Annotated in this window: 45 protein-coding genes; 22 read left to right on the forward strand and 23 right to left on the reverse strand. The window is 43.5% G+C overall.

What is annotated here, in order from left to right; all coding sequences use genetic code 11:
* The first annotated feature begins 167 nt into the window (after positions 1-167).
* Positions 168-1,130: a 7,8-didemethyl-8-hydroxy-5-deazariboflavin synthase subunit CofG gene (gene cofG / locus AC6RV6_RS23750; RefSeq protein WP_500243363.1), complete on the forward strand. Its 963-nt coding sequence runs from the start codon at positions 168-170 to the stop codon at positions 1,128-1,130.
* Positions 1,131-1,173: 43 nt separating this feature from the next.
* Here cofG and mutS read toward each other — a convergent pair whose 3' ends face one another.
* Together mutS and blaOXA are read right to left on the reverse strand one after the other, a co-directional pair.
* Positions 1,174-3,819, reverse strand: a complete 2,646-nt coding sequence (gene mutS, locus AC6RV6_RS23755) for a DNA mismatch repair protein MutS (RefSeq protein WP_500243364.1) — start codon at positions 3,817-3,819, stop codon at positions 1,174-1,176.
* 249 nt (positions 3,820-4,068) lie between these two features.
* Positions 4,069-4,917: a class D beta-lactamase gene (blaOXA, locus tag AC6RV6_RS23760; RefSeq protein WP_500243365.1), complete on the reverse strand. Its 849-nt coding sequence runs from the start codon at positions 4,915-4,917 to the stop codon at positions 4,069-4,071.
* 218 nt (positions 4,918-5,135) lie between these two features.
* On the opposite strand from blaOXA, the gene AC6RV6_RS23765 reads away from it, so the two are divergent.
* Genes AC6RV6_RS23765 through AC6RV6_RS23775 form a run of 3 tightly spaced genes read left to right on the forward strand, consistent with a single transcriptional unit; the run spans position 5,136 to position 7,814 of the window.
* Positions 5,136-6,161: a metal ABC transporter solute-binding protein, Zn/Mn family gene (locus AC6RV6_RS23765; protein WP_500243366.1), complete on the forward strand. Its 1,026-nt coding sequence runs from the start codon at positions 5,136-5,138 to the stop codon at positions 6,159-6,161.
* Positions 6,162-6,202: 41 nt separating this feature from the next.
* Positions 6,203-6,973 carry a metal ABC transporter ATP-binding protein gene (locus AC6RV6_RS23770; protein WP_500243367.1) on the forward strand — a complete coding sequence of 257 codons (771 nt, stop codon included), beginning with the start codon at positions 6,203-6,205 and terminating at the stop codon, positions 6,971-6,973.
* A 1-nt stretch (position 6,974) separates the two neighbouring features.
* Positions 6,975-7,814, forward strand: coding sequence for a metal ABC transporter permease (locus tag AC6RV6_RS23775; protein WP_500243368.1), 840 nt, complete (start codon positions 6,975-6,977; stop codon positions 7,812-7,814).
* Between the two features lie 154 nt (positions 7,815-7,968).
* On the opposite strand, the gene rsgA is transcribed toward AC6RV6_RS23775, so the two are convergent.
* The 3 genes from rsgA to AC6RV6_RS23790 all read right to left on the reverse strand — a co-directional run bounded on the left by rsgA (position 7,969) and on the right by AC6RV6_RS23790 (position 9,754).
* Positions 7,969-9,045 (reverse strand): ribosome small subunit-dependent GTPase A, encoded by a 1,077-nt coding sequence (rsgA, locus tag AC6RV6_RS23780; protein WP_500243369.1) that lies wholly within the window; start codon positions 9,043-9,045, stop codon positions 7,969-7,971.
* A 107-nt stretch (positions 9,046-9,152) separates the two neighbouring features.
* Entirely contained in the window at positions 9,153-9,518 is a 366-nt protein-coding gene (locus tag AC6RV6_RS23785) for a nuclear transport factor 2 family protein (protein ID WP_500243370.1), read from the reverse strand.
* Between the two features lie 71 nt (positions 9,519-9,589).
* The gene (locus AC6RV6_RS23790) at positions 9,590-9,754 is read right to left on the reverse strand and encodes a hypothetical protein (RefSeq protein ID WP_500243371.1); all 165 of its coding nucleotides are present in this window, start codon (positions 9,752-9,754) and stop codon (positions 9,590-9,592) included.
* Positions 9,755-9,924: 170 nt separating this feature from the next.
* Between AC6RV6_RS23790 and AC6RV6_RS23795 the strand changes: the two genes are divergently transcribed.
* A complete protein-coding gene (locus AC6RV6_RS23795; RefSeq protein ID WP_500243372.1) occupies positions 9,925-10,818 on the forward strand; it encodes an ABC transporter permease in 894 nt (297 codons plus the stop codon).
* A gap of 80 nt (positions 10,819-10,898) precedes the next feature.
* Here the strand turns inward: AC6RV6_RS23795 and AC6RV6_RS23800 are convergent, their stop codons facing one another.
* Together AC6RV6_RS23800 and AC6RV6_RS23805 are read right to left on the reverse strand one after the other, a co-directional pair.
* Positions 10,899-12,068, reverse strand: a complete 1,170-nt coding sequence (locus AC6RV6_RS23800; RefSeq protein WP_500243373.1) for a BMP family ABC transporter substrate-binding protein — start codon at positions 12,066-12,068, stop codon at positions 10,899-10,901.
* A gap of 45 nt (positions 12,069-12,113) precedes the next feature.
* Positions 12,114-12,494 (reverse strand): hypothetical protein, encoded by a 381-nt coding sequence (locus AC6RV6_RS23805; protein ID WP_500243374.1) that lies wholly within the window; start codon positions 12,492-12,494, stop codon positions 12,114-12,116.
* A 196-nt stretch (positions 12,495-12,690) separates the two neighbouring features.
* On the opposite strand from AC6RV6_RS23805, the gene AC6RV6_RS23810 reads away from it, so the two are divergent.
* From AC6RV6_RS23810 to psbM, 3 genes are all read left to right on the forward strand, one after another.
* On the forward strand, positions 12,691-13,536 hold the full coding sequence (locus AC6RV6_RS23810; protein WP_500243375.1) for an urease accessory protein UreD: 846 nt from the start codon (positions 12,691-12,693) through the stop codon (positions 13,534-13,536).
* Between the two features lie 171 nt (positions 13,537-13,707).
* On the forward strand, positions 13,708-14,559 hold the full coding sequence (locus AC6RV6_RS23815; protein WP_500243376.1) for an SDR family NAD(P)-dependent oxidoreductase: 852 nt from the start codon (positions 13,708-13,710) through the stop codon (positions 14,557-14,559).
* Positions 14,560-14,765: 206 nt separating this feature from the next.
* Positions 14,766-14,876, forward strand: coding sequence for a photosystem II reaction center protein PsbM (gene psbM / locus AC6RV6_RS23820; protein ID WP_500243377.1), 111 nt, complete (start codon positions 14,766-14,768; stop codon positions 14,874-14,876).
* A gap of 134 nt (positions 14,877-15,010) precedes the next feature.
* Here the strand turns inward: psbM and AC6RV6_RS23825 are convergent, their stop codons facing one another.
* The 5 genes from AC6RV6_RS23825 to plsX all read right to left on the reverse strand — a co-directional run bounded on the left by AC6RV6_RS23825 (position 15,011) and on the right by plsX (position 18,530).
* Positions 15,011-15,865 (reverse strand): universal stress protein, encoded by an 855-nt coding sequence (locus tag AC6RV6_RS23825; RefSeq protein WP_500243378.1) that lies wholly within the window; start codon positions 15,863-15,865, stop codon positions 15,011-15,013.
* Positions 15,866-16,028: 163 nt separating this feature from the next.
* Complete coding sequence (locus AC6RV6_RS23830) at positions 16,029-16,385, reverse strand: hypothetical protein (RefSeq protein WP_500243379.1); 357 nt, start codon at positions 16,383-16,385, stop codon at positions 16,029-16,031.
* Positions 16,339-16,470, reverse strand: coding sequence for a hypothetical protein (locus AC6RV6_RS23835; protein WP_500243380.1), 132 nt, complete (start codon positions 16,468-16,470; stop codon positions 16,339-16,341). The genes AC6RV6_RS23830 and AC6RV6_RS23835 overlap by 47 nt, the downstream gene beginning before the upstream one ends.
* Complete coding sequence (locus AC6RV6_RS23840) at positions 16,458-17,465, reverse strand: beta-ketoacyl-ACP synthase 3 (protein WP_500243381.1); 1,008 nt, start codon at positions 17,463-17,465, stop codon at positions 16,458-16,460. Before AC6RV6_RS23840 ends, AC6RV6_RS23835 begins: the two co-directional genes overlap by 13 nt.
* A 33-nt stretch (positions 17,466-17,498) precedes the next feature.
* Positions 17,499-18,530, reverse strand: a complete 1,032-nt coding sequence (gene plsX / locus AC6RV6_RS23845) for a phosphate acyltransferase PlsX (RefSeq protein WP_500243382.1) — start codon at positions 18,528-18,530, stop codon at positions 17,499-17,501.
* 149 nt (positions 18,531-18,679) lie between these two features.
* Between plsX and AC6RV6_RS23850 the strand changes: the two genes are divergently transcribed.
* A complete protein-coding gene (locus AC6RV6_RS23850; RefSeq protein WP_500243383.1) occupies positions 18,680-19,975 on the forward strand; it encodes a D-alanyl-D-alanine carboxypeptidase in 1,296 nt (431 codons plus the stop codon).
* A gap of 2 nt (positions 19,976-19,977) precedes the next feature.
* Here the strand turns inward: AC6RV6_RS23850 and AC6RV6_RS23855 are convergent, their stop codons facing one another.
* Positions 19,978-20,505 (reverse strand): shikimate kinase, encoded by a 528-nt coding sequence (locus AC6RV6_RS23855; protein ID WP_500243384.1) that lies wholly within the window; start codon positions 20,503-20,505, stop codon positions 19,978-19,980.
* A gap of 629 nt (positions 20,506-21,134) precedes the next feature.
* Between AC6RV6_RS23855 and AC6RV6_RS23860 the strand changes: the two genes are divergently transcribed.
* Together AC6RV6_RS23860 and AC6RV6_RS23865 are read left to right on the forward strand one after the other, a co-directional pair.
* Entirely contained in the window at positions 21,135-22,421 is a 1,287-nt protein-coding gene (locus AC6RV6_RS23860) for a hybrid sensor histidine kinase/response regulator (protein ID WP_500243385.1), read from the forward strand.
* Positions 22,418-24,190 (forward strand): putative bifunctional diguanylate cyclase/phosphodiesterase, encoded by a 1,773-nt coding sequence (locus AC6RV6_RS23865; protein WP_500243386.1) that lies wholly within the window; start codon positions 22,418-22,420, stop codon positions 24,188-24,190. Before AC6RV6_RS23860 ends, AC6RV6_RS23865 begins: the two co-directional genes overlap by 4 nt.
* Positions 24,191-24,198: 8 nt before the next feature.
* Here the strand turns inward: AC6RV6_RS23865 and AC6RV6_RS23870 are convergent, their stop codons facing one another.
* The gene (locus tag AC6RV6_RS23870) at positions 24,199-27,906 is read right to left on the reverse strand and encodes a CHAT domain-containing protein (protein ID WP_500243387.1); all 3,708 of its coding nucleotides are present in this window, start codon (positions 27,904-27,906) and stop codon (positions 24,199-24,201) included.
* A gap of 258 nt (positions 27,907-28,164) precedes the next feature.
* Here AC6RV6_RS23870 and AC6RV6_RS23875 point away from each other — a divergent pair, with 258 nt between their 5' ends.
* The gene (locus tag AC6RV6_RS23875) at positions 28,165-28,650 is read left to right on the forward strand and encodes an SET domain-containing protein (RefSeq protein WP_500243388.1); all 486 of its coding nucleotides are present in this window, start codon (positions 28,165-28,167) and stop codon (positions 28,648-28,650) included.
* A gap of 108 nt (positions 28,651-28,758) precedes the next feature.
* Positions 28,759-29,391: a phytanoyl-CoA dioxygenase family protein gene (locus AC6RV6_RS23880; RefSeq protein WP_500243389.1), complete on the forward strand. Its 633-nt coding sequence runs from the start codon at positions 28,759-28,761 to the stop codon at positions 29,389-29,391.
* Between the two features lie 4 nt (positions 29,392-29,395).
* Here the strand turns inward: AC6RV6_RS23880 and AC6RV6_RS23885 are convergent, their stop codons facing one another.
* The 4 genes from AC6RV6_RS23885 to AC6RV6_RS23900 form a co-directional block, all read right to left on the reverse strand.
* Entirely contained in the window at positions 29,396-30,190 is a 795-nt protein-coding gene (locus AC6RV6_RS23885; RefSeq protein ID WP_500243390.1) for a GNAT family N-acetyltransferase, read from the reverse strand.
* A 24-nt stretch (positions 30,191-30,214) separates the two neighbouring features.
* Entirely contained in the window at positions 30,215-31,069 is an 855-nt protein-coding gene (locus AC6RV6_RS23890; RefSeq protein WP_500243391.1) for a YqcI/YcgG family protein, read from the reverse strand.
* A gap of 78 nt (positions 31,070-31,147) precedes the next feature.
* Positions 31,148-31,843: a histidine phosphatase family protein gene (locus AC6RV6_RS23895; protein WP_500243392.1), complete on the reverse strand. Its 696-nt coding sequence runs from the start codon at positions 31,841-31,843 to the stop codon at positions 31,148-31,150.
* Between the two features lie 53 nt (positions 31,844-31,896).
* Positions 31,897-32,748, reverse strand: coding sequence for a YqcI/YcgG family protein (locus AC6RV6_RS23900; protein ID WP_500243393.1), 852 nt, complete (start codon positions 32,746-32,748; stop codon positions 31,897-31,899).
* Between the two features lie 327 nt (positions 32,749-33,075).
* Between AC6RV6_RS23900 and glgA the strand changes: the two genes are divergently transcribed.
* A complete protein-coding gene (glgA, locus tag AC6RV6_RS23905; protein WP_500243394.1) occupies positions 33,076-34,527 on the forward strand; it encodes a glycogen synthase GlgA in 1,452 nt (483 codons plus the stop codon).
* 52 nt (positions 34,528-34,579) lie between these two features.
* On the opposite strand, the gene AC6RV6_RS23910 is transcribed toward glgA, so the two are convergent.
* The 3 genes from AC6RV6_RS23910 to AC6RV6_RS23920 form a co-directional block, all read right to left on the reverse strand.
* The gene (locus AC6RV6_RS23910; protein WP_500243395.1) at positions 34,580-35,080 is read right to left on the reverse strand and encodes an HmpF-related protein; all 501 of its coding nucleotides are present in this window, start codon (positions 35,078-35,080) and stop codon (positions 34,580-34,582) included.
* A 98-nt stretch (positions 35,081-35,178) separates the two neighbouring features.
* Positions 35,179-38,451 carry a valine--tRNA ligase gene (locus AC6RV6_RS23915; protein ID WP_500243396.1) on the reverse strand — a complete coding sequence of 1,091 codons (3,273 nt, stop codon included), beginning with the start codon at positions 38,449-38,451 and terminating at the stop codon, positions 35,179-35,181.
* A gap of 214 nt (positions 38,452-38,665) precedes the next feature.
* A complete protein-coding gene (locus tag AC6RV6_RS23920) occupies positions 38,666-39,094 on the reverse strand; it encodes a photosystem I reaction center subunit II PsaD (RefSeq protein WP_500243397.1) in 429 nt (142 codons plus the stop codon).
* Between the two features lie 118 nt (positions 39,095-39,212).
* Here AC6RV6_RS23920 and AC6RV6_RS23925 point away from each other — a divergent pair, with 118 nt between their 5' ends.
* The 7 genes from AC6RV6_RS23925 (at position 39,213) to AC6RV6_RS23955 (ending at position 46,010) form a co-directional block, all read left to right on the forward strand.
* Positions 39,213-39,677 (forward strand): GNAT family N-acetyltransferase, encoded by a 465-nt coding sequence (locus AC6RV6_RS23925; RefSeq protein ID WP_500243398.1) that lies wholly within the window; start codon positions 39,213-39,215, stop codon positions 39,675-39,677.
* Positions 39,678-39,718: 41 nt separating this feature from the next.
* Positions 39,719-39,904 (forward strand): DUF8621 family protein, encoded by a 186-nt coding sequence (locus AC6RV6_RS23930; RefSeq protein WP_500243399.1) that lies wholly within the window; start codon positions 39,719-39,721, stop codon positions 39,902-39,904.
* 207 nt (positions 39,905-40,111) lie between these two features.
* A complete protein-coding gene (locus AC6RV6_RS23935) occupies positions 40,112-42,181 on the forward strand; it encodes an NACHT domain-containing protein (RefSeq protein WP_500243400.1) in 2,070 nt (689 codons plus the stop codon).
* A gap of 95 nt (positions 42,182-42,276) precedes the next feature.
* Entirely contained in the window at positions 42,277-43,113 is an 837-nt protein-coding gene (locus AC6RV6_RS23940) for a Ycf66 family protein (RefSeq protein WP_500243401.1), read from the forward strand.
* A gap of 69 nt (positions 43,114-43,182) precedes the next feature.
* Positions 43,183-44,187 (forward strand): M28 family peptidase, encoded by a 1,005-nt coding sequence (locus AC6RV6_RS23945; protein WP_500243402.1) that lies wholly within the window; start codon positions 43,183-43,185, stop codon positions 44,185-44,187.
* Positions 44,188-44,206: 19 nt separating this feature from the next.
* On the forward strand, positions 44,207-45,784 hold the full coding sequence (locus AC6RV6_RS23950; protein ID WP_500243403.1) for a hypothetical protein: 1,578 nt from the start codon (positions 44,207-44,209) through the stop codon (positions 45,782-45,784).
* Positions 45,785-45,845: 61 nt separating this feature from the next.
* Positions 45,846-46,010: a hypothetical protein gene (locus tag AC6RV6_RS23955; protein WP_500243404.1), complete on the forward strand. Its 165-nt coding sequence runs from the start codon at positions 45,846-45,848 to the stop codon at positions 46,008-46,010.
* 843 nt (positions 46,011-46,853) lie between these two features.
* Here the strand turns inward: AC6RV6_RS23955 and AC6RV6_RS23960 are convergent.
* Positions 46,854-47,537, reverse strand: a complete 684-nt coding sequence (locus tag AC6RV6_RS23960) for a hypothetical protein (protein WP_500243405.1) — start codon at positions 47,535-47,537, stop codon at positions 46,854-46,856.
* A 430-nt stretch (positions 47,538-47,967) separates the two neighbouring features.
* On the opposite strand from AC6RV6_RS23960, the gene AC6RV6_RS23965 reads away from it, so the two are divergent.
* Positions 47,968-48,369 carry a hypothetical protein gene (locus tag AC6RV6_RS23965; RefSeq protein WP_500243406.1) on the forward strand — a complete coding sequence of 134 codons (402 nt, stop codon included), beginning with the start codon at positions 47,968-47,970 and terminating at the stop codon, positions 48,367-48,369.
* A gap of 68 nt (positions 48,370-48,437) precedes the next feature.
* On the opposite strand, the gene AC6RV6_RS23970 is transcribed toward AC6RV6_RS23965, so the two are convergent.
* On the reverse strand, positions 48,438-49,099 hold a 662-nt coding region (locus tag AC6RV6_RS23970), incomplete at its 5' end, for a hypothetical protein (RefSeq protein WP_500243407.1).

Raw genomic sequence — 49,099 nt, forward strand, 5'->3', positions numbered from 1 at the left:
ACAAAGACGCGCTTTGTTGAGTTTGTACTGTTGTAGTCATTTTTATGATTATTGCGAGAATAAAATCTGAAGTCTTGCAACCTCATTAACTGAATGATAACTCTAGATATTACGTTTCGTGAACAATTTTTAATTAAGATTTGCTACTCTTTTGATAAGATAAAATTATGAGTCGAACGGTGACTTACAGTCCGGCATACACTCTCGTCCCGACATACGAATGTTTCAATCGTTGCAGCTACTGCAATTTTCGGGTCGATCCGGGTCGAGATAAGTGGTTGACGTTGCGAGATGCCGAGATAATTTTGCAGGGTCTTCAGGAAACAGAGACTATTGAGATTCTCATTTTGAGTGGGGAGGTGCATCCTCAAAATTCTCGTCGAGGAGAATGGTGCGATCGCATTCACGATCTCTGCAATTTAGCACTGACTCTCGGATTTTTGCCTCATACGAATGCAGGACCGTTGAGTTTTGCAGAAATGTCGCAGTTAAAAGAAGTTAATGTCTCAATGGGGTTGATGGTAGAACAGATTACGCCAAAATTGTTGCAAACCGTTCATCGATATGCGCCGAGTAAAGTTCCTGAATTGCGCTTGCAACAGTTAATATGGGCGGGAGAGTTGCAGATTCCCTTTACGACAGGGCTATTATTAGGATTGGGGGAAACAAGGGAAGATTGGCAAGAGAGTTTAGAAGCGATCGCATCCTTACAAGCCCAATACGGTCATATTCAAGAGGTTATTTTACAGCCGCATAGCCCCGGAACTCGACAAAGTTATAATGCAAAAGGATCGCAACCCGAGGCATTGTTGTCTGCGATCGCATTAGCTCGAGAAATTCTTCCTTCTAATATTACCTTACAAATTCCCCCAAATTTAGTTCCCGATACTAACTTTTTAGTCGCTTGTTTGGAGGCTGGTGCGAGAGATTTCGGCGGCATTAGTCCCAGAGATGAAGTGAATCCCGATTACGATCATCCGACACCAAAATTTATCGCTAATCTTATTAAGCCGATGGGATGGAAATTAGAGTCTCGCTTGCCCGTTTATCCGCAATATTACGATTGGCTTTCAATGCGATCGCAGTCGGTCATCAAGAATTTAAGGTTGCGATCGCTCAATAAAAAGTGATTCTAACACAATCATAGAAATTAGATTAAAATCGTAAAAATTCTTATTCAAAAATATCTAATTGTTCCATTATTTTTCCATTCTCTCGTTTTGCATTATTTGATTTCTTTTTAATGCCTTTTCTCAGTCCTAGCGCAATTTTACTATGTTTTTCAATCTGTCCCATGACCTGTTTTGCGCGACTAATCACTGAGTCGGGTAAACCAGCTAACCTTCCGGCTTCAATTCCATAAGAGCGATCGGCACCTCCGGGATGAACTTGATGTAAAAAAACAATTTTATCTGGTAATTCCTTGACTGTGACTTGATAGTTCTTCACATTTTCTAAGATTGTTTCTAATTCATTGAGTTCGTGATAATGAGTTGCAAAAATTGTTCGGGATTTAATTTCAGAAGCGAGATATTCTGCTACTGCCCAAGCAATAGATAATCCGTCAAATGTTGCCGTCCCGCGTCCGATTTCATCTAATAAAACTAAAGATTTAGGAGTCGCATGATTGAGAATATTTGCTGTTTCATTCATTTCCACCATAAACGTTGATTGTCCTGTGGCTAAATCGTCTACAGCACCGACACGTGTAAAGATGCGATCGCAAATTCCTAATTTTGCTGAGGTTGCCGGCACGTAACTTCCAGTTTGTGCCATAATTTGAATTAACCCAACTTGTCTGAGATAACAGCTTTTTCCGCTTGCATTCGGACCTGTGAGAATAATTAGATCGGGATTTTCGGGATCTGTTGGATTATACCCCATCTTAGTAGAATTGGGAACAAAAAAGCCCTGTCCCAATCTTTTTTCAACCACGGGATGGCGACCTTCAACAATTGCGATCGTGCGATTTTGGGCTATTTCTGGACGGCAATACCCTTGCAAAATTGCAACTTCTGCTAACCCTGCTAAAACATCAACAGCAGCAACAGCCCGAGCAATATCGCGAATTTCTCGAGCCTTTTCAGCAACTTCCAAACGCAATTCAGTAAAGATTTCGTATTCTAAATTATTTAAGTCTTCTTTAGCACTGAGAATACGAGTTTCTCGTTCTTTTAATTCTGAAGTAATATAGCGTTCTTCGTTGGTTAAAGTTTGCTTGCGCGTGTAATTGTCGGGTGCATCTTCTGCTTTACTACGAGGCATACTAATATAGTAGCCAAAAGTTTTATTATATCCCACTCTTAATTTAGCAATTCCCGTGCGTTCTCTCTCGGTTATTTCCAACGTTGCCAACCATTGTCGATCTTCTTCGAGTTGTTGGCGGCGTTCATCTAATAAAGGATTAATTCCATCACGAATAATTCCTCCTTCCTTAATATGCAAAGGAGGAGATTCTACCATATTCGCTAAAACATGACGACCCAATTCTTGCAATCCTTGAGGTATTTTGTGTAACCTTCGCAAATAAGGAGAATTTCCCATACAAGCCAGTTCTTCCAGATCGGATAATCGCACTAAAGAATCGGCTAAATTAACTAAATCGCGAGCCGTTGCGCGTCCCGATCCAACACGTCCCGATAAGCGTTCTAAATCATAAAATTGCCGCAACATTTGTTGTAAATCTTCTCGCAAGGCATGATTTTCTGTTAATTCGCCAATGGTTTCTTGTCGTGCTTGAATGCCTTTGATTTCCAGTAAAGGCTCGACAAACCAGCGTCGTAAGGTTCTTGCACCCATTGCTGTATTCGTGCGATCGATCGCCCACAATAAAGAACCATTAAAAGTTCCGTCTCTGACGGTTTGATTGATTTCTAAATTACGACGGGTTTGCGGGTCGAGAATGAGATAATCAGCTAAGGAATAAGTGCGTAAAGGTTGCAAAGGAACTTGGTTGGATTTTTGCGTATCTTCGAGGTATTGTAATAAACCTCCTGCTGCCCGAACTCCTAATGTGAGATGGTCACAGCCCATTCCTTCTAAAGAACGAACGTTAAAGGTTTCTAAAAGACGATTTCTTGCTTCTGTAGGATGAAAGTATTTCTGAGGACGCAAGGAATAACAAAATTCATTAGGAAGACAGTCTGGAAGCTCTTCTGAAGGTTCCCCCGGACGCAACAAACGACCGATATCGATCGCATTGGTAGGATAGAGAATTTCGGAAGGTTGCAAGCGTTGTAATTCAATACCGAGAGATTCGAGATTTTGGGATTGAGTGGTGCAGAATTCCCCGGTAGAAATATCAGCATAAGCGAGTCCCCAATGGGTTTTGGCAATAACGACAGCCGCAAGATAATTATTACGTTTTGCCGCTAACATGCCATCATCGGTTAGGGTTCCCGGTGTGAGAACTTGCTGCACTTCTCGTTTAACCATACGCTTTTCCGAGGCAGCAATTGAGGCATCTTCTGCTTGATCGCAAACGACAACGGCAAAGCCTTTTTCTACTAACATTGCCGTGTAGCGTTCTAAGGCATGATGGGGAACTCCCGTCATGCACACTCTACCAATTCCTTTGCCTCCTTCTTTGCTAGTGAGAACGAGTTCTAATTCTTGGGCAATTTTAACGGCATCCTGAAAGAAACATTCAAAGAAATCTCCTACTCGATAGAGCAAAAGTGCGTTGGGATACTCTTCTTTTGTCGTGATATAGTGCTGCATCATGGGCGAGAGTTGCTCTCGATCCAATTTTCGATAGTCCTCGTGAGGAGCGGGTTTTGCAGTTTTTGCTGTAGTTGATTTTTCAGAAGAGGCACTCATTGCAACAAAAAGAATGATTCGAGGACAGAGGATGAATAAAAATACCCAATTTTACGATCTTGGCATATTTTTGCTCGTTCTGACAATATAGATTCCAAAAAATTCGAGATGCTATCCTATTTCCGAATCAATTGGATTTATCTTTAGGATAATTGTGCTTCTCGATATCTCATAACTTTTATCTGATGTAGCATAAAATTTAGATGCAATCGAAATCATTTCGCGACCAAAAGCACTGTACCTTAATTTTCATAATAATCCTAAGTTTTCTAAGCAACGTCGAGTGACTTCTATTCTCTTGCTTAAATCGTTTCTATCTTCGATATCAATATTGGTTGCAAAAAAATAAACATTTTCATTTTGCTCCACGTAACCGACATACCAACCAACCCCCGTAGTGGCTGCCCATCCTGTTTTAGCTCGTATTGTATAATTGGGAGTTTGCTCCATAATCATAATGTCTTTAACCGTTGCGATCGCACTTTCTGAAAAAGGTAATTCATTATTGTAGAAGCGTTTCAGAAATTGAACCTGTTCTTGAGGAGTGATGCGTAAATCGCCATTAAGCCAAAAGGTGTCTATCTCTGTTGCACCGCCTATATTTTGATTACCGTAACTTATTTCCTTAACCCAATGCTTCATGCGATCGTAGCCAATTCGACGCGCTAAAACCTGATAAAACCAGACAGCAGAAAACTTAAAGGCTTGTCGGAGATTTAAATCGCGATTCCAAGCCGACACCATCGGTCTGTTAATCCCATCCCAAGTTAAAATTGAAACATCATTGGGAATCACTCCTGTTTCGAGTGCAATCAGTGAGTTAGGAATTTTAAAAGTGGAGGCTGGTAAAAACGGTGTTACGTTGCGATCGCGATTATGCTGATAGGAAATATCTCGATTCGAGTCGTAAATATAGATCGATCCTTCTGCTCCTAAATCTTGGAAATGTCGAGCAAATTTAGCTGATATCGTTTCTGCTGACTGCGCTACTCGCAGAGGAGTAAATTCTTGCATGGATTCAGCTAAAACAGGTTGAGCCAGAATCGCAATATAACTGCTGGCAACTGCACAGCTAAGCCGACAAAAAATATTATTCATAAATCTTTGTTCCCTCATTCTTTTGAGTCACGAATTCCTGAAAGGATTTTATAACCTTGTTGCGATCGCTGCCAAACTAAACTGGATTTGACAATTGTTGGGGCGATCGTCCATCTTCTCGCGTTGCCTTTTTGACTAAATTATGATAATGATTATCATTGTAGAGTAAAAATTGTTACGATCGTTCCAATGACGATCGCGCATTGACAGGAGCGCTTATGATTCAAGCAAAACAAGTTCTGCGTCGATTAACCCTTGTTGCCATTATCACCGTGGCGATCGCTTCCGGGAGTTGTGCGACAAATCCTGAAAAAACTGGGAAATCTGAAGCCACTCAAGAGGAAACAACCGAAGAATTGCAAGTGGTGACAACATTTTTACCCATCACCCAATTTACCAAAGCAGTAGCCGGCGATCGCGCCGAAGTCACGCAATTATTACCCATCAACGTCGGACCTCACGACTACCAAGCCAAACCCACCGACGTACAAGCGATCGCTCAAGCCGATGTCTTAGTGCAGAATGGTTTGGAGTTTGAAGTTTTCTTAGAGAATCTGATCGACAACGCAGAAAATACCGATTTAGCGATCGTAGATTCCAGTCAGAGCATTGAAACCCTCTCCTCGTCGGACAAACACTCAGAAAAAGACGATCGCAACGAGTCCCATGAAGAAGAACACTCAGAAAAAGACGACCATCACGAAGAACATCATCATCATGGAGAATTCGATCCTCATATTTGGCTCGATCCCAAACGCGCGATCGCTCAAGTCGAGAATATTCGCGATGGTTTAATTGCTGCCGATCCTGAAGGCAAAGACGAATATAGTGCCAATGCCAAGGAATTTATTGAAAAACTGCAAGCATTGGATGCAGAGATTGCGGCAAAACTCCAACCCTATACCGGACAAACTTTTATTATCTTCCACGACTTCGCTTTATATTTTGCCGATAGTTACGGTCTCGAAGTCGAATTTTTGGTTGATATTCCCGAAGAAAATCCTTCGCCCAAAGATGTGCAACGTATCCTAGAAACCGTCAAAGCCGGAAACCTGAAAGCCTTGCTGACGGAACCTCAAATGGGTGCAAGTGCTTTTGATACTATAGCCAAAGACTTACAGGTTACAATTAGCGAATTCGATCCCCTAGAAACTGGAGATGTTAACGCGATAGAACCCCAATTTTATCTAACCACGATGCGTCAAAACGCAGAAAATCTAGCAGCAGCCTTCGGGACTGAATAGTGTTGCGGAGATAATTTATTATTTGTTTGAGGAGATCGGACTTGAGAGAGACAGTATTAGAAATTAACGGGTTAAGCGTCGATCGCGAGCAAAGAACAGTCATTCATGATGTTTCCTTTTCCTTGCAAACCGGCACGGATACCGCCCTCATCGGTCCCAATGGAGCCGGGAAAAGTACCCTCATTCAAGCGATTTTAGGGATTTTACCCCGGCGATTGGGGGAAGTGTCAATTTTGGGTCAAACCCTGAAGCGCAACGGCGATCTCGCTTTTCCCATACGCCAGCAGATTGCCTATTTACCGCAAAACTTCTTGTTCGATCGCCGCATTCCCATGACCGTAGAAGAATTGGTGGGTTTAGGGTGGGATCGCTTAGGGTTTCAATGGCCGTGGTCTCGCGTTCGAGAACGCCGTTTAGCGGTACGAGAAGCCCTGATGCGAGTGCAAGCAGAGCATTTGAGCGCCCAACCCATTAGCCATCTTTCAGGAGGGGAAACCAAGCGAATCTTGCTGGCTTATTGCCTCGTGCGTCCCCGACGGTTGCTGATTCTCGATGAAGCTCCTGCGGGGTTGGATATTCGCGGAGAGTCAGAGTTTTATCACTTGCTTTCCGAGTTAAAACGCGAGCAAGGCTGGGCAATTTTACAGATTTCCCACGATTTTGATATGGTGCGACGACAGTGCGATCGCGTTCTCTGTCTCAACCGGACCTTGCTCTGTGAAGGCGTTCCCGAATTTGCCCTCTCTCCCGATAATCTCGCGATTGCCTACGGTTCGGAATTTGTGCGCTATTGTCATTCTTGTGAGAGGTGATATGGTTTTAGCGACGGAGATCGGACAAGTCTGGGAGCTATTTCAGTTTCCTTTCATGCAGCGAGCATTGATCGGAGGAATTTTAACAGGACTAATGGGGGGACTGTTGGGCAGTTTGACAATTTTGCGCCAACTTTCTTTCTTTAGCAACGCTTTAGGCCATTCGGCATTACTCGGTATTAGTTTGGGTTTGCTCTTCGGATTGAATCCTTCGACAGTTTTATTACCTTTTTGTGTATTATTTGCTCTCACTGTCAGCTACTTGTTAGAAAGAACGCAACTATGGACGGATGCGCTGCTGAATATTGTTCATGCAGCATCTTTAGCGATCGCTATTATTACCCTCAGTTTTAGCGGACAATACAAAGGAGGTATCAATAATTTACTCTTTGGGGATATTTTGGCAGTACCGAGTCGCGATTTGGTGATAAGTGGGGTTTTGTTGTGTATCTGTGCTGCCTTTATTGGACTAACTTTGCGAACTCAGATGATGTTAACCTTACACGAACCTATGGCGATCGCGCGAGGGGTTTCAGTTTCGGCACATCGCACAGCTTTTATTGTTTTATTGTCCTTAGTCGTGGGAGTTTCTATTAAAGCGATCGGGGTTCTTTTAGTCAGTGCCTTTATTGTTATTCCGGCTTGTGCTGCCCGTTTAATCAGTCGTAATTTCACCACTCACATTCTCTTTTCTGCCGGACTAGGGGCGATGAGTGCAGTGTTAGGGATTGTTTTCTCTGCTTTCTTCGATCTGCCTTCAGGTCCGAGTATTGTCATTATGCAATTAGCGATCTTTTTGCTATCTGCACTTCTTCCCAAAGTTCGAGTTTTGGCCTCTTAAATATTAATATGTGAAAATAGCAATGTTTGTGTTGGGTTACGCTATTACTAACCCAACCTCCAAGATTAAAGTTAATTTTCCGGATTTTATATTAGTATTAGAAAGCCACTTTCAGGTAAAAGATAGTATTTTTAAGGGACTTATTCGAGTGGAATCATCTGTTTTGATATTTGTTTTTACTTTTTAGGGTTGATTTAATGAGCTTGCCAAAATCTTTATCTTTCTTTCTTTTCTCAGCATAAGACATTTCATTGAACGCTGATTCTTTTTTTATTTTGGTATAGTTTTGATAGCGTTTTTCAGACAATTCCCCTGCTTCTATTGCTGATAATACGGCACAGCCTTTTTCTTTAGTATGGGAGCAATCAGCAAATTTGCAGTTCTGGGAAAGCTCTAATATTTCCGAAAATGTTTCGTCAATCCCGATATCTACTGACATATTACCAAGCTCTCTCATTCCGGGGGTATCTATTAGCATTGCCCCATTCTCTAACTGTATTAGTTCGCGACTTGTCGTGGTATGTTTTCCTTTACTTTGTTTTTTGCTCACAGATTGCGTTTTGAATTTTTCACTACCGACAATACTATTTAATAATGTTGTTTTCCCAACACCAGACGAGCCGAGCAAACAGTAAGTATAACCAGATGACAAAGAATCTCTAATCGTATCAATGTTTTCCTCATTAAAATTACTAAATGCCAGTACAGTAACTTGAGGCGCAATATCTAAAATGCTTTCCTTGATTTCCTCAATTTCATTTTGGGAAATGAGATCGCACTTGCTCAGTAAAATGACCGGAGTAATGTCGCTTTCTTTAACCATAACAAGATAGCGTTCCAATCTTCTCAGATTAAAATTATAATCAGCAGATTGAATAATAAAGGCAATATCAATATTTGCTGCAATTAACTGAAAATCAACAAGCTTTCCGGCTGTTTTTCTTTTTAATAGGGTTTTTCTAGGGATTACCCCATGAATGATTGCATGAGAATCATCGTCATAAAAGTCAGCATATACCCAATCTCCAGTTGTTGGCAAGTCCAAAGAAGAATTTGCTGTATAAAACAAATTCCCCAATAGCTCAGCAAAAACTTCCTTCAAACCATTAGTGACAATATAGCTATCTTTGTGTACTGAAACTACCCGAGCAATTTCATGGATAGTTGCCTTCTCAGCATCAACTTCACCTTGAAACCAGTCGCTAAACCCGATGCTTTCTAACTTACCCATAATTCTATTTATCCTTTGTGTAGATGATTGTTAATCTTGCTAATTTATGTGTATTGTTTTTATAAGTTGCAATGAGCTTAACAACTCAGTTCATCTCTAAGATAGTGTTAAGTTTCTGACTCGGGAATTGGTAAATTGTGAGCTTTCAAAAAACCCAGCTTATCCCAATAGCCTCGTTGAAATACTATTTTTCCGTCAACAACATGGAAAAATCCACATCCACGTAACCCAATCGGGTCTTTCCACTCCAAAATAGCCCACTCTCCATCTTGGAAGATAGCTTCCACGATACAAACCATTTCTGTATTTGCAAATTCTCGAGCAAACATTTCCAAAATTGCAGATTTACCTTTCACGGGTTCATTTGCTACTTGATGGTTGACTGCATCTTCAGCATAAAACTCAGAAACATATTGGGCATCACCAGTGTTAAACGCTTTTACCCATAAATCTACTAATTCTTTTGGTTGCATAAATTTACCTCTTGGATTACTAATACTTAACAAGGCGAAAGTTCCCAGAGTCAGGAATGTCAAGATCAAATTCACCCAGAATGGCGATCCTTGAGGAGAGGATTGACCCTCCATCGTGCGATCGCTATCTTGCTGCAATTGTTTGACTGCTGCTTGCAGTCCCTAGAGTCTCGCAACCAACAACTGGGAGATTGAGAAGGTAAAAGTGACGCATCATCTAGAAATTTTTTAGACATGGTTGACGATTGACCAAACGAATATTTGTCTCGGCAATCTCCCGATGAGATTTCGTTATGATTATACGCGATCGCTTCGATGCAGGAAGAGATGCTTCGCATTGCACCTCCTTTCCAAGCGATCGCTTACACTACAAGAAATATAGAGTCATCATTTTTCTGATTTACCGATGAGTCAATCGATTACACCTTCCCAACTTGACAGCTTGGCACCCGATGCTTCTCTCCAAGGGAAGATTGGGGAAGATGGTAGCGTTTTAGGGGAATTTATTCAAGAAACCCTTGCTTTAACCAAACGCCTTTTCATCCAACTCAAACGCCGTCCGACTACCCTGATGGCAGGGATCGTACAGCCTTTAATGTGGCTGATTCTGTTTGGCGCATTATTTTACAATGCCCCTCAAGGATTTTTAGGCAACGATATTAATTATGGTAAATTTCTCGCCCCGGGAGTGATTGTTTTTACTGCTTTTTCGGGGGCATTAAATGCCGGGTTGCCTGTCATGTTCGATCGCGAGTTCGGATTTCTCAATCGCTTTCTCGTCGCCCCTCTCGCCTCTCGCTATTCTATTGTTGCCTCGTCTACCCTATATATTATTAGCCTCGCTTTTGTGCAAACGGTGGCGATCGTTGCTGCCAGTGCCTTTATCGGTGCAGGTTTGCCCAGTCTCGGCGGTTTGGGTGCGATCGCGGCGATCGTCTTCCTCATTGTCGTGGGAGTCACCGCATTGAGTTTGAGTTTGAGTTTTGCCCTTCCGGGACATATCGAACTCATTGCTGTAATTTTTGTGACCAACTTGCCTTTACTATTTGCCAGTACTGCCCTTGCCCCTTTGTCTTTTATGGCCAACTGGTTGCAATGGCTCGCCTCTTTTAATCCTTTAACTTATGCGATCGAACCCATTCGCTATCTCTATTTAAATGAAACTTGGGGACTCGATAGTGTTGTCATGACAGCCCCTTGGGGATCGATGAGTTTTACGACAGTTCTCTTGGTCTTGCTCGTATTTGACGCGATCGTTTTAACGGCTATTCAGCCATTATTACAGCGTCGCTTAGCTTAAACAGTTATCAGTGATTGGTGACCCGTTATCAATTGAGAAAGAGAGGAGGAGAAGTATAAATTTTCTTCTTTTCTCTTCCGTTACAGGCTGCCTCGAACTCCTTCAACTAACCAATTTGTTTGCTCTAATTCGATCGCATTTTGTTGAAATTCTTTTCCTTCTGGGAGAATAATATCGCCTTTATTGCTGACTATTTCGCCTTGATAAATCGTTAGTTTTCCTTCTTTTAACTGTTGCTTGATTTCTTCGGCCAGTGTGCGCGTTTCTTCACTCACTGCCGAACCATAATCTGATAATTTCCAAGACCCTGATTCTCCACCTCCGCGCACGAGATGCGGAATTTCTCCATTCATTAAGGTTTTCCCTTCTTTAATCCAATGCGCGTACTGAGTATACATTGCCGTCCAATTCCATTCAGCCCCTGTTAAATAGCCTTTAGGGGCGAGTGCCGATTGATTGGCATGATAGCCAGAAGTATAAATCCCCCGCCGCTCTGCGGTTTTAATGACGACTTTGGGACTATCTACATGACAGGTAATAACATCAATTCCGCGATCGACCAAACTATTCACTGCTTCCGCTTCTTTAACCGGTAATGCCCAATCTCCCGTAAAAATAACCTGTACGCTAATTTCAGGATTGACGCTTTTTGCTCCTAATGTAAATCCATTAATATTGCGAAGGACAACAGGAATAGGTTTGGCTGCAACAAATCCTAATTGATTGGTTTGTGTCGTTTTTCCGGCAACAATTCCAGCAATATATTGTGCTTCGTCAATATAAGAAAAATAACTGCCAATATTATCGGGCATTCCTTCGTTATATAATCCTCCTGCATGAAAAAACTGCACCTCTGTAAATTCTTCTGCGAGTTTGAGAATATGCGGATCGAGATAACCAAAAGAAGTCGGAAAAAGTACCGTTGCGCCATCAAGTTCTATCATACTCCGCATGGCTTCTTGCACTGCTGTTGTTTCGGGAACATTTTCTTGTTCGATAACTTTAATACCGGGAATTTTTGCGATTGCTGTCGCAGCTTCTGCATGAGATTGATTGTAACCAAAGTCATCTTTAGTACCGACATAAATAACACCGATAACTAACTTTTTATTTGTCTCTCCAGTCCCGTTATTTGTTCCTCGATCTGTACAACCCGTTCCTAATTTTGCCGTAATTCCAAAAGTTGTTGCAGCCAAAAGACCACGCAAGATTTGACGGCGAGACGGATAAAGTAGATTATTTTTGTTCATGGCTATTTAACAATGGATAATGGATAACTAGGAGTCTTTTACTCTTTACTCTTCATTCCTTCGACCCAATTCAAAAACGCCACAACAGAAACATCCTAAAATTCCCACGCTAACTGCCCAACTGCGACCTAGACTTAACTGCATCCCATAATCGCACAAAAAACCCAATAACAAGAAAGGAAAGATCGCAAAAATTGATGCGTAAAACGCATTTTGTGATTCTCTCGCCGGACGGGTACGCTCGAACTCCTCTGCCGATAAATAAAGGGAGCGATCGGCAAAATTAAACCAGCGATCGAATATCTCCTCACAACATTCTCGTAAGGAAGCCATCCCTAAATATAAGGCTAAAGACCACAATGCAGAACCCGCAATTAAAACTGTATCGAGTTCGATCCGAAAAGGGAATAGTTCGTTGAATATCATCGAGCAATAAAATTAACTGATTCTTAAATTACTTTTAAATGATTGTAACAGACTGTTGAGCCAGCGATCGCATATCTAGCATAGGCGATCGCACAGACTCCTTCAGCCTTTCTCATCGATCTCACACGATTTTTCAATTCACCCTATCTGATAATGTAGAACAGGTTGAAACAATTAATATTTTTGATAGAGTTAAATGGTTGCACTTCCACAAGATTCAAATTGGCAAGGTCGCTTAGAGATAGTTTATGGCAAACAAGGGAATTCTACACAAATTTTGCGTGCTTTTAATCAAGCACCTTTAAAGGTACAGCGACCTTTTTATCCTGAAGGAAAAGAAATTTGTCATACTGTTTCTCTGCATACCGCAGGGGGAATTGTTGGTGGCGATCGCTTAACTCAATCTCTCCAGTTAAATTCACAAAGTCGCGTTTTGCTGACCACCGCCGCCGCCAGCAAAATTTATGGCAGTCAAGGCAAACAAGCCACCCAAACAATTCTTGCAAAAATAGCAGATCGGGCAGTTTTAGAATGGTTGCCCCAGAGTACAATTGTGTTTAATGGTGCAATTTACAAACAAGAAATGCGCGTCGAATTAGCCGAAAATGCGGTTTTTTTCGGTTGGGAAATTCTCCGTTTTGGTCGCAGTGCGAGAGGGGAAAAATTTGTCCGAGGAGAGTGGCGATCGCGCTTAGAAATCTGGCGAGAAAGTAAACTGCTGTGGTGCGATCTTCAATGGCTGCCGGGATGTGAAGAAACTTATTTTCATCCCCACGGTTTGGGAGGATATCCCATTATCGGTCATTTAATTTGGTTTAGTCCTTCTCATGAAGAAAATGCGATCGCATCTCTTCATCAATTCTGGAACAATAGTCAAGGTAAAGGAGAAGCAGAAGTGACTCAAACACAAGGAAATGGTTTACTTTGTCGCTATCGCGGTACATCAATAACAGAGGCAAAAAACTGGTTTCAGCAAATTTGGAAATTTTACCGTCAATCCGATTTTGGAGAGACGGCGATCGCGCCCCGAGTATGGTTATAAAACAACGAGCCCGAAGATTTACGGACATCAGAAAAATTGAATAGTTACAGTTATCTTGAGAATTCCCCAAAGTGTGTGACAAAAATCATATTGGAACTCGAGTCAAGTCATCTTTACAAAATTTAATAACCATTAGAGTGAAACTATAGAACAAGTAGAGGGAGAAAAACCATGAAAACTCTGCAAAGATACGCCCTCAAACCATCTTTACTGCAAGGTAAAACCGCCTTGATTACCGGAGCATCCCGAGGCATTGGTAAAGCGATCGCCCTTGAATTTGCTCGCCAAGGAATCGGACGCTTGCTTCTCGTCGCCCGCAACCGCGATCGCCTCAATACCGTCGCCACAGAAATCCAAGAAATTACCCCAAAAATCGAAATCATCCCCATTCCGGTAGATCTGACTCAAACCGCAGAAGTCAGCATTGCCATGGCCAAAGCTTGGCGGGACTTCGGACCGATTCACATCCTCGTCAATAATGCCGGAGTTGCCCATCAAACCTCCTTTTTAAGTTCGCAACCTCACCAAGCCGAGAAAGAACTCCGCGTCAACCTCTTGGGAATGTACACCGTCACGCGGCTAATTGCCCGGCGCATGGCGGCTAAACGAGAAGGCACGATTGTCAACGTTTCTAGCCTCATGGGGAAAATTGCCGCCCCCACCTTTGCGACCTATTCCGCGACTAAATTTGCTATCGTCGGATTTACCCAAGCATTGCGATCGGAACTTGCGGCTAAAAACGTGCGGGTGGTCTCTTTGCTTCCTTCCCTTACCGATACGGATATGGTGCGAAATACCGACTTTTTCAAATGGGTTGCACCCACAACACCGGAACGAGTAGCCAAGGCCTTAGTCACTGGGTTAAATAGAGGCGAAAATGAGATTTTTGTGGATTGGCAAAGCAAGATATCTGCGATCGCGAGTGGTACCGTCCCTTGGTTCATGGAAAAAGTAGTCTCTCTCGCCGCCCCCGAGTCCCAGCAACCGCAACACAAACCCGGTTATAGTTTGGGATCGGCTTGACTGACGAAAGACCCTTATCTCTCGCGTTAAGACTGCGGGATAAGAAAAGGTAGGGGGTGGGATTGGATATCTCAATCCGAAGCGATCGCGTTTGCATCCGAATTTCCGCCCCCATATCCTTACCCAATAAGGATAATTGATAATTGAGAATCGTAATGATATTCTAAAGAAGATTCACATGGTCGCCCATAGGGAGCGTAGGTTAAATGCAAGTTAATGAATTAGGATTTGTGGCAACGATTCTATTTGTATTGGTTCCTTCCGTCTTTCTGCTGATTTTGTATATTCAAACCGCAAGTCAGAAGAGTAGTAACTAATCAATTTTCCCGCCCGCAATTTTGTTTGACAATTTTGTTTGACTCAATTTTGAAAAACCCATTAAAAAACAAAGGATGAAATCGGGAAATTTCCCGATTTCATCCTTTATTAAATTGGATAATCAGCAATCGTCTTAGTTTTCAGTATTTCGTACTAAAAGTACTGGACAATCAGCATTCACCCGCACGTAATCTGAAAGAGAAGTTCCTAAAAGGCGATCGAGATCGGGTAGTGCTTTCGCCACAGAAGGACGGCGATCGGGAGAGCCTAAAACCAATAAATCAGCATTGTATTCATCGACAAGCTGACAAAGGGTTCGCCCCGGTTTTCCTCCGGTTACGATACAACGATAAGGTATACCCATGCGCTTGACTTTGGATAGTGCGGCAGCAATGACGGGATTCTCTTCCATTTCTGCTTTGGAGAGCGGGAGCAATTTGGGGTCTAAATCCGGGTTAACCCGTGCGAGAATCAATTCCACATTTTTAGCACCACGAAGTAAAAATAAAGCCAGATCTAAACTAACCTTAGAAGATGCTGACTTATCGAGGGCAACGATGATTCGCTTGAGCTTTTTGACGTAAATATCATCCCGTACTAAGAGCATGGGGCGATCGGCCAATTGAAAAACATACTGACTGACAGAATTTTCCAGAATCGATTCGAGACGCTTGAGACCCCGCGAACCCATAATAATCAGGTCAGCACCGATTTCTTCAGCAACTTTGCACACCGTATCTTTGGGTTCTCCCTGACGTTTCAAGGTTGTCACGGGATTTTTCTCAGTTTGTAGGGTTTCCACGGCTTTAGCGAGAATTTCATCCCCTGCTGCCATTTTGCTTTCCATTGCTTCCTTCGCAGCTTGAGAGGGAACGACGTGCAGAACGGTTGTCGCAGCACCTTGAATCGAGGGTAAGTCCCGCAATGACAGTAGCATTTCTTTGGGATTTCCCGTGCCAGAATCTGCCAATAAGATCTTTTTAATCATGTCAAGTGACCTCCCAACTGTGTCGCTCTAAATAGGTTTTTAATTTTGCTCTGGGTGCAAGCTCTTCTTTTCAGAATACGCTGATTCTTGCGCGGGAAATTTAACGAAATGCGATCGAATAGTTAATCAGTCACCAGTTATTCTTCAGAGGAAGGCGATCGCTCTATTCTCGCAATCGGCGGTTTTCGTGCAAAAGTCTTTGATAGGTGGGAATATTCTCTAATCTAATTGCAGAGCCAAGCTCAACGGTTTTATTGGTTTTGTCATATACACAGATTATGATATGTTCCTCATCGGCAGAGGTTGACTGTCCCACACCTAAAGCCAGTCCCGATGATGAGGTACCAAATGGATCGACGATAATGTCTGGATCGATAAGACGGTTTTTGAGTTCTCCTTCACATTTTTCTCTGACATTTTCTCTGAACTCTTCCCAAGCATCAGGCGAGGAAGCGATCGCGATACAACCAAGACTAGCGAAGATAATTACACTTGCTAAACCGATAAATTTCCGTTTCATGTTTCTTCTTTAGAGGTCGAAACCGATCGCTGGTGACTGGTGACTGGTGACTGGTGACTGGTGACTGAATAATTACATTCCCCACTCAAAAATCGCGGCACCCCAAGTCAGACCCGCGCCAAAACCTGCCACCGCAATGCGATCGCCCGCCTTAACTTTTCCTTCTCGCACTGCTTCATCAAGGGCGAGGGGAATAGAAGCCGCCGAAGTATTGCCATACTTTGCTAAATTGCTAATCACTTTATCTGAAGAGAGATTTAGACGAGTCGCCACTGCATCCATAATGCGTTGGTTGGCTTGATGCAGTAACAGCCAATCGATCGCCTCTGTGGTTAATTCCGCGTGATAGAGTGCCTTCGAAATCACCTCCGGCACCTTATCGACGGCAAAGCGATAAACTTCCCGTCCATTCATCGTAATCGGTTGATATTGTCCTCGTCCCACCTCAATGCCTTCTAACAAACCTTGAGACTTATTTTGTATCGATAAATTAAGGGTGTGATTTTTCTGCCCGTTACTGTGGAGGGAAAAACCGAGTAGGCGATCGCGATCTTCTGTTGCTTGCATCACGACTGCCCCGGCACCATCCCCAAACAGAATACAAGTGGTGCGATCGCTCCAATCGACCCACCGCGATAAAACATCCGCACCAATCAGTAAAACATTGCGATAAACTCCCGTGCGGATAAATTGTGCCGCCGTCACCATCCCAAAAACAAAACCCGAGCAAGCCGCCGTTAAATCGAAAGCCACTGCCCGCGTCGCACCAATTTCGCTTTGAATCTTCGCCGCACTGCCAAACAGATCGTCCGGAGTTGAAGTCGCCAAAACAATCAGATCGATATCTTCTGGGGAAAGATTCGCCATAGCGATCGCCTTTTCTCCTGCCCGTGTCGCCAGTTGGCTCAGCGTTTCCTCGGATGTTGCTAAATGCCGCATCTGGATCCCCGTGCGGGTTCTAATCCACTCATCTGAAGTCTCCACCAGATGAGAGAGTCGATCGTTGTCCAATGTCGCGGCTGGAGTAGCCGAACCACTTCCCGCGATCGCGATCCCGAATTGTTTTACAGTAGCCTTCATCCTTTATTCCCGAAGCTCAACGGCATTGTCGCGTTACTTGGCCCTTTCCAAACTGTAGTAAGTGTGAAGGCGATCGAGAACGCGATGGTCGATCGCTTCTTTAGCCAAACGAATGGCACTAAAAATGGTAGGCGCTTGGGAACTACCATGACTGATAATGCAAATTCCGTCTACCCCCAAAAGTAAAGCCCCTCCATGTTCGGCATGATCGATCCGTTGTTTGATGCGCCTTAAATTGGGCTTGAGCATCGCTGCCCCCAATTGGCCGCGAATGCCGTAAGGAAGTTCCTCTTTCAAGATTTGTAAGAGAACATCCCCCACTGCCTCAGCAAATTTGAGGAGGATATTGCCCACAAAACCATCGCAAACAATTACATCGAAGTTCCCCGAGAGAACATCGCGTCCTTCTGCATTGCCAATAAAAGGAATTTCTGGATTGTCTGTGAGAAGCTCATGGGCTCGCAAGGCAAGATCGTTGCCCTTAGAAGGTTCTTCCCCAATATTGAGCAAACCGACATTAGGCTTTTCCACCCCTAAGACATATTTGCTGTAAATCGTCCCCATCAGAGCAAATTGTTCTAAATATTTCGGGCGACAATCTACGTTTGCTCCCACATCAAGGATAATGACGGATTTTCCCGCGAGAATGGTGGGAAAAATTGCCCCGATCGCCGGGCGATCGATCCCTTTAATGCGACCCAAGCGCAGTAGTGCCGATGCCATCGCCGCCCCAGAATGTCCGGCAGAAATGACCGCATCGGCTTTTCCTTGCTTGACCAAATTCATCGCCACATTAATCGAAGCCTTGGGTTTTCGCCTGACCCCCGTGGCTTCTTCGTGCATGGCGATCGCATCTTCGGCAGGAATAATCTCGATATTTGCAGATTCTGCACCATCAGCCCGACCGTGTTTTTCCATGCACGTCCGAATTTTTTGGGGATCTCCCACCAACAAAACGCGAACGTCTAATTCTTCTGCTGCTCGAATTGCACCAGCAACAATCTCTTCGGGGGCATGGTCTCCCCCCATTGCATCAATTGCAATTGTTTCCTTTGTGGATGCCATTGCTCGAAGTGAATAGAAGCCGTAACAAATTTTATCAGATTGCGGTTATTGTTGTTGATTGTTGGTTATTTGTTGTTTGTCGATCGCTATTCATTGATAATTGTTGGCGGATAGCGTGTCACTGTTCACTGTTTACTGTTCGTTGATAAATGTACGGAGTTGTTAGCCTTTTAAGCGCCTTGAGTTTGCTGTCTGTCTTTTTCGGTCCGACAGAACTCAAAATTGCTCAAACCCTCTCTTGGCAGGAGGCAAAAATTTTCCAATTACCCGATGAACCTAACCCAGAGGCGGAGGAAATTCTCAAACAATATTTGCGAGATTTAGTCAGCAAAGGATTTTCCCCGCAACGCCAAGGAATTTTATTGCAAGCGGATATGACTAAATTGGCTTTTCGCAATGACAAAATTCCCTTATCGGCGGCTTCTTTAACCAAAATCGCCACAACTCTAGCCGCCGTGGATAAATGGGGACTCGACCATCGTTTTGCCACGCGGATTTATCGAGTCGGGGAAATTCGTAATGGCATCCTCTCCGGAGATTTAATTGTTGAAGGGGAGGGCAATCCGTTTTTGGTTTGGGAAGAAGCGATCGCGATCGGGGATGCCCTCAATCGCTCTGGAGTGAAGGAAGTCCAAGGTGACTTAAAAATTGTCGCGCCGTTTTACATGAACTACAAGACCGCTCCAGAGGTTGCCGGGCAAATATTCCAACAAGCGATCGCCGCAGAAAACTGGCCGGAGGCGGCCAAGAAACAATATGAAAAAATGGCGGTAAAATTGCCCCGTCCTCATGTCAATATATCGGGTCAAGTTCTCGTCTCTTCCACAAGGCCGGCAGAATCTCAATTATTATTGCGCCATCAGTCTCTGACTTTAGCTAATATTCTCAAGCAAATGAATATTTATAGTAATAATGTTATGGCTGAAGTTTTGGCGCAGTCGGCGGGAGGAGCGCAAGCTGTGGCACAATTGGCCGCTAATGCTGCCAATGTGCCTCAAAATGAAATTCAACTGATTAATGGTTCGGGATTGGGAACGGCTAATCGCATTTCTCCTCGCGGTGCCGTCGCCATGTTAGCGGCATTAGAGCGCCAATTGACCGGCCAACCTTTAGGGGTTGCGGATCTCTTTCCCGTAGCGGGACGCGATCGCCAAGGGACGACCATTGGGCGCAGATTGCCCCCCAATACTGTTTTCAAAACCGGATCCTTGCGTTCGGTCAGTGCTTTAGCCGGTATTCTCCCAACCCAAAAACGCGGGCTGGTTTGGTTTGCCATTATTAATGAAGGGAACGATCTTTATGAACTTCGCGCCCAACAAGATATCTTCTTGCGAAAATTAGGGCAAGCATGGGGAAACAATGAACAATTATCAATGAACAATGAACAATTTGATACTTCCGAAGTATTAGGCGATCCCAATCGTATTTCCACTCAAATCCCCTAACCCTAACCCCCTAACCCTTCTTTTAATACCGAAGGAATGCGATCGAGAATTTCGGCGGTAATTTCGGTGGGGGTTTGGCTTGAGTGTGCGATCGCAATGCGAATATCGGCTTGAGCGTACAGAGAACGACGTTCTGCTAATAAAGTTGAGAGCTTTTCGTTGAGATCGCGATCGGCAAGGAGAGGACGAGATGTATCTTTATGCAAGCGCTCCACTAAAATGTCTACAGGAGCATCGAGCCAAACGATTAAACCATGACGCAAATACCCCCAATTTTCAGGTTTGAGAATCATGCCTCCCCCAGTCGCGATCGCACTTTGGGTATAAGCACACACTTGCTCTAAAACTTTGGACTCTAATGCCCGAAAATAGGCTTCTCCTTCGGTCGCAAAAATCTCATTAATCGTTATTCCAGCAACTCGCTCGATTAACACATCTGTATCGAAAAAACGATATCCCAGTCTTTGGGCAAGTAATTGTCCGATTGTTGTTTTTCCCGTTCCCATCATGCCGATGAGAAAGACACTCATTCCTTGTAACAAATGCTTGTAACCTCTCTACCTTATTCATCACTCATCCTACTGGATCGAGACTCCTATTGCCGTTCGTACAGAGGAATTGACGGATAAAAATTCTTACTCTTCTGTGACAATGAGAGGGACAAAGCGAGAGATAATCTTAAAGATTGCTAAAATTCATTAAGAGATTCTCTTTTTTGCCCACTAACAAGCTAGGCATCCATTCAACCTAAAAGAGTATAGACTGAAATTAGCGATCGTCTCAATCCTGTGGAGAACGCCTAAAAATTAAGCTATAGTAAGTTTTTAGAGAGCTTGCGTAATATCCCGAACAGAAAAAAAACAGCCAGACCCAGCTCCCATTCAAAATCTGTTACCCTCAAATATTTCCTTGAAAAAATGAAAATATTATGAAAATACAAGGAGGAGACATAAAAAAATTAAAAGAAGGAAATATAAAGAGGAAAGACAAGAAAGATTCCCTGACAAAGAGGATCTGAGACAAGAATTGCCCGAGAAAAAGTTTCACAAACAGTAGAATCATTCTCAGAGATCGTGCTAAACTCGAGTTTGCTTTCCCCCAACATTAGGGAATCTCTACAACCCCAAAACACCGTACCCAATAATCGTAAACTAATGTTATGACTGCCAAAATCTTAGTTGTTGATGACGAACCCCTATTAGAATATGTCATCCAACAAAAATTTAGGCAAAAAATTCGTGCAAAGGAATTTAAATTCATTTTTGCCAACAACGGCAAACAAGCGCTCGAAAAAATTGCAGCCGATCCTTCCATTGACTTAGTACTGACAGATATTAATATGCCAGAAATGGATGGATTAACTTTATTGGAGAAACTTGCTGAAGCCGATCGCACCCTCAAAGCTGTTGTCGTCTCTGCCTATGGTGACTTAAGTAATATTAGGACGGCAATGAACCGAGGTGCTTTTGATTTTCTCACAAAGCCTATAGATTTTCGGGACATGGAAATCACTATCCAAAGAACCTTGGAAGTGGTCAAACAGACTCGAGAGGATTTAGCCAAACTGCAACAGACCCAGACCCAACTGGTTCAAAATGAAAAAATGGCTAGTATCGGTCAACTCATCGCCGGAATCGCCCATGAAATTAACAATCCCGTCAGTTTTATCTCCGGCAATCTCGACCATGCTAAAACTTATTTTAAAGACTTACTCCATATCATTCATCTTTACCAAAAATATTGTCAAAACAATCTAGAAGAAATTGAAGAGGAAATAGAAGCTGTCGATCTGCCTTTTATTTTAGAAGATTTACCGCAAATGCTCGATTCGATGACAGAAGGAACCGATCGCATTCGCCGTCTCAGCCAATCGATGAGAACTTTTTCAAGATCGGATAGTTCGAGTCGCGTTTCTTTTAATCTTCATGCAGGGATTGATAGCACCCTGATTATTTTACGGCATCGATTGAAAGCGAATGAACATCGTCCAGAAATTGAGATTATTAGAGACTATGGAGATCTACCCGAGGTTCAATGTTATCCAGGACCCTTGAATCAAGTTTTCATGAATATTATCGCCAATGCGATCGATGCTTTAGATGACTTAGGCCTCGATAAAATTGCAGAGGAAACAGAAACGAATCAAGAGACTCATTCCTATCACATTAAGATTACAACCTTTGCGATCGCCGATAAAAATGATGAGGCAAAAAATGATGAGGCAAAAAAGGCAGTCATTCACATTTCCGATAATGGACCGGGAATGACAGAAGCAATTCAAAAACAGATCTTCGAGCATTTGTTTACCACAAAACCCGTCGGTCGCGGAACAGGATTAGGCTTATCAATTTCCCGCCAAATCATTGTTGAAAAACATGGAGGAAGCATTAAATGTAAGTCGTCACTTGGAAAAGGAACGGAGTTTATTATTGAAATTCCCTTATGACACCGAAGAATAGCCTTCCCAATAATATTCCGGTCAAACCACCAACAAAAATTCTTGTTGTTGATGACGAACAGTTGCTTCAATATATCATTCAGCAACGATTTCGCCATCAAATCCGTGCTAAGGAATTTATATTCGATTATGCTCCTAACGGCGTTATTGCGCTCGAAAAATTGCAAGCCGATCGCACGTTTGGAATGGTTTTGACAGATATTAATATGCCAGAGATGGATGGGTTAACTTTACTCAATAAAATTGCAGAAATCGATCTGACCCTTAAAGCCGTTGTCATGTCTGCTTATGGAGATATGAGTAATATTAGAACGGCCATGAATCGCGGTGCATTTGACTTTTTAATTAAGCCCATCGATCTCAACGATCTAGAAATTACAATTACGAAAACCCTCGCTTTTATCGAACAAACTCGAACCCGACAGCAAGAACTAAAATTTGCACGAGAACGATTACAATATCAAGCATTTTACGATTCATTAACCGGATTGCCCAATCAAAGTTTATTTCTCGATCGCATCCGTCAATGTCTCTCGCAAGAACAACAATTCGCCATTCTCTCCTTAGATGTCGAACGTTATCGCCTCATTAAATCCAGCTTGGGTCGCACGATCGGGGAACAGTTATTAGTGGAAATGGTCGATCGCGTTCGCAATTGCATGCCGTCTAATGCCACACTGTCTCGCACGGGAAGCGATGAGTTTGCGATTTTAATAGACGATTTTTGTAATGATAAAGATGTTCATCTGATTGCCGAATCCATTCATGAATCGTTATCGATTCCTTTTGCTATTGAAGGTGAGATTGTTTCTTCGACAACTCGCATTGGTATTGCTTCGAGTGATGTTGATTGCGAACAAGCAGAAGATTATTTACAAGCCGCAGATACGGCAATGGAATCGGCTAAAAAACAAGGAATGGGATCGACTGCTTTTTTCGATCGCCAAATGCACTCTGTTGCGATCAAACAATTACAATTAGAAGCAGATTTAGCGCGGGCGATTGCAACTGACGAACTCATTCTTCACTATCAACCGCTCGTTTCTCTCGCTGATGAAAAGATTGTCGGTTTTGAAGCCTTGGTACGCTGGCAACACCCGACACGCGGTTTAATTTCTCCCGGGGAATTTATTTCCGTCGCCGAGAAAACTGGATTGATTGTTTCCCTTGGAAAATGGGTGTTAGCGCGAGCTATTCAACATTTGAGTCATTGGCGATCGCAATTCCCTCATTTTTCTCATTTGACAGTTAGCGTTAATGTTTCGGGCTTACAGCTTTTTACACCAGATTTTATCGAAATTTTAGAAAATCTCTTGCAAAAATATGAAGTTACGGGAGAAATTTTAAAGTTAGAAATTACCGAGAGTGTTTTGATCGATAATGCAGAAGCTGCACAATTGGTTTTTGAACAACTCAAGCAACGAGATATTCAATTGTGTCTCGATGATTTTGGGACGGGATATTCTTCTCTCGCTTACTTACATAATTTACCGATTGATATGCTTAAAATCGATCGCTCTTTTATTAATTCCATGTTAGCCTCCCAAAGAAATTTAAGATTAGTCAATGCCATTTTAAATCTCACGGAAAGTTTGGGATTGCAAGCCGTTGCTGAAGGCGTAGAAACTCGCGAACAAGTGGAAAAACTCCGGGAGTTAGATTGCCAATTTGCTCAAGGTCATTTCTTTGCTCGCGCCCTTCCTTCCAGTGAGATTATTTCTTTATTGGAACAAGAAATAATGGTAATAGGTAACTGATAACTGATTTACCACGGCGAGCCAATTAGAGTAAAGCCCGACCAATAATAGGGATGCTGGAAATTGCGATCGCTCAAATTGGCCAACTCGGGGGGCAAGGCCACCCGGCCGAAAGGACTGACTAACTGTCCCGTTTCCTTACTATTAGATAAATTACCTTTTTTTTCTAAGCGCACTACCCCTTGAATCATGGCAATTTGCGCTTGTTGCAAAGCTTGGCTTTTCGTCGGTCTCTCCCGCAACTGGCGATAGAATTCGGTCATTAATGCCAAAGTTCCTGCATCATTCGCATACCAAAGACTTGCCACTGCGGAACTGACTCCCGATTGTACCGTTAATCCTGCAAAACCATATTCGGCGCTCTCATCTCCCAAAGCCGTGCGACAGGCACTTAACACCAATAATTCAATCTCTTTCTCTCCCCAATTTAACGCTCCCATTTGTTCTAAAGTGAGAGAGCGATCCCATAATTGAATATAAGACTCGGAGGGAGTGCCGGGTTGGAATTGTCCGTGAGTGGCTAAATGGACGATTTTTGCCCGGCTGCGTTGGGGTTCTTGTTGCAAAGCATTGAGGGTAAAAGTTTCATTGAGAAAGGTTTCCGGAGCATTGAAGTTGTGGGCAATGGTACTTACTTCGACGGGAACTGCGGGTAAAGCCTCTTGATTGGTAAACTCTGACATTCCCATCGCCACAACTGAACTATTGCGAATATCAGCATAATGTGGGGCAACAAAATGCAAACTGGGAACGAGAGAAATTGCGTAATTTTCGATTAAAAATCGATCGCTATCGTGTAATGCTGCCATCGGGAGCGTTCGCAAGCCATCATCAAGGACAAACATGAGGGTTTGAATATCAAAACGCTGTAAATCGCTTTGAGCGGGCGAAATGAGCCATTGATGCAGTTTTTGGGACGGGGCGAGATAACGAGTGTTGCGACGGTGGAGGGGGTGAGCGATCGCTGTTTGAAAATTGTAGATTTCCGCCAAGAGCGTTTCCCGAGAGACATCCGGGATGCTGTAATGAATGGGATCTCTGGTGGGGGGGACAAGGACGAGATCGAGGCGATCGCGGCGGGAAAAAATATAGAGGCTCGCTGTCATTTCTCCAGTTTCCTCGCTCATGCGGTGGAGCGTCGATTGCAAATCTTCGAAGGAAGGAGCAGAGGTGGCGCGATCGCGGCCAAAATAGCGTGAAAAACTGCGAGTGTGATAGAAATCTAAGGCAGCGATCGCCCCCTCAATATCACCGAGATCGAGCAAGTTCCCGATTTGCTCTCGAGAGAGGACTAAAGATCCTTCTGTATCGAACAAAGACCAAGATAACGCAGACAGCGATGGAGCTTGGAAAGGAGTCACAAGAGATGCCGACAAAGAGGTTGAGGTTATTGAAGGTGTTGAAGTTGTTGAGGGTGTTGAAGTTGAAGAAGGCGGTGCAATAAAAGTTTCAATATTAGCGATCCCCAATGTCCCCGTTGCCGTACCGTTAACGAGATCGACTGAAATAGAACTGCCATAATTCGAGTAATCAAGGGTATCAAAACCCGCTCCTCCGTCAATATTGCCATTAAAATTAACACCATTCGCGAAAGCAAAAGTATCATTAGCACTTCCTCCAGTAATGGTGGCAACATTGTTAAACGTCAAACTATTCGCCAAACCGCTTACACTCCCACTATTGCTTCCCGTCAGAGTCCAAGTTGTATTTTGATTCGCACCGATAAAATTACCTGCTCCAGCAATATGAGTGGATTGAGTCAAACTATTGGCATCGTTTAAGGTAATATTTCCCGTCCCATCCGTTCGACCGATTGTAACGGAACTAAATCCATTTTGTAAGGTTTGCAATTCGCTTGTCGTCAGGTCTAAGGCTGTGGTTATTGCTCCCGTCCCGCCCAAAATAATATCTCGACTTGCCGTCGCAGTTTCTAAAACGAAATTGCCCGTACCATTAATGGTTGCCGGAGTGACGAAATCAATGAGATTGCTGCGAATAGTCAAATCTTGGGTTGAAATCGTGGGATTATTGTTAAAAGCCAGTCGATCTTTAACATTGAGAGTAATTTTACCGGTTCCGGCATTGATATTCTGAAGAGTAACTCGATCGCCGTTTATGTTCAGATCCGCTCCATTAGTGTTAATCGTAGAATTATTAGCCATAATCATATTGCCAACGCCGTCATTATCAGCATCGGCAATAAAAGTAATCGAAGTTGCCGTCGTGAAATTTAATGTGGCAGTATCAAGAAAAATATTATTTGAGGCTTCGAGAATAATATTGCCACTCAACGCTTGTAAAGTTGCTTCATTAATCGTAATATTACCGGCAAGCTCTGCATCAGTGAGAACAGAATCGACTAAAGCGGCAACGACACCTGCTGAATCTGGGTTCGAGTCAATAGTAATATTTACGGGATCGAGCAACAATGTCCCATCTACTCCATTCGTCGCACTAACATCGACAAAACCCTCAAAAATCAGCGTATCTTTCCCAGAAGTTTCCACAAAACCCCCATCTCCAGATAGAGACCCCCCCCGCGCAAAAATATTGCCTTGAAAACCCGCGATCTCATCTGCCCAAACGATAACGCGACCGCCATTCCCTTGTGAGAAAGCATCGGCGCGAATTGTAGAATCAGCATCGATATAGACCCGATCGCTCGTCGGTAAATCCCCCAATCCTTGGTATTCTCCCCCGATTAACACCGTACCGCCGCCACTCTCTCCCGAAGCATCAATGTTGGCATTGAACAGCGCAATGCGATCGCCGAATATGCCGACATTGCCTCCCACATTTCCTACTGTTCCCAAGCTTGCATTGATATTTCCTGTAACAATTGCCGTTCCTGTTTCCCAAGGGATATTCTGTCCCGAAGCCAGTTGAACTTCTCGGGCATTATTCGTTTTTAAACCCGTCTCCACCCCTTGAGATTCTGCCCCGACGAGCAAAGCGGGCAAATCAAGAGGCGTAAAAGCGAGGGGATCTCCAGTTTCTGAAAGCGGAATATCCGGTTCGAGGGTTAAGATCGTCCCGGCTTGGGAGATTTTGACACGATTGGTTCCAGGGACGGCGGCGATGGTAATATTTCCCCCCGGTGCATTTAATTGTCCGGTATTAATCACCGTTCCTCCGGTTAAGAGGATATTATTTCCCGTGTCAACTGTTAAATTTCCAGCGTTGATAATTGGTGCTGGGTTATCGAGGGCAAAATCAAAATGGGTTGGCGTTCCGCTCAAGCGAGTATAATCATTACTGCCTGTTGCGTAAAAAATGCGATCGCGCCCCAAGCCAATCCCCGTTGCCGTCGTCGCAAAAAAGTCCCCCGGTACATTCAAACTCGCACTTGCACCGAAGACAATTCCGGCTGGATTCATTAAAAAAAGATGAGAATTCCCGCCGCTCACTTGTACCAAACCATTGATGAGAGAAGGATTACCGCCTATAACTCTGGCGAGAATATTTTCAATATTCGGTTGCGAAAGAAAATGAGCAATTTCGCCCGAACTTAAGCCAAATTCTTGAAAGCTGTGAAATAAATTATTTCCCGTTTGCGTTCCGCCTTGAATGAGATATGTATTACTACTTTGGTTAACATTCGTCCCCGTTCCATCCGATGCCGATTGAATCGGATTGGCCTTAACTGCTAGGGAGTTAAGACCACTGCATCCTAAAATGACAGCAAGAGAAAAAACTAGGAAAGTTCGATCGCCCATCAGAATATTTTGCTCTTAAGATTGAGAGTTAACTTTATTTTAACCGTTCAATATTTTTTGTTCTTAAATAATTTTATGGTTAATTGTTCAAGGTGTTGGATCTATCACGCCAATCTCTTGTTGAGGAAGCCCTCACCAGATCGGCTGAGTATCAAATCTCTTGTTTTAACGATCATAAGTACTGCTCGTCATTCACTAAAATAACGATATGTTATACTCCGATCGAAATAAATTACCAATAAATAGATTGCTGTAACTATGCTATTTATTAACACAGAAGTTCGCAGGTCATCAATATCTGGAGAAGGCTTGTTTACCTTAGAGTTTTTACCGAAAGGTAAGATTATCTCTATTTATGCTTGTGAAGATCCGGACGATCGCATTATTGATGAGAAATTATATCTGGAAGAATATGAGAATGCCAGCGAGATATACCAACATTCATTTATTAGGTTGATCGGCCACTATCAGATTGGCAACGGTCGAGAAAAAGGACTCGATGACTATATCAATCATTCTGATTCACCTAATCTTTTATCTCACTGTGGCGTATTTTTAGCAGTGCGAGATATTGCCGCAGGAGAAGAATTAACCCTCGATTATCGTTATCTTATGCCGGAAAATTTTCCTGAAAAATTTGTAGTCAACGGACAATTAATCTTAGGTTTGTCCAATAAAGAAGCATTACTACGATCGGCTCGAAAACTTATTAAAATCTTAGAAGACATTGACGATTTATCCTAAAATTGTAATATTTTAATTGAATTATATGTAAATTTAAAAATAAAATTAGAAGTAGTTTATGATAATATTATCATAACAACATTCCCATAGCCAATCGCCGAGAGATTTATGTTAACGACCCTAATGAAACAAAATTTTGCTGACAGTTTTGCTGACAATGGCTACGTTGTTGGAGAAAATATCATTCCTCCAGACCTTGCTAACGATCTACTTCGGGAAGGAAGAGAAATTGAGTCAACAGTTCCTGTCGAGGAACCGTTAATTATAAATGGCGCGTATAGCGGAGATGAGTGGTTTACCTGCGTATCTGAATATCCTGCTTTTAGGGAATTGGCACGCGCCCCCTTTTTAGTCGATCGCGTGGAAGCCATATTAAAAAGTCCTTGCGAACCCGAGCCTGTTTTTTGGTCTTTATTCCGCATTCATCCCGGACAAGGGAATACGCTCTGGCATCAAGATACTGACGTTCTCTATACTAACCCTAAAATTGGTGTTGGCTTGTACTTGTTTGGTAGTGAAGGGGGCAGCACTCAACAGAAAGTCGTTCCAAAAAGTACGGGATGGCCGTTTCCGACTCAAGAACAAATGCACGTTTCTCACCCCGAGGAAGTTACCATAGAGATGTCTGGACAAACGGCAATCTTTCAGAGTCCGCTACTCTGGCATACGAGCGTTTTGAATTCATCATCAGAGAGTCAGTTATTGCTGTTTTTATTTTATAAAGATGCCGAAAAATCTTAAAGATTTAAGATATCTGATAACTCAACCAAATATTAGGTTCAATGTAATATCCTTGGTTTGCTTCGCAGTCGATTTCTAGAGGAACAATTGCACCCGGAATAATGTAATTTCCAGTTTCAGGAAAGCGTATTTGGGTCATTTCTTCCCAGTAAGCAATAGGTTCGATAATGGTTGTAGAGCGATCGCAGATACCGATTAATTTTGCTCCCTGTTTGAGATTCATCCGCAACCAAGGATCGAAGGCAAAACCTGCCTCGTTTTTCCATTGAATGTATCGTTCTATTGGCGTGAGGGGATATAAATGTTTGAGAGTAGGGCGTACTGCTAAAATAATATGGGAAAATTGATGGTATCGAGCCAGTTCGTGCATATAATCCAAAAGATATTTACTTAAACCCCGACCTTGATATTCCGGGAGAATGGCAAGAGAAACGCTTCCTAATATCGTTGGCTCGCTCTTTTTTGATTTTGCTTCCAAACCAATCGTAAATGCCCAATCGCACCCAGTATTGGGCAATTCTTCAAAGGGTCGATCCCAAGGAATCGTCAGACAACTTGCTTGTGCCACTATTTTATCAGTGGCTTTTTCTACCAAACCAAATTGAAATTCTGGATAGAGAGCAAAAAAATCGCTCCATTCTTGAGAGTCAATAAAATCCTCAATTAAAAATCGAGGATAACACTGGCACAAAATATCATTGGTATTCTCAAAAAAGGATTGTCTTTCTTCATAAAAAATCAAATCAAAATAGGGATCGGCAGCAATATTTTCTGGAACTTTAGGAGAGAGAATTGGCATTTTTTCGGGGAGATTCAAAGAATTTTACTGGGAAAGTTTAGATGAGGAAGAGAATGAACGAAAGGGACATTTTCCTTGTTGTTGGTTAGAAGGATTGTAGCGAAAAGGAAACGGATATTGACGATCGTTGCGATCGCCAATTGCGGTAACTTGTGTGGTGCAATATTCGCGTTCTTCTTCAGAATCCCAAGGCTGTAGGAGAGGGTAGATCGGAACGAGATCGTATGTTTCCATGCGCTTATAAATATTACGGCGCGGTTCTTCTCCCCAAAGCTGTCGAACTCTTTCAAAAATATTATCCGGATTCACAATCATGGTTAAACCGGGACCCAAATTGCGCGATCGCCGTTTTTGGTTGGCAGGAGTACTAACATTGATAAATAAACTTTGTCCACCCAAACAATAGCGCCAGTCGATATCTGTTGGATCGGAGGGAATTTCAGCCGGCCAAGGAACGCGATCGCATTGATGCAATCCGTTTAAAACAGTATAGGCTTGCTCTATATAATGCTCGATCGGGTACTCGCCTTCTTCCCAAGGAAAAAAGATCGCAAGAGTCAACAAAAGTGAATCTTCTTCTAGAGTGTTTTCTTCTTCTAGAGTTCTTTCTGCTTCTAAATAGGCATAAATCGCCTCGAGAAGGTGTTCTAGACTTTCTCGATTTGTTGAAGAAGGCGCGATCGCATAGCGAATCATCTCTTTTTGTTCGGCTAAACTCCCAAAAAAACAGGGAAACCCTTCTCCTCGCAGCACAGTGGTAAAGGCTTCGTAACTCCCTCGAACCCACTCGGGCAACTCTTCAGCCTCCAAAGCCGATTCAAGTTGCAATTTCGTCCACAAGGGCGTTAATTTATCGGGAGATAAACGCGTGATAATCATGGGTTTTGAGTCCTCAATGTTCAGACAGTCTCGCAACCGCAATTTTAGCTAATTTATTTCGAGAAGAAATCAGATAACTTACTGTAATAGAACTCGCTGGGCCAAGATAATTTTTCTTTTCAAATTGCTGAGCTTGTCAAGTCTCGTGTAATTATTCTTTAAATGTTTTAAATGAGAAATATCGCCATTGAGTTCGATTTGCCAGCGATCGCCTTCTCCTACTAATTTAACTACGCCACACAGAGGACGACGAATTTTAAGTTTATTTTGCAGTAACGCTTGCGCCATACAAGCGATCGGAGAAGAATGAGTAACAATTAAGAAGTTTTCGGGAAAGTCTTGCGCTAACTTGCGGATGGTTTGGCGAGATCGCGCCAGCATCACCCGTTCGGGTTCGGGATAGCGAACCTCGATGCGAGAAGTATAATTCGGGTCAATGTTCGGAAAACGCTGTTTTAAAGCAGTCAGGGGAAGAATTTCCGGGGTTAGGGCAATCCAAGAGAGAGAAAGAAACTCCGATAAACCCGCCTCGAGTTTAATCGGAAGCGAGATCGCCTCGGCGACATAATTTGCCGTTTGTACGGTTCGCAGAAAAGGCGAAGCGAAAATATGTTGAATCTCCTCACCAATTAGATGTTGACCCAACGCTTTCGCCTGTTCTACCCCATCTAGAGACAACCCCGGATTAAACGGTTGAGATGCCATCTCGAGCCAATTGGGGTCGATAAAATCTTCACGGTTGCCATGTCTGGCGATCCAAATCGTTTGAGCCATATTATGTAAAAAAGCAATTAATACTACCTTCTCAGATTAAATGAAGAGAAGCATTAATCAGTTAGTTTAGGCACTTCAGAAGATTGATGAAAGGGGCATTCTCCTTGCTTTTGATTTAAGGGATGGTAGTAAAAAGGAAAGGTCAATTGACTATCATTGCGATCGCTTAGAAGAGATAGCTCAGCATACAAGAGATTGCGTTCCTCTTGCGGAAGCCAAGACCGCAGTAAAGGAGAGGGAGGAATGCGATCGTATTTTTCCACACGGCGATAAATCTTGTGGCGGGGTTCTTCTCCCCACAGTTCCCATAATCTTTGAAAGGTACTATCGGGATTGAGAATCATCGTTAAACCCGGCCCTAAATTGCGCGATCGGCGATCGCAATGACCCGGAGTACCAATATTCACAAAAAAGCTCCGTCCTCCCAAACAATAGCACCACTGGGGATTCTGCGGATCTGTAGGAATCTCCTCGGGCCAAGGAGTGCGATCGCGATGATGCAGTTCGTTTAAAAAAGTGAAGGCTTGCTCGCCATAGTATTCTACGGAGTGTTCTTCTTCCTCTACAGGAAAAAAGAGAGCGAGGGTGAACAAAAGTGCATCCTCTTCTGTATGATGCGCCGCTAGATGACTTTCCTCTTCTAGATAGGCATAAACCGCCGCGAGAATATGTGCAAATGTTTCAGGACTGCTTAGAGAAGGGGCGATCGCATAGCGAATCATTCCTTTTTGTTCGGCTAAACTGCCGAAAAAACAAGGAAAACCCTCTCTTCGCATTACTTTTGTAAAGGCTTCGTAACTCATCCGAACCCAATCGGGTAGTTTTCCCGTTTCCCAAGTCGATTCAAGTTGCAATTTCGTCCACAGAGGTGTTAATCCATCGGGAGATAAGCGCTCGATAATCATAGTTTAAGTTCTTGAACATCAGACAGTTTTGCGATCGTATTTTAGCGTTTTAGTCAGAAAGATCGGAGAAACTATCCTCATTAAATTTGCTGGAGTCAACTAATTTTCCCCTTTAATATCTCTTGTTGAGCTTATCCAGTCCCATCAATTATTCTCCAAAAAGTTATCCAACCATGTTTTCGCTAACTTAAGCATGGTTGGACGCGATCGCGATCGGGGACATAATTCGCGGTTGGCAAGGTTTGCAGAAAAGGAGAAACGAAAAATAGTTGACTGTTGACAGCCTGCAATTAACAATTAGCAAAGATACAGTTAACAAAAATCAACATGAAGATTTTATTCGTTGCCGCAGAGGTTGCACCATTAGCCAAAGTTGGGGGGATGGGGGATGTTGTGGGTACATTACCCAAGATTTTACGCAATATGGGGCATGACGTGCGGATATTTATGCCCTATTATGGCTTCCTCAGCACGAGTCCGATGTTAGACATTCCCGAAGAACCTTTGTGGTGGGGAACCGCCATGTTTCAAAAATTCGCCGTTTACGAAACTAAATTTGATGGCGATGTTCCCCTCTACCTCTTCGGACACCCTTGTTTCGATCCGAATCGCATTTATTATGGCGATGATGAAGATTGGCGCTTTACCTTCTTTGCTAATGGTGCGGCGGAATTTGCTTGGAATTATTGGAAACCCGATATCATTCATTGTAATGACTGGCACACGGGCATGATTCCCGTCTGGATGAACGAAACCCCAGAGATTAAAACTGTTTTCACGATTCATAATATTGCCTATCAAGGGCCTTGGCGTTGGAAACTAGAGCAATTTGCTTGGTGTCCTTGGTATATGCAGGGTCATAACACCATGTCCGCTGCCATTCAATTTGCCGATCGCGTGACCACAGTTTCCCCCACCTATGCCCAACAAATTCAAACCCCAGCTTATGGGGAACAACTCGATGGGTTAATGTCTTTTGTGGGTAGCAAATTGCGGGGAATTCTCAATGGGATTGATATTGAGAGCTATAATCCCGAAACCGATCGCTACATTGTCGAGAACTATAATGCCGACAGCATCGAAAAGCGGGTGGAAAATAAAATGGCTCTGCAAGAAGAATTGGGTTTGGAAATCGATCCCAAAAAGTTTCTCGTCGGAATGGTGACGCGTTTGGTGGAACAAAAAGGGATTGATATCCTCATGCAGGTGATGGATCGTTTCCTGTCCTACAGTGACGCGCAATTTGTGCTTTTAGGCACCGGCGATCGCTACTACGAAACCCAAATGTGGCATTTATCCTCTCATCATCACCGTCGCGTCTCGGCACAAATTCTCTACAATGATGGGCTATCCCGTCGGATTTATGCGGGAACTGATGCCTTTTTGATGCCCTCTCGCTTTGAGCCTTGCGGTATTTCTCAATTGCTGGCCATGCGTTACGGTTCGGTTCCGATCGTGCGTCGTACTGGAGGGTTAGTGGATACCGTTACCCACCACGATCCGGTAAATGGTGCTGGGACAGGGTATTGTTTCGATCGCTACGAACCCCTCGATTTCTTTACTTGTATGGTTCGGGCATGGGAAGGCTATCGCTATACAGACACTTGGAAGAGTTTACAAAAACGAGGCATGTCTCAGCGCTTTAGTTGGGATGATTCTGCGCGAGAGTATATCAAACTCTACAAAGAGATGCTGGATCTACCAATTGAGCAACTCCTTCCCGAAGAAAAAATGGCCATGGGTATGGCGGTAGCAACTCCAATTTCTAGCGCAGTCTAAGATTGGGAGAGTAGGATATGCAGGATGAACGCAATTCTTTCTCCTGCATCTTTTATTCATTTCCCAGTTCTTTCTCACGGCGATCGAGTTCTTCTTTCCGGCGATCGAGTTCTTCTTTCCGGCGATCGAGTTCTTTTTGTTTACTTTTGAATTTCTGTTCCATCGTCTCTCGACTCGATTCTAATTCTAAATTTCTGACAGTTAAGTCTTGACTTTTTAACGTTAATTCGTGTCTCCAGTGTTCAATTTGCTCTTGTTCCTCTGCGAGCCAAGATTGCGAATCTCCCGATACCGTCGCTTCGGGTTGCGAACGGATAAACAGCTGCTCTGTGACATCTGCGATCGCTTCAGGAACGTCCTTGTCATCCAATTTAACTAAAACTAAAAAGCCAACTTTGAGGGTAAAGGTTGCGGGAATTTGTCCATCTGCAAGATGTACCGATCTCGATACGTCATCGACAACCCAAGTATTATCGGGAGGGCTGTGTCTTGCCAGTAACTGCAAATTGATTCCCGATGTTGAATTGTTTTGCACTCGTGCTAGATATTGCATTAGTTTGGCAGTCGCTGACGATCGACAGAATGAATCAAGCAGTCAGATCCCGGAACAATCGCGATCGCAAAGGGAAATGCTGACCAAGATAAGGACAGTTATTTGAGGCGATTGAGGCGATCGCGTAAAATTTCCACCTGTTTTTGCGCTTCCGTTAAAGCATCTTTGGCACCCTGTACTACGCTATCTGGTGCTTTACTAACAAATTTAGGATTGTTTAAGCGTCCAGTTAAAGCCTTCACTTCTCCTTCAACTTTACCTAATTTTTTCTCCAGTTTTGTCCGCAAAGCAACTAAATCAACAACCCCTTGCAAAGGAATGAGAATTTGTACTGTTCCCACTACCCCAGCAAAGGCTTGAGGGAGTTCTTCTTGCAAGGTCGTTACGATCGCCACGGTTTCCCCTTTGGCTAAATCTTGAATGTAGGCTTGCCCGGCCATCAAGATTTGCCGTTCTTCTTCCTTTTCGCTTTGCAGGATAATTGCTGTTTTCACACCTGGTTTGATTTCGGCTTCTGCTCGCAAATTCCGAATCGCGCGAATGGTCTCGATGAGTAAGTTAAAGTGTTCTTCGAGAACAGGATCGATGAGAGTTTGCAGGTTTGGGGTTGAGAGTTGGGGATTGGGGTCTGGACGTTGGGGATTGGAAGGCGAAGAAGGGGTTTTTTCTGGTGGAATTCCTAACGTCTCATCCCAGCGCTTTTGCAGGATATTCTGCAGTTCTTGGCGACGGTCAGAACGGGCGAGATAGCGCCAAGTAAACCAACCCGAATAAACGATTCCGACCAGTTTTAATGTGGGTTCGACGAAAGGAATTGTGTTGAGGGTCGCGAGAATAGCAAGAAGTAGTTTGAATCCCACCAACGATCCTAAAGAGATCGCCCCAACAATCAAAGCCCGTTGATTATTTTGAAAAAATTGATTGATTCCCCCCGGTAAATTCGCCAGAAATTGCATCAAGGGATTCTCGTAGTCGGGAGATCGAGGGAGCAATTGTGGCTGTTGCTCTTCCTCTATACCACTGGTGACTGGTGACTGGTGACTGGTGACTGGTGACTGGTGACTGGTGACTGATAAAGGTTCGCTGCCCCAAGGATCGGCAATTTCATAACTTTGGGGTTTGAGGGGTGCGAGAATTTCATCGACTTCAGGATAGGATTGCTGGGCGATCGCACGAGTTTTGTTTTGCGTGAGAACTTGCCAGATCTCTTCGGTAATGTGAGGCATAAATGGGTGAAGGAGCTTGAGAGTTCCTTCGAGGACATAAGCCAGAGTTTGCTGAGCTGCCCGTTGAGAGGTGGGATTGTTTTGCGATCGCAGTCGAGGTTTGACCAGTTCAATATACCAATCGCAGAAATCCCCCCAAATAAACTCATAGAGGCGTTTGGCAGCTTCTCCTAAGCCATAATTATCGAGATCGTGGCGGGTCTCCCGGACGGTTTGATAGAAGCGAGAAAGCAGCCAGCGATCGCTCAACTCTAACGCCGCGAGATCGGGAAATCCCAAGCGATCGGGGGTTTGTCCTTCCAAGTTCATCAGCACGAAACGGGCGGCATTCCAGAGCTTATTGGCAAAGTTGCGCGAGGCAGAGACCGATTCGGATTCGTCGGTGGTGCGATCGTACTGCAAGCTGATATCTTGACCCGCCCCCGCCACTTCTTTAATGAGGGTATAGCGTAGGGCATCGGTACCGTATTTCCGAATTAAAATCAGGGGATCGATGCCATTCCCCGCAGACTTAGACATTTTCTTGCCGTTTTCATCCCGGACCAAGCCGTGAATGTAGACATCTTTGAAGGGCATCTCATCGGTGAAATGTCCGGCCATCATGGTCATCCGCGCCACCCAAAAGAAAATAATATCAAAGCCAGTAACGAGAGTGGAATTGGGATAATAAGCTTGCAAATCCGAGGTTTCCTTCGGCCAGCCCATAGTTGAAAATGGCCATAAGCCCGAGGAAAACCAAGTATCGAGAACATCAGCATCCTGTTCGAGTTGAACTTTTGTTCCAAACATGGCGGTGGCTTTCCCCATCGCTTCGGCTTCGTTGCGGGCGACCACAAAAGGAGTATTATCGGTGATTTTTCCGCCGGTTTCGCTGATGGCGTACCATGCTGGGATTTGATGTCCCCACCACAATTGCCGCGAGATGCACCAATCTTTTAAACGAACTAACCAATCGCGATACACTTTACTCCAACGTCCGGGGACGAAACGAGGGGAATTTTGGTTGTCGAGATGGTAGAGGGCGCGTTGGGCGAGGGGTTCGATTTTAACAAACCACTGGGTAGAGAGGAGAGGTTCAACGGGAACTTTACCGCGATCGCTATAGGGCACCGCATGGCGATATTCCTCCACATTGACCAATAATTTTTCTATTTCTAAGCGCTTGATGATATTGCGCCGTGCTTCAAAGCGATCTTGTCCGGCAAATTCTCCCCCATTTTCGTTGAGAGTGCCGTCTTTATTCAAAATATTGATAAAGGGCAAATTGTGGCGCTGTCCCATCTCAAAATCGTTGGGATCGTGGGCGGGGGTCACTTTAACGCAGCCGGTACCGAAGCTGGGATCTACCAACTCATCGGCGAAAATGGGAATCTCCCGCCCGACAATGGGAAGAATAACTGTTTTGCCGATTAAATCCTTGTAGCGATCGTCGTTGGGATTAACCGCAATGCCTGTATCTCCCAACATGGTTTCCGGGCGAGTGGTGGCGACTTCGATATGATTGTTGCCGTTACTGAGGGGATAGCGGAAATGCCATAAATAGCCATCGACTTCTTTATTTTCTACTTCTAAGTCAGAAACGGCGGATTGGGAGGAGGGACACCAATTCACCATATAATTGCCCCGATAAATCAACCCCTCATCGTAGAGGTTAACAAAGGCTTCTCGGACGGCTTCGCAGAGGGTTTCGTCCATGGTAAAGCGTTCTCGCGTCCAATCCGCAGATAAGCCCAAACGCCGCAATTGATTGACGATCTCGCCACCGGACTGATGCCGCCATTCCCACGCCCGTTCTAAGAATTTCTCGCGTCCGATCTCGTAGCGGGTTTGTCCTTCTTCTCGCAATTGGCGTTCTACGATGGTATGGACGGCAATACTGGCGTGATCGGTTCCCGGCAAACAGAGGGTATTTTTGCCTAACATCCTCTGATAGCGGACTAGGGTATCGATTAAAGCTGTTTCAAAGGCGTGTCCCATATGGAGACTGCCTGTAACATTGGGAGGAGGAATGACAATACTGTATAACTCGCCGCCTCGAGCGGGATCGGCTTGGAAAACGCGATTTTCTTCCCAGTATTGTTGCCACTTTTCTTCTGTAGCAAAGGGATCGTATTGGGGGGCGAGGGTTGGGATTGTTGCGGTCATTCGAGCAGAAGGGTAAGGAACGAAATAATTGAGGGAGCGATCGCCTTTATCGGGTATTTAACATTTTGCCACAGCCTCGCAAGGGTTTCGCGAATTAATTCGCGGGACGTGCGATCGCCGTTCGTTCCCCGCAATAAAAGGGGAGCAAAATGCCCCCCTCCCTAGTTTGAAAATTATTAGAAATCAATGTTGACTATTGGTCGAGTTGTTGGGTTTAAACCTCATAAGGTTGTTTACCGGAGAACTTCAGGGTAGCGGGTTCGGGGTTTTTGCCAATACTGCGAGTTTTGGTTCCCACGGGACTGCGACCTTGATTGACTTTTTCGGGGAATACGCCATCCGCCGGGTGAAGATACTGGATCTCTCCATTGGGATAAACCCGGTAAATTTTATAGTCCTGAATTTTCGGTTTGAATTTGGTGCGGAGTTGAGTTCCGAGGGCGAGACACTGTTCTTTACGAGCGAGGTAAAGTAGATTTGCGCCAGAGTTCATGATTGCCGCGCCACCTGTCGGCATTTCAAAAACTTGCTCGGATGTGCTGCTCCAAGTAATGGCATATTTTTCTTCGGTTTCTGCTTTGGTCAGCAATCCACCCGTGCTTCCTCCAAATTGAGGAGTTGTTCCGGTAAGAGCTTCTGTCATAATCCTTCTCTCTAAATCTGAATGATTTAGGGGCATGCTATCACTGTGAGGCTCTATATTTTCAGGTTCTGTCAAGAACTGTAACAGTTGTTTAACATTAGATTTTGAGTTATGGGTTATGGATAGTGGAGAATTACCAAAAAGTTGTTTGTTGCGTCGGGCTGTACGAGAAGATATGAGGACGATTCGGCGTTTGGTTTGGGGGGCGCGACTCGACCCGACTCAGTTACGCTGGCAACAATTTTGGACGATTTCTAGAGCGGGGACAATTATTGCTTGCGGACAGTTGCGCTCTTTTGCTGATGCGGAAGAGTTGGGCAGTTTAGTGGTGGCGCGAGGCGATCGCGATCGCGGTTTGGGTTCTTTTCTCACTCGGCATCTCGTTCAAGTTGCCACAAAACCGCTCTATTTAGAATGTTTGGGGACAAAATTGGTGAATTTTTATCAGCAATTGGGGTTTGTCGTGGTGACTTGGGAGGAGTTGCCGCGATCGCTAAAGTTCAAGTTCGCTCTCTCTCAACTGGCTAAAGTTTTAATTCGCCTTCCCGTCACGTTTATGCACTATCCAAGCTCAACTCGCTAACAGTAAACTGGATAAGTTGAACGTTATTCTGGACAATGACCATGACAACACATTTTATTACTGCTGAGATTGACTTACAAGCAACGCCGATTCAATTAAAGCAAGAAATTGAAGCAGAATTGGAGAAACGCGGACAACCCTTGCGCTGGGCAATTACTGAAGTGGATGAGGAAACTCAAAAAGCGAAAGTTGAAGCGGTGGTGACGGTGAATTCTGAAACCGAATGATTGAAAGCGATCGCCTTCTTTGATTGGGTGTCAAAGGACTAACTCACAAGCTCCCTAAATTCCTTAAAAGTGCGATTGTATTTCTCAATGCGATCGCTTTTTCATTAACAATTAAGCACAATACGACAGAGGCTTGCAATTTCTTTTTGGGGGTCATGGTACGATCGAGTCAGATTCATTGCGCTTTGGATTCTCAATCGACTCTCTATGACAGCTATTATCGAGACATTGGCGATCGCAGCCATTAGCGGCATTGCCGTCCCTATTTTCCAATCTATCTGGGAAACTGGAGGAAAAGCCCTCGATTTCATCGGTAAAGGTGTAAACGAACAAACCCGCCAGTTAATTTTTAATGCCTCGCAACAATATGCAACCAATTATACAGAACGTCACGGCACTCTCAAAGTTTTGGGAATGCGCGAACCGGTCAATTTAGAGTCCGTTTACACAACGGTTCGAGTTGTTGATGAAGAAAATATCCGCCAATTTGAATCCCTCAAAGATCGAGAAGAAAACTTTCGTCAAGGACGACATCGCAGATTTACTCCCAATGATACTCAAGTCAATGATACTCAAGCACAAAGAGGCATTGACATTGCTAAAACGCAACAATACTTAATGATTTTAGGCGCACCGGGAGCCGGAAAATCAACATTTTTAAAGCGAGTCGGTTTGGAGGCATTAAAAGGCCAAGAAGGAGAATTTGATTTTTCTTGTATTCCTGTTTTTATCGAACTCAAACGCTTTGATTCTACGGATATTTCTTTAGAAGACTTTATTACAAAGGAATTTGAAATCAGTGGCTTTCCGACTGCCGATAATTTTACCCAAAGAGCCTTAGAACAAGGAAAATTATTAATTTTATTGGATGGTTTGGATGAAGTTCCCAGCGAAAATTTAAACCCGTTAATGGGACAAATTCAAGATTTTGTCGATCGCTATGCTCATAACCGCTATATTCTATCTTGCCGCACGGGAGCCGTGAGAAGTAGTTTGGCTCGTTTTTCCGATGTTATTATTGGTGATTTCGACGATCGACAAATCGAAGAATTTATTCAACATTGGTTTAGTTCCGATCGCGATCGCGAAGCCGAAACCGCACAAAAATGCTGGCAATTACTACAAAAACCCAAGAATGCCGCCGCCAAAGAACTCGCCCACACGCCTTTATTATTAACATTTCTCTGTCGTATTTACGATCGCTCGCAAAATTTCCCCAGCAATCGTAGCGTACTCTATCGCAAAGCCTTGCGAATTTTACTAGAAGAATGGGCATCGGAAAAGCGCATTCAACTCGATGAAATTTATCACGGTTTGCACGCAGAAGCCGAAGAAATTTTGCTATCTGAAATTGCTTATCAAGGTTTTAATAACGATCGCTTTTTCTTCTCTAAATGGGAACTCGTCGAACCGATTAAAACTTTCCTGACGGATAATCTCAATGCACCGCAAAATTTAGATGGGGAATCGATTCTGAATTCTATCGTGATTCAACAGGGAATTATCGTCAAACGGGCTGAAGATGTTTATTCTTTTTCCCACGTTACTTTACAGGAATATCTTGCTGCTCAATACATTACTGACAACGATTTAATTGAAGAAATCGTGCAAACTCATCTCAAAGAAATGCACTGGCAAGAAGTCTTTGTTTTAATTGCCGGATTGATGCGAGGAGGAGCCGATCGCTTGTTATTATGGGTGGAACGGGAAGCCGATCGCTTTCTCGATACCCCAGAAGGACAAACCTCGCGATCGCTATTAAGTTGGGGCGATCGCATCACCACAGAAACCGAGGGCAAATACGAACCAACCGCCAAACGCGCGATCGCTTTAGCGCTTGCTTTAGCCCTCACTCCCGCCCGTCATCTCGCTCGCGCCCTCGCTCCTGCCCTTACTCGCGTTCTCACGGAAGCACTGATTGATGTTGGTGATAATAGTGCCGCCCTCGAACTCGCCCAAAAATTGCAACAATTGGAAATATTTCAGGAATGGGCGATCGCCATCTTAATTGAAAAATTGCAGGCAATGAGCGATCGGGCAACAGATGTGGAAGCCTTTAGCCATCACATCCAGCACTGTTTCCTCGAAGCCTTTGAACTGACCCCAGAACTAATGTGCTTATCAGAAACCGAAATACAAGTTTTTAAAAACTATCTTTATGCCAATCAATTAATCGTGCGCTGCAAACAAGCTGCGGTGAGAGTATCTCCGCAAACGTGGGCAGAAATTGAAGCGCGAATGTTGCGGGTTTCTTCGCGATCCGACTCATCCCGTTGAAGGGCGATCGCAAATTACGAAAAATCCTCATCAACATGGTTAAATTGAGAACAAAGAGTGTTATCTCCAAACAAACCTAGAGAGGAGTTCTGAGAATGCTGGCACACATCCTAGCAATCGCTGTCGGTTTGGGTAGTTTTGCCCTTTATATGGTAGCTTTCTTCTATCCTGAAATCTATCGCCGCAATGACTTTATCTGGAGTGGGGTAGGGCTCTTTTATGCGTTGGTTTTATGGGTGTGTGCCGGGCGCATCACAGGGGGCGTATTATTGGGTCAAATGGCGGGAGTAGGGCTTTTGATGGGGTTGGGATGGCAACTCCTCGAATTGCGCCGCGAGAAAACTCCCCAAGAACAGCAAACAGAGGTTTCCCCCCAAATTCAAGCAAAATTAGTCAATCTCATTACTCCTCTCACTAAACTCTTTAATCAATTGAGAACAACTTCTTCTCGTCCTGTTCCTGTCACTAAAGTTGAAGATGCAGGAGAAGCCGTATTAGAAACGCCGGTTACGACGACAAATCGAGAAACTACCTCAGAATCGCCAAAAAATACGCCTCCAGCAACTGTTGTTGAAACTCCCATACCTTCTGTAGAAACGCCCCCAGAACCCCCAAAACCAGTCTCTCCAACAGCTGTTATCGAAACACCAACGGAAAAAGTAGTGACTTCCAGTGCGGCAAAAACAACACCATCTCAACAATCGGCTAACAATGCGATCGCTGTTGAAGAAATTGACGATTTTTGGGAGGATGAAGCGGTACAAGAAGATAAATCTGAGGTTCCCGAACCCGCGATCGTGAGTAATTTGGAGGATTTAACCAACCTCGATCGCCCGGTGGATAATTTAGAAGCAGAAATGACGCAATCCTTTGAAAGTATGGTCTCGGAAGCAGATTTAACGGCTTCTGAAACTTCTAAAAAATCGGAATAAATGAGTAGGGAGGGAAAATTGCGATCGCGTTGCTTTTGAGGAAGTGCGATCGTATTTTTGGTTTAAGCAATGAAATTTAAAATCATCAGTAAGAACGGACTTAAGCGAAGTATTATTATCTTAGGTATTTTAGTCTTTGTTTTATTGGGGATATGGAGAATGTTTATAATGATGCCGGGGAAAAGTTATCAGGGTGAATTACCGCCTTTAACCGCTAACGAACAACAATTAGCAAAAGATTTGCAGCAAGATTTAGAACGATTTGGAGAACTTGGCGAACATAATTATATTTTCTACGACAATTTACAGGCTGCGGAAAAGTTCCTCATTTCTGCTTTACAATCTGCTGGATATGAAGTTAATTTGCATGGCTATGATATTGAGAAACAGCATTTTAATAATATTGAGATAGAGATACCGGGAACAGATAAAGCTGATGAAATTGTAGTTATTGGGGCGCATTACGATTCCGTTGTCGGGAGTCCGGGGGCAAATGATAATGGTTCGGGTACGGTGGCAATTTTAGCCCTAGCGCGGGCATTTTCCGGGCGACAATTTTCGCGAACTTTGCGACTGGTGGAGTTTGTTAATGAGGAACCGCCGTTTTTCTGGACGGATGATATGGGGAGTTTGGTCTATGCGCGGAAATGTCGCGATCGCAAGGAAAATATCGTCGGAATGCTGAGTTTAGAAACAATGGGTTATTATTCCGAAAAACCGGGGAGTCAAGAATATCCTCTCGGTTTGTTAAATATGGTTTATCCCATCACGGGAAATTTTATTGCTTTTATTGGCAATCTGTCATCAAGTCAGTTGGTTAGGAGTGCGATCGGTTCATTTCGCGATCGTACTCAATTTCCTTCAGAAGGTGCAATGCTTCCTGAAAATATTTCCGGGGTAGGATGGTCGGATCATTGGTCATTTTGGCAAGCAGGTTATCCGGCGTTAATGGTGACAGATACTGCCCCTTTTCGCTATCCTTATTATCATACGGAGCAAGAGGTGTATGATAGAAAAGTGACCTTTTTGAAGACTTTTCAGAAGTTAACTCACCAAAAAATAAGTAAAAAATAAGTAAATGAGTAACAACACCATGACAGGCTTTACGCCGATTTGGGAAGGACTAATCACTGATGGCAGTTTTCAGCCAGCCGAACTGCTTAAGCGGGTTAAAGGCGACCTCAGAACTAAATATCAGTCAGCCAAGTACAAAGCTATGCCTACCGTTAAAGGTAAATCGGTTGTACTGCAATTTCGTAACCCCGACACAGGGAAACAAGTTAACAAGGGGTGCGGGGGTTGCAAATTCGACTTAAAAGGAGTAAGAGACGCTGCCAAAAAAGCCGATCTAGTGACTCAGGTTTTAAACAATGGGTCTTTTTCTTGGGACTGGTTCGAGACTGCTATTCAGGGAAACTCGGTCACGACGAAAGAGAAAGAACGACTAAAAGAAGAAAAGGAAAAAGAAGGGGAAAACAAGCCTGTAGGGGAATTATTTGCAGCGCACAAAAAGCATTGGTTTAATGAGGATAAACGGAGTCGAAACCCAAGGAAAAACCCCGTTAAGGCTTGGTATAATCATCGCCGATGGCTTGATAATACTTTTCTAAGCGAAGAAAGTTATGACAAAAAACTGAGCAAATCTTTAATTGTTGAGTGTATTGAGAAAACCCAAAATGATTCAGATACAAGAAAATACACCCTTAATGCACTACAAAGGTTTCTTGAATGGATCGACAGGTGGGACGAATATTCAAAGGTGATTGAAGGATACAAAAAAGCAAATAATCCAGAAAGAGAACAGCGAGATGTTCCTAGCGAAAAAAAAATTGAACAGATTTTTGAAACTGGATTTATACCGTATCGAACAAGAAACGGCAAAAAACATATTTTAAAGACTTGGATACCGAATCACAAAAAATGGCAGTTCCTTTACGCTTTATTAGCTGTTTATGGATTGCGCGTACATGAGGCTTGGAATATTAAAAACTGGGATAAACCAGTTGTTCTGGGTAAGGGTGACTGGGTGGAAGTTGAAGACTTTCCCGAAGATATAGAGGATATCAAGTCAGAAAATATTCAGATAGAAGATGTTGTCCCTGCCATTCTTGACCCAAACAATAAAAATAAGTTTTTGGCAATAGGACACAAGACCAAAACAGGCTATCGACTAGCCGCACCTTTGTCACCAGAAGGCAAGGACTGGTTTGAACAATTTGGATTGAATCAACCGATGAATTTGCCAGATATTAAAGAACCATTAGAATACAACGGCGATAACCAAACTGGCTACAAATGCACAAATACGACTTGCGGTTGGTTCAATAAGCATCATTTTGGGTTTACTCCTCACGATTTACGTCATGCTTACAATCATCGCGGTCATGGATTGGGAATAGATCCAAGTACAATAGCCGATTCATTGGGACATTCTCCTGAAATGAATCTAGGAACGTACTACCGAAGTATGTCTACTACTCGAAAACAAGCAAAAATGAAAGCATCTTTAGAGCGAGCTAAACAGAAGCAGTCTGAAACCGAAAAACTAAAGGAAGAAAACGAACGACTGAAAACAAAAGTAGTTCAACTAGAAACAGCGATACAGTTCAAGGACGAGGAAATAGAGCGGTTGCGAACTGAGTTGCAGATGATGAAGGCTGTACAGGGCTAATGCGATCGCAAAGCGAATAACGAGGGTGTAGTTTCTGGCTATGCCCCTTTTTAGTACCTAGATGAAGCCGAGTAAGGTTAGACCCGTTAGACCCGTTAGACGGCAAAATAAGCCCCGTTGGGGTGACGAGAGGATGGGGGTTACAGGGTGGTTTTCGACAAACCAGCACGAATATAAGCCAGAGCGTTTTTATCTCGTGGCGATCGCGTGCTTAGAGGAACGCTAGGGTAACGAATAACGAAACCTTAAAGGTCTCGCAATCTTACCTCCCGATTGTTGGGAGAAGAGAGAAAGGCGATCGCGTGACTGTTCGTCGGGAATGTTTCCCCCCGCACCCCCCTTCTTAAACCCGTCCTATCGGAACGCTTCTTAAGCTACCTAGAACGCTCTACAACGAGCGATAACGGCTTTAGGTAGTCTGATACTCGGTAACGCGATTACATCGTTTCTAGAGAGTCGCTACAACGCTTATATATCGATGGATTCATAATGTGAGGTTAACGCAAACATACTACATACTACATAAAATTAATTCGTTTGTATCGGTTAATTAGTATTAGGAAAAGTTGATGAGCTTAATCAGTTTGATGAAATGTGACTGAAATCACAATCCTTATATATCAAGGGGTCTAGAAGCATTCTCGACAAATCAACATGGGTCGCTAAGCGAGTTACTGATAGAAACTAACGGAATTGTAGAGACTAAACGAAACCGCGATGCGGATTGATTATTACCCCTTACCCCATCCCTTGAGAGAACAAGTTAGCGCCGCTAGTCCTTGCGTCAAGGTCAAGCTCTGTTGATTTCATCAAACCTTGACTCAATGCCGTCGCAACGCTTTCTTTCTCTTTTTGGAAGGGATGGGAGAGGGGGAATGTCTGTGCTTTTGCCCTGTCGGGGAAATTATTAATTCGTTAATCGCGACGAGGCGATAGTGTGTGTATTTTTTGAGAAAGGCTTTAAAGGCTTTGAAGGCTTCAAAGCCTTTCCTGAAATATACAAAGGGTACAGCAAAAAAAAAGGCGTAGCCCCGTGACTACAACCCATTACGATAATTATTTTGACTGATTATTTAGCGGGTCTAAGTAACTCCCAGCCCTCGCTAACGGAAGCTCTGCACTGTGTGCCGAACAGACCGTCTATTCGGTAAATTGTTTTTTGGAAATGAACAAAAGAATTGTTTAGGCGATAGCGATTGTACTCAAAAGAAGGTGCTACCTTTTCTGTTCTTAATAAGTATTGTAAACGATCGTATTCGTCCATACTGTCACGCCATGCGTCTAGACGATTAAGCCCTATATGCTGGGAGACTGGTATGTTCAAGACACCGGGTTCGGCGTTATCAGTCATAAATAGAATACGTTCAATATTTAATTCAGCGATTACCCAGAAGCGCCCTTTTTTCGTCTCTTCCGACAGGAACTGAAAAAACTCTGCAAAGGTCGCTTTCCCTAGACCCGGTATATTCGTCTCGAATGGTTGTGACATCGGCTTACCTGAAATATTCTCTGTCTCCAAGATAAGGCGAAAAAGTTCGCGATCGCTTACACCTAGTCGGTCAAGTAAAAATCGCTTAACCCAAAAGGAAATATAGGAACGGTCGTACCGAATTAATATCATTTCGTTTCTGTACGGCTTCTTGTCGAGATACCCTCGATCCATTAGCATCTCCCGCTTAGGCTGTAACGGTCGGTTCGGTAAGTCGATTTCAGACCAGTGAACTATCTTTCTCTTGTTTTCGTTTTCCGGCATAATAAAAACGCCCTCCTGTTGGTGGTATCAATGGGGGTGGAAGTCGTCCTAGATGGGTGTTGGTAGCACTCGCCTAGGGCGCGTTGATTTGAATGAAATTAAAGCATGATTGGGTTATTCTGTCGATCGGTTTGTGAAGAAAGGTTTCTAACCCTCGAAACCCCTATTCTTTCGTTGCTTAGGGATAGTGTGTGTATTTCAGGAAAGGCTTTGAAGCCTTCAAAGCCTTTAAAGCCTTTCTCAAAAAATACAAAGGGTACAGCCCCAAAGCCTTTTCACAGAAAGATTTAACCTGTTTTTACTAACGATAAAGAGAATAAATGTCCCATATTTTAAAAGCGACACAAGTTTAGTTTTACTTATAACTTATTGACCGGTTAAATTAAACTATTTACTATAAAAATACAAACGAGGAAAGGGACTGTTGATCATGTCTAGCGATAACGAAACGGTAACTATTGAAAAGGACTTTTATGATGCGTCTATCGGTGAAATGTTTAAGATGAAACTCGCGGCAAAGTTTGCCTATATCGAGGACGATGACGATTACTGGGATGCGATCGTAGAGTTTTACGAGGATAACCCAGACCTTTTCGAGATTGACTTAGAGTCAGGCAAATGGAAAGTTCGGAGCGGTCGTTACCTAAATGAAAATGAAGGAATCCCGATCGCCTTGGCTACCTGTTTTGACCATCTCGTTAACTATTACTTTGAACAAAAGGAGGCTGAAAAAAGCTGCGACGAACTTTTCGGGGAAGAGGACGAGGAAAGGGAAGAGGACAGAAAAATAACTATTGCACGCCTAGAGAAACAGTTAGAAATCGGCGCTTAGTCTGGCGAAAAAACGAACGAATGGAGGGGTGTTTCTCCCCTCTATTTTTTGTATTTCATACTTTAAAACTACTGTTCTGTAAGACTTTCAAAGAGTTTCCATGTTTCTTCTGGTGTAGTCTTTGAGGGGTCAAATTCAGCTACTAATTTTTGCTTATTCGAGTGATTAGGTAACAGTTTCACTAAACCTTTTAAACTGTCGGCTATGAGATTTTTAGCTTCTTTCAGGTCAATCCCTTTTAGTTCTCCTCTAATAGGTTTACTCGCTTTTTTGAGTCCTAGAGGAAGCATAGCCCATGTCTTGAGGAAGTAATCGGATGGATGCTCATTCTGTAGCTTCCACAGAAAGGACTCGTCTACCTGTTTCACGAAATAATGAGTAAACTCTCGAAAGGTTTCGTCGGTGTTGTAAATCGTTTGATTATGAATGTCTAAGGGAGGTTTAATCGTCTCTCTCGCTATTTTGCTCATCGCTCCGTAAATCGAATCAATTAGGTACTTTGACTGCTTTTCTCCTCTGTCTACAACAGCGATATTGATGTCGTAACAGGGGATTTTTTTTTTAGAACTCGTTGCTACCTGTATCCCGATACTTGCAACCCATAGTTTAAAAGAGTTCTTGTTTAATATTCCTCCCAACTTCTTTTTAAACCCGTCCCAATCCCTTAGAAGATTGGCGATCGCCTCGTTCGATGCGTCGGGATAAGTAATAACTATCCAGCGAATGCGCT

This window comes from Spirulina sp. LEGE 11439, assembly GCF_059821285.1.

Coding starts and splice junctions, on each gene's coding strand:
- AC6RV6_RS23860 (WP_500243385.1), top strand. CDS start 21,135: ATGACTGCCAAAATCTTAGTTGTTGATGACGAACCCCTATTAGAATAT.
- AC6RV6_RS23825 (WP_500243378.1), bottom strand. CDS start 15,865: ATGATTAAAAAGATCTTATTGGCAGATTCTGGCACGGGAAATCCCAAA.
- mutS (WP_500243364.1), bottom strand. CDS start 3,819: ATGAGTGCCTCTTCTGAAAAATCAACTACAGCAAAAACTGCAAAACCC.
- AC6RV6_RS23870 (WP_500243387.1), bottom strand. CDS start 27,906: ATGGGCGATCGAACTTTCCTAGTTTTTTCTCTTGCTGTCATTTTAGGA.
- AC6RV6_RS23900 (WP_500243393.1), bottom strand. CDS start 32,748: ATGATTATCGAGCGCTTATCTCCCGATGGATTAACACCTCTGTGGACG.
- AC6RV6_RS23840 (WP_500243381.1), bottom strand. CDS start 17,465: ATGAAGGCTACTGTAAAACAATTCGGGATCGCGATCGCGGGAAGTGGT.
- AC6RV6_RS23800 (WP_500243373.1), bottom strand. CDS start 12,068: ATGAACAAAAATAATCTACTTTATCCGTCTCGCCGTCAAATCTTGCGT.
- blaOXA (WP_500243365.1), bottom strand. CDS start 4,917: ATGAATAATATTTTTTGTCGGCTTAGCTGTGCAGTTGCCAGCAGTTAT.
- AC6RV6_RS23795 (WP_500243372.1), top strand. CDS start 9,925: ATGAGTCAATCGATTACACCTTCCCAACTTGACAGCTTGGCACCCGAT.
- AC6RV6_RS23945 (WP_500243402.1), top strand. CDS start 43,183: ATGAAATTTAAAATCATCAGTAAGAACGGACTTAAGCGAAGTATTATT.
- AC6RV6_RS23930 (WP_500243399.1), top strand. CDS start 39,719: ATGACAACACATTTTATTACTGCTGAGATTGACTTACAAGCAACGCCG.
- plsX (WP_500243382.1), bottom strand. CDS start 18,530: ATGGCATCCACAAAGGAAACAATTGCAATTGATGCAATGGGGGGAGAC.
- cofG (WP_500243363.1), top strand. CDS start 168: ATGAGTCGAACGGTGACTTACAGTCCGGCATACACTCTCGTCCCGACA.
- AC6RV6_RS23955 (WP_500243404.1), top strand. CDS start 45,846: ATGAAGCCGAGTAAGGTTAGACCCGTTAGACCCGTTAGACGGCAAAAT.
- AC6RV6_RS23855 (WP_500243384.1), bottom strand. CDS start 20,505: ATGAGTGTCTTTCTCATCGGCATGATGGGAACGGGAAAAACAACAATC.
- AC6RV6_RS23880 (WP_500243389.1), top strand. CDS start 28,759: ATGTTAACGACCCTAATGAAACAAAATTTTGCTGACAGTTTTGCTGAC.
- AC6RV6_RS23885 (WP_500243390.1), bottom strand. CDS start 30,190: ATGCCAATTCTCTCTCCTAAAGTTCCAGAAAATATTGCTGCCGATCCC.
- AC6RV6_RS23775 (WP_500243368.1), top strand. CDS start 6,975: ATGGTTTTAGCGACGGAGATCGGACAAGTCTGGGAGCTATTTCAGTTT.
- AC6RV6_RS23915 (WP_500243396.1), bottom strand. CDS start 38,451: ATGACCGCAACAATCCCAACCCTCGCCCCCCAATACGATCCCTTTGCT.
- AC6RV6_RS23785 (WP_500243370.1), bottom strand. CDS start 9,518: ATGCAACCAAAAGAATTAGTAGATTTATGGGTAAAAGCGTTTAACACT.
- AC6RV6_RS23890 (WP_500243391.1), bottom strand. CDS start 31,069: ATGATTATCACGCGTTTATCTCCCGATAAATTAACGCCCTTGTGGACG.
- AC6RV6_RS23790 (WP_500243371.1), bottom strand. CDS start 9,754: ATGTCTAAAAAATTTCTAGATGATGCGTCACTTTTACCTTCTCAATCT.
- AC6RV6_RS23965 (WP_500243406.1), top strand. CDS start 47,968: ATGTCTAGCGATAACGAAACGGTAACTATTGAAAAGGACTTTTATGAT.
- AC6RV6_RS23830 (WP_500243379.1), bottom strand. CDS start 16,385: ATGAAACGGAAATTTATCGGTTTAGCAAGTGTAATTATCTTCGCTAGT.
- rsgA (WP_500243369.1), bottom strand. CDS start 9,045: ATGGGTAAGTTAGAAAGCATCGGGTTTAGCGACTGGTTTCAAGGTGAA.
- AC6RV6_RS23920 (WP_500243397.1), bottom strand. CDS start 39,094: ATGACAGAAGCTCTTACCGGAACAACTCCTCAATTTGGAGGAAGCACG.
- AC6RV6_RS23810 (WP_500243375.1), top strand. CDS start 12,691: ATGGTTGCACTTCCACAAGATTCAAATTGGCAAGGTCGCTTAGAGATA.
- AC6RV6_RS23895 (WP_500243392.1), bottom strand. CDS start 31,843: ATGGCTCAAACGATTTGGATCGCCAGACATGGCAACCGTGAAGATTTT.
- glgA (WP_500243394.1), top strand. CDS start 33,076: ATGAAGATTTTATTCGTTGCCGCAGAGGTTGCACCATTAGCCAAAGTT.
- AC6RV6_RS23935 (WP_500243400.1), top strand. CDS start 40,112: ATGACAGCTATTATCGAGACATTGGCGATCGCAGCCATTAGCGGCATT.
- AC6RV6_RS23865 (WP_500243386.1), top strand. CDS start 22,418: ATGACACCGAAGAATAGCCTTCCCAATAATATTCCGGTCAAACCACCA.
- AC6RV6_RS23850 (WP_500243383.1), top strand. CDS start 18,680: ATGTACGGAGTTGTTAGCCTTTTAAGCGCCTTGAGTTTGCTGTCTGTC.
- AC6RV6_RS23805 (WP_500243374.1), bottom strand. CDS start 12,494: ATGATATTCAACGAACTATTCCCTTTTCGGATCGAACTCGATACAGTT.
- AC6RV6_RS23950 (WP_500243403.1), top strand. CDS start 44,207: ATGACAGGCTTTACGCCGATTTGGGAAGGACTAATCACTGATGGCAGT.
- AC6RV6_RS23960 (WP_500243405.1), bottom strand. CDS start 47,537: ATGCCGGAAAACGAAAACAAGAGAAAGATAGTTCACTGGTCTGAAATC.
- AC6RV6_RS23910 (WP_500243395.1), bottom strand. CDS start 35,080: ATGCAATATCTAGCACGAGTGCAAAACAATTCAACATCGGGAATCAAT.
- AC6RV6_RS23875 (WP_500243388.1), top strand. CDS start 28,165: ATGCTATTTATTAACACAGAAGTTCGCAGGTCATCAATATCTGGAGAA.
- AC6RV6_RS23815 (WP_500243376.1), top strand. CDS start 13,708: ATGAAAACTCTGCAAAGATACGCCCTCAAACCATCTTTACTGCAAGGT.
- AC6RV6_RS23765 (WP_500243366.1), top strand. CDS start 5,136: ATGATTCAAGCAAAACAAGTTCTGCGTCGATTAACCCTTGTTGCCATT.
- AC6RV6_RS23925 (WP_500243398.1), top strand. CDS start 39,213: ATGGATAGTGGAGAATTACCAAAAAGTTGTTTGTTGCGTCGGGCTGTA.
- AC6RV6_RS23940 (WP_500243401.1), top strand. CDS start 42,277: ATGCTGGCACACATCCTAGCAATCGCTGTCGGTTTGGGTAGTTTTGCC.
- psbM (WP_500243377.1), top strand. CDS start 14,766: ATGCAAGTTAATGAATTAGGATTTGTGGCAACGATTCTATTTGTATTG.